Source organism: Allobosea sp., assembly GCF_036675845.1.
Taxonomy (GTDB): Bacteria; Pseudomonadota; Alphaproteobacteria; order Rhizobiales; family Beijerinckiaceae; genus Allobosea.
Genome location: NZ_JAKFED010000082.1, coordinates 1 through 43,624 on the forward strand (window position 1 = coordinate 1; position 43,624 = coordinate 43,624).

A 43,624-nucleotide genomic window follows, 5' to 3' on the forward strand; every position below is an offset into this window, starting at 1 on the left:
GAGCCCGCGCGACCAGGCGAAGATCGAGGCGATCGAGTTGGTCGAGGTCTCCTTGCCCTTCTGGTGCTCGCGATAGTGGCGGGTCACCGTGCCGTGCGCGGCCTCGGCCTCGACGGTCTTGCCATCCGGCGTCATCAGCACCGAGGTCATCAGGCCGAGCGAGCCGAAGCCCTGCGCCACCGTGTCGGACTGCACGTCGCCATCATAGTTCTTGCAGGCCCAGACATAGCCGCCCGACCACTTCATCGCCGAGGCGACCATGTCGTCGATCAGGCGGTGCTCATAGGTGATGCCGAGCTTGTCGAACTGCGCCTTGAACTCGGCCTGGTAGATCTCCTCGAAGATATCCTTGAAGCGCCCGTCATAGGTCTTGAGGATGGTGTTCTTGGTCGAGAGATAGACCGGGTACTTGCGCAGCAGGCCGTAGTTCAGCGAGGCGCGGGCGAAGTCGCGGATCGAATCGTCGAGATTGTACATCGCCATGGCGACGCCGGCCTCGGGGGCCTTGAAGACCTCCTTCTCGATGACCTTGCCGTCCTCGCCGACGAACTTGATCGAGAGCGTGCCCTTGCCGGGGAACTTGAAGTCGGTCGCGCGGTACTGGTCGCCATAGGCGTGGCGGCCGATGACGATCGGCTGGGTCCAGCCCGGCACCAGGCGCGGCACGTTCTTGCAGATGATCGGCTCGCGGAAGATCACGCCGCCGAGGATGTTGCGGATCGTGCCGTTCGGCGACTTCCACATCTGCTTCAGGTTGAATTCCTTCACGCGCGCCTCGTCGGGCGTGATCGTGGCGCACTTCACCGCGACACCGTGCTTCTTGGTGGCGTTGGCGGCATCGATCGTGACCTGGTCGTCGGTCTTGTCGCGGTTCTCGACGGAGAGGTCGTAATAGTCGAGCTCGAGATCGAGATAGGGGAAGATCAGCGTGTCCTTGATCTTCTGCCAGATGATGCGGGTCATCTCGTCGCCGTCCATGTCGACGACGGGATTGGCGACCTTGATCTTGCTCATGTGAATACGACCCCTGCTTCTGGCCAGTCTGGAACGGTCCCGAACTGCGGCTTGAGGCGCCGCAGCAGGCTCGCGCGCTTCCTAGCGGGTTAAGGCCGCAGGGGGAAGCCGGCCTTTTGGGCAGGAGGCCGGGCCGCAGCCAAGCTTCTTCCGCAAACCGGCCTGGCGGCAAAGCGCTTCCTGCCATGCGGCCGGCGATCTAGTTTGCGGGCATGACAAACGCCTCGACCCGACTCGCCCTCGTCACCGGCGGCACCCGTGGCATCGGCGCCGGCGCCGCCCTCGCCCTCGCCCAGGCCGGCTACCAGGTGCTCGCCACCGGCCTCACCGACGAGGAGGTCGCCGCCACGCCGGCCCATATCGCCATCCGCCATGCCCGGCTCGACGTTACGAAGGACGATCAGGTCGCCGCCATCGTCGCCGGCTGCGAACGCATCGACGCGCTGGTCAACTGCGCCGGCATGATCCAGCGCGGCGGCAAGGAATTCGAGATCGAGGCCTTCCGCCTGACGCTCGAGGTCAACCTCACCGGCAGCATGCGGATGTGCGTGGCGGCCAAAGAGAAGCTCGCGGCGAACCAGGGCGCCATCGTCAACACCGCCTCGATGCTGACCTTCCACGGCTCGCCCTTCGCCCCGGGCTACGCGGCCTCGAAGGGCGGCGTCGGGCAACTCACCAAGTCGCTCGCCGCCGCCTGGGCCGCCGACGGCATCAGGGTGAACGCGGTCGCGCCCGGCTGGATCGCCACCGAGCTGACAAGGCCGCTGGTCGAGGACGCAGAGCGCTCGGCGCCGATCCTGGCGCGCACGCCGATGAACCGCTGGGGCGAGCCGGCCGATATCGGCGGCGCCATCGTCTTCCTGCTCTCGGACGCGGCGCGTTTCGTCACGGGCACGATCCTGCCGGTCGATGGCGGCTATCTCGCGATCTGAGACCCGGCCGCCGCGTCGCGGGGAAACGTCATGCGATCAACGACATGGCCTGCATTCCGGATTCGGCCTAGGAAGTGCCTGAATCGAAAGCTCAACACGGGAGAGACGCCATGAACAAGGTCAGCCCGACCCCGGTCGCCGCCTCGGAGGCCGAACGCTGGACGCCCTACCGCCATCCGCAGCCGAAGGAATCACCGCCGGAGCTGGTGATCCCCAACGTCATTCCAGAGGATGAGCGTGTCTGGGTGCCGGTCGACGACAATGTCTGGTTCCGCCCGCTCTGCTTCTCGGCGACGCGCGGCTACTGGATGAACCTGCTCAAGGTCCGGCGTGCCGGCGTGCTCTCGCGCCACCGCCATCCCCAGCCGGTGCATGGCTATGTGCTGAAGGGCAAGTGGCGCTATCTCGAGCATGACTGGGTCGCGACCGAAGGCGCCTATGTCTACGAGGCACCCGGCGAGACCCATACCCTCGTGGTCGATCCCGATGTCGAGGAGATGATCACCATGTTCCAGGTCAATGGCGCGATGATCTATGTCGACCCGGACGGCAAATGCCTCGGCTATGACGACGTCTTCACCCGCATCGACAAATGCCGGGCGCACTATGCCGGCAACGGCCTCGGTGCGGACTATGTGGACCAGTTCATCCGCTGAAGCGGCGAAGGGCCGTCATGCTCGGACTTGATCCGAGCATCTCCTTCCGGAGATTCTCGGGTCGCCGCTGCTCGGCGCCCGAGAATGACGCCGCATCTTCCTCGAAGACGAAAAATTCAGCGCCCGAGCTTGGCGAGTTCGACCGCGGCGCGCAGCTCGATATGCGCCAGCACCTCGTCGAGGCGCGGATCGTCGGTCGTCTCGCGGCGCGCCGACAGCATCGTCTTGAGGCGCTCCAGCTCGGCGATCTGGACCCGGCCGGAGAGCAGCGCCGCCTTCAGCCGGTCGAGACCGTCGAGCAGGTCGTGGCCGCGGCGCGCCTGACGGCGGCGGCGCTCCTGCCCGTCCTCCTCCGCCTGCACCAGCAGCAGGCCGTCGAGCGCGCCCGCATGACTCACCGTCGAAGATTGCGTGCTCGCCGCGCTCTCGCGTCCCGGCAGGCTGAAACTCGTGCCGCTCGCGGCCTTGCCGCGGCTCGCCGCGCCGGTCGGGGTGATGCCTGCGCGCTGGTCGATGCGGATCATGGCACTCTCGGGATCGGTTCGAATTGGCGGTCCATTGCCGCCCGACCCTGCCTCCTTCTTGCCGGCGGCATGGTTAACGAGCGGTAAACGACCCGGCAGGAATTGCCGCGCCCGGCAGGTTTGGGCAGGTCGGCATCCGGAACCCGATCAGGCCGGATATCCTTAAACTTCTGATTAAGAACGGTTTTTGCTTTTTTCCGATCTGGCACGGGGTTCGCAAGGCGTTTGCCGCCTGAAGATTTCCCTGACCCGGTGGCTGCATGTTCGCCCTTCTCCCGATCCGCCATCTGCTGACGCCGGCCGCAGCCCTGCTGCTGCTCGCCGGCGCCGCATGGGCGGCGGACCTGGCGCCGCGGCCGGGACCGGGGCCGGCGCGCACCCTGGGTGGCGGCGGGGCCGCGGCGAACGTCGCTAGCGCCTCCTTCGGCGGCACCCATGGCACCTCTCCCGGCACCGGCGGGGCGCTTTCGCGCATCAAGGACCTCGCCACGATCGAAGGCGTCCGGTCCAACCAGATCCTCGGCTACGGCATCGTCGTCGGCCTCAACGGCACCGGCGACACGCTGAACAACGCCCCCTTCACCAAGCAATCGCTGCAGGCGATGCTGGAGCGGCTCGGCGTCAACACCCGCGGCGCCAATATGCGCACCGCCAACGTCGCCGCGGTGATGGTGACGGCGAACCTGCCGCCCTTCGCCACCCAGGGGACGCGGGTCGACATCACCGTCTCGGCACTCGGCGACTCCAAGTCGCTGCAGGGCGGCACCCTGCTGGCGACGCCGCTGCTCGGTGCCGATGGCGAGGTCTATGCCGTCTCGCAGGGGCCGGTCGCGATCTCCGGATTCTCGGCCGAGGCGGAGGCCGCCAAGATCACCCGCGGCGTGCCGACGGTCGGCCGTATCGCCAATGGCGGCATCGTCGAGCGCGAGATCGACTTCGCCCTGAACAAGCTCAAGACTCTGCGGCTGTCGCTGCGCAACCCCGACCTCACCACCGCCCGGCGCGTCGCGGCCGCGATCAACGATTTCATCGGCGGCGATTCCGCCGAGCCGACCGATCCCTCGACGATCGTGCTGCAGATCCCGCCGCGCTTCCAGGGCAACATGATCCGCCTGCTCACCGATATCGAGCAGCTCCGCGTCGAGCCCGACCAGGGCGCCCGGGTCGTGATCGACGAGCGCTCGGGCATCATCGTCATGGGCCGGGACGTGCGCGTCTCCACCGTCGCCATCGCCCAGGGCAATCTGACCGTGACGATCTCCGAGGAGCCGCAGGTCAGCCAGCCCAACGAGTTCGCCAACGGCCGCACCGTCGTCGTGCCGCGCAGCAGCGTCAAGGTCGACACCGAGGGCGGCAACAAGCTCGCCCTGGTCAAGGAGAGCGTCACCCTGCGCGAACTGGTCGACGGCCTCAATGCGCTGGGCATCGGCCCACGCGACCTGATCTCCATCCTGCAAGCCATCAAGACAGCCGGCGCGCTGCAAGCCGAAATCGAGGTGATGTAATGAGTGCCCTCGCCATTCCCGCCGCCAAGCTCGCGCTCGGCGCCGCCGCCAGCCTCGCCAACGGCATCGCCGGCGCCTTCGACGCCGCCAAGGCGGCCAAGGCCAAGAAGGCGGCCGACGAGTTCGAGACGGTCTTCCTCGAGAACTTCACCAAGAGCATCATGGACTCCAGCGAGACCGAGGGTCCGCTCGGCGAGAACGGCACCGGCGGCGGCATCTATCGCTCGATGCTGACCCAGGAATATGCGCGCAACCTGCAGAAGGCCGGCGGGCTCGGACTGTCCGACGACATTCTGCGCAACCTGATCGAGGTCCAGGCCAAGGCCTCGGGCAGCAGCGCCGAGGCGGGCAGCAAGGCCGGAGGCGGCAATGCTGGCTAGGCCGCGCGTCATCGACGAGCGCCCGCGTGTCGGAACCGCCATCGAGGCCGAAGGATTGATCGAGGCGGTGATCGAGGCGCTGGGCTCGCTGTCGCATGTCGTCGGCGAGGAGACTGCGCTGATCAAGGCCGGCAGGCTCAAGGACGCGATGGAGCGCGAGCCGCGCAAATCCGAGCTCGCGGGCATCTATATGAAGGGCGTCGAGCAGATCAAGCTGAACGCCGTGGCGCTGGCCCGCTTCGTCCCGGAGAAGGTCAAGCGCCTGAAGGCGGCACATCTCGCCTTCCAGGATCTGATCGAGACCAATCAGGCGGTCCTGGCGACGGCGCGGGCGGTGTCGGAATCGATCGTCCGGGATCTCGCCGCCGATGCCAACCGGCCGGCCAGGGCGGCGGGCTACGGCCCGGCGGCGACGGTCGGAGCCGGCGTCTTCGCGCGGCCGAATGCGGGGCCGATGGTGATCTCGAAGAGCCTGTAGGGCCTGATCCGCCTCTGCGCGAATGACCCCACTCGGAAAATCCTTAACCAGAAGCGGCCCTTAGCAGCCAATCCTTCACAGTTTACCAACTTCCCTAACGGCAGATTCAACTTTTCCCGCCATGCTGCTCATCTTGAAATGAGTCCGTCTCATGCAAGAGGAGTCCAGAATGGATTTCGGCGGAGCACCCAGGACGTTCGCCACCGGCGCCGTGCAGGCGACGGTGCGGACCGACATCTCGATCCGGCCCGGCAGTACGCCGGTCGAGCTTCCGGCTGAGAAGACCGTCCAGTCCGCGGCGGCGGGCGCGGCCGTCCGGCTCGACATCCGCGCCCGTGCCGACGAGCGGCGCCAGGAGCAGGCCCGGCATCGGCAGAACCTGGACGCCGCCATCGACCGCAAGCGCCTCGATGCCGCCTATCGTCAGCAGCAATTGCGCGAGGTCATCGACCGCAGGCTGGTGATCGACCCGAAGACCCGCACCATCGTGCTCGAGAAGACGAACCGCGACACCGGCGAGACCGTCGAGCAGTTGCCCGACGAGACCATGCTCAAGCTGCGCGCCCTGTCGCGCGACCTGATCGAGCGCGAGCGTGCCGCCGCCGACGCCGCCGCCTCGCACGCGGTCGAACGCACGGCCTGAGCGACGACGGGCCTGAACGACAACGCCCGGCACTGCCACTTGGTGCGACCACCTCTCGCCCGCCGCCCTCGCCGCAAGGCCGGGGCGGCGGGCGACAGCGTTTCGGACCCTGCCCTTGCCGCCGCGGGGCGCCGGCACGGTCTCCTTTCAGGAACGGTTAACCACGTCGCGGTTCCGCCCCATTCGCCGGCAATTCGCCCAGCCGAGTTTACCGCTTGTTACGAGATGGCGGCCGATGGTCCTCGGGTCCTGGCCAGAACGGCCCGGGCGCCAGAAGGCATCATACCAGAAGGGTATTCTACGATGGCCACCATCTCTCTCTCTGCCGGCGTGCGCAGCGCGCTGACCTCGCTCTCCCAGACCAACGCCGCTTCGCAGCAGGGTCAGTTCCGTCTTGCCACCGGCAAGAAGGTCAACTCGGCCGTCGACAACCCCGTCAACTTCTTCACCTCCGCGGGCCTGAACGACCGTGCCGGCCAGCTCACCGGCCTGCTCGACGGCATCTCCAACGGCGTCCAGACGATCCAGGCGGCTTCGCAGGGCATCGACTCCGCCGTCAAGCTGGTCGAATCGCTGCAGTCGACCGTCAAGCAGGCCCAGGCCGACGCCGCCGCCAACCGCCCCAACAAGGTCGGTACCGCCGACGTGCTGGCCAACGCGACGGAAGTCACCGACACCGGCGGCAAGAGCCGCAAGGACATCGCCCTCGACAAGCGCCTCGGCGAGGCCGGCGCTGCCGCCCGCGCCGGCGCTTCCGACGCCGGTCACCTGATCGACACCACCACCACCACCGACCTCGCCCTGACGGTTTCTGCCGGCTCGACGAGCTATACTGTCGATCTTGCGGCCACCGCCACGGTCCGTGACCTCGTCAACGAGATCAACAAGTCCGGCATCGCCACCGCCTCGGTCGACGATTCCGGCCGCCTGAACGTCACCGGCGCCGGTTCGGACACGCTGCGCGTCGGCCTCGGCGCCGGCGCCGGTGCCGCCGCTGCCCGCACCAACGCCTCCAGCGCCACCAACCAGAACGCCCTCATCGGCCTCGCTGCCGCCGACGGCGACACTGCCGGCGCCGGCATCGTCTCGGCCGGCGGCAACTCGACCGTCCGCTCCAACCTGATCAAGCAGTTCAACGACCTGCGCACGCAGATCAACGAGCTTGCCAAGGATGCGAGCTTCAACGGCAAGAACCTGCTCAACGGCGACAAGCTCTCGATCACCTTCAACGAGAAGACCGGTTCGCAGCAGTCGAAGCTGGACGTCCAGGGCTCGGTCCTGAACTCGGCCAATCTCGGCGTGCTCGAAGCGACGAGCGCGACCGCGGTGACCGGTACGTTCAACATCCAGAGCGACACCGACCTTGCCGCGGTGGGCGATGCCCTGACCGGCGCGCTCGGCTCGCTGCGCTCGACGGCCTCCTCGCTGGGCTCCAGCCTGTCGATCGTCCAGGCGCGCCAGGACTTCACCAAGAACCTGGTGAACACCCTGACGCAGGGCGCCGACAACCTGGTGCTGGCCGACAACAACGAGGAAGGCGCCAAGCTGCTCGCTCTGCAGACCCGCCAGCAGCTGTCGCAGACGGCGCTGACGCTGGCCTCGCAGGCCGACCAGGCCGTGCTGCGCCTGTTCTGATCCTTCGGTCCCGCAGGAGCGGGCCAGCCCACAGAAGTGGGACGAAGACATGAGGCGGCGGAGCGCGAGCTCCGCCGCCTTTTTCTGCGCTTTGGCCATGGCGGGGCGCACCCCTCGCCCGTTAACCGGTTGTTAGCCTTAACGAAGGATTATTCGCCCAGACCAAACCGCATGAGCGCCGAATCGCGCATCCAGGGGACCGAAGATGGCGAATACGATTCTCACGAGCGGCGTCAGAGCGAACCTTCTGACCCTGCAGCAGACCACCGCCGAGCAGGGGGTGATCCAGAACCGTCTCGCCACCGGCAAGCGCGTCAACTCCGCCATCGACAATCCGGTCAACTTCTTCACCTCGCTCGGCCTGAATGACCGCGCCAACGAGCTCAAGGGCCTGCTCGACGGCATCTCCAACGGTATCCAGACCATCACCGCCGCCTCACAGGGCATCGATTCGATCACCAAGCTGGTGCAGTCGCTGCAGTCGACGATCAAGCAGGCGCAGGCCGACGCCGCCGCCAACCGCCCCAACAAGGTCGGTACCGCCGACGTGCTGGCCAACGCGACGGAAGTCGCCGACACCGGCGGCAAGAGCCGCAAGGACATCGCCCTCGACAAGCGCCTCGGCGAGGGTGCCGCTGCCGCCCGCGCCACGGCGACCGATACCGGCCACCTGATCGACACCACCACCAACACCAACATGGCCCTGACCGTCTCGGCCGGCTCGACGACCTATACCGTCGACCTCGCCGCCACCGCGACGGTCCGCGACCTCGTCAACGAGATCAACAAGTCGGGCATCGCCACCGCGACGGTCGACGATTCCGGCCGCCTGAACGTCACCGGCGCCGGCTCGAACACCCTGCGCGTCGGCGTCGGCGCCGGCACCAGCGCCGCCAATGCCCGCATCAACGCCTCCAGCGCCACCAACCAGAACGCCCTGCTCGGCCTCGCTGCCGCCGACGGCGACACTGCCGGCGCCGGCATCGTCTCGGCCGGCGGCAACTCGACCGTCCGCTCCAACCTGATCAAGCAGTTCAACGACCTGCGCGACCAGATCGACAAGCTCGCCAAGGACGCCGGCTACAACGGCAAGAACCTGCTCGATGGCGACAAGCTCTCGATCATCTTCAACGAGAAGACCGGGGCCAACCAGTCGAAGCTCGACATCCAGGGCGAGACGCTTTCGGCCGCCAATCTCGGCGTGCTCACCGCCGTCAGCGGCACGGCGCTGACCGGCCAGTTCAACATCCAGGACGACACCGCCCTCAACACCGCCGCCGACACGCTGACCAGCGCGCTGACCTCGCTGCGCTCGATCTCCTCGACGCTCGGCTCGAACCTCTCGGTGGTGCAGACCCGCCAGGACTTCACCAAGAACCTGGTCAACACGCTGACCACCGGCGCCGACAATCTGGTGCTCGCCGACTCCAACGAGGAAGGCGCCAAGCTGCTCGCGCTCAACACCCGCCAGCAGCTCTCGCAGACGGCGCTGTCGCTGGCCTCGCAGGCCGACCAGGGCGTGCTGCGTCTCTTCGGCTGAGCCCGAAGGCACCGCCCTCCCCGCCCAGCCAGAAGGCAGCAAGACAATGGCTCTCAAGGTCGAGCTCAAGCCGAACGAGCGCATCATCATCGGCTCGGTCGTCATCCGCAACGACGAGCAGCGCACGCGCTTCTTCATCGAGGGCGACGCACCGATCCTGCGCGAGAAGGACATCCTCACCCCGGCAACCGCCGACAGCCCGGGCAAGAAAATCTACCTGGCCGTCCAGCTGATGTATCTGGCCGGCGACGCGACGCACCAGCACGAGGTCTATTTCCAGCTGGTGCGCGACTTCCTGCAGGCGGCGCCGAGCGCGCTGCCGCATGTTTCCGAGATCAATAACTGCATTTTAAGCTCCGAGCTCTACAAGGCTCTCAAGTCAGCAAAAAAGCTGATCGCTTACGAGGCGGAGCTCATCGAGAATGCAAAGCGGGTTTAATGCCTACGCCGCAGCGGCAAAGTCGGCGCAGAACACGGCCTCTCCTCGCGAACTCGAGGCTTCCCTGCTGCTGAAGGCCGGCGTCCGGCTGCAGGCCATCGTCGACGACTGGGCCGGCCGCTCGCGCGAGCTCGACGATGCGCTGACCTATAATCGCAAGCTCTGGACGCTGCTGGTCTCGGCCGTGATCGCCGAGGACAACCCGCTGCCGGTCGAGATCAAGCGCAACATCCTTTCGCTGGCGAACTTCATCTTCAACCACACCTTCCGGGTCGCCGCCAATCCGGGCCCGGCCGCCCTCACCGTGCTGGTCGACATCAACCGCGACATCGCCGCCGGGCTGCGCGGGCGCTGACCGCGCCGTCGGCTTTCGGCCCGAGTCGTACGCTGGGGACGTCCGCTTGCAGGCACTTGTCCACTGCAAGCGTCGCCGGCGACCTGCCGGCCGTCAGTCGCGCGATATGGACAGCCCCGCGAGAAGCGGAGCGTACGCGGCGAGCCTGCGGGATACGAACTCAGTGAAGAGCCGCACGCGCTTCGTCTTGCGTGTCTCCCCCTGCGTGAGAAGCCAGAGCGTTCCATACATGCGCAGGTCGGTGCCCGGCACCCTCACCAGGAGGGGGTCGGCATCTCCGACGAAGCACGGCAGTGTCGTGATCCCGAGCCCTTGCCGTGCTGCAACGATCTGCGCCTCGGCGTCCGGGGTCCTGAACGGAACCCCCGTGGTACGAACCTCACCCTCGCGGGCCCAATCCGGGATTCCATGAGTGTTTATGACGATCCGCCGGATGGGATCAGGTGCGCCCGCACGCCATGCGGCCAGACGATCGCAGGACATGTAGACGCCGCCGAACAGCTCCGGTCCCATCTGGCCGTGAAGATTGAGCGGCAGGGTCTTGCGGTCAGAGACGATGCGGATCGCGACGTCGGCCTCTCGGTTGGTCAGATTTGCCACCTCGCCGGACGACAGGATTTCCATCTCGATGTCCGGATGCATACGCACGAAATCGGCGAAGTCCGGCATGAGCAGGTGTGTCGCAAGGAACGGTGGCAGCGTCACCCGCAGAAGCCCGCGTGCGCTCTGGTCGCGCCCGAAGACGCGCGTCTCCAGTAAGTGTGACGACGCTTCCATCTGGTCCGCGAACTCGAGGACCTCCTCGCCGGCAGCCGTCAGGCGGTAGCCCGAAGGCAGCTTTTCGAACATGTGCACCCCGAGGCGTTCCTCGAGCTGGGCGATGCGTCGCAGCACAGTCGAGTGGTTCACACCGAGGCGCTCGGCGGCAGCCCGCACCGAGCCTCTGCGCGCGACGGCAAGAAAGTAGCGAACGTCATCCCAGTCGATCATGGTGCAATTCCGCACCGCGGGGTGCGCCTTCCAAAGCCCGTATCCAACGCAGCGAACATCCTCTCGAATGTGGATAACACGGGCGAGCGATCACTGCCTATGCCGACAAGCATGGCCCAATTCCGAACGGCGGGCCCCGATCGCGGCTGGCGTTAGTCGTCCAGCCGGATCGATTTTGCACCACTGATCTGCGCGCTTCCGCACTCAATACCTGATGCCGGCAGACCTATCTCGAGGCTCTCGGGGACCTCCCCGAACGATCAAAGGCGGAGCCTGAAAGGAGAAGTCATGGGAAAGCTTGAGGGTAAGGTTGCAGTCATCACGGGTGGATCGAGCGGCATGGCGCTGGCGAGCGCCAAGCGGTTCGTCGAAGAAGGCGCCTACGTTTTCATCACGGGCCGGAGGCAGGAGGCGCTCGATGAGGCCGTCAAGCTGATCGGCCGGAACGTGACCGGCGTGCGCAGCGACGCATCCAATCTCGATGATCTCGACCGTCTGTTCGACACGGTGAAGCGAGAAAAGGGCAAGATCGACGTCCTGTATGCGAGCGCCGGCACGGGCGAAGCCGTCCCACTGGGCGAGATTACCGAGCAGCATTTCGACGCGACCTTCGGCCTGAATACGCGCGGCACGCTGTTTACGGTCCAGAAGGCGCTGCCGCTGTTCAAAGATGGCGGATCGATCTTCATGACCGGGTCAGTTGCTTCGATCAAAGGCTTTCCTGGTTACAGCGTGTATGCGGCGAGCAAGGCGGCGCTGCACGCGTTCGCACGCGGGTGGCTCAACGAACTCAAGGGCAGGAATATCCGGGTGAACGTGCTGCACCCGGGGCCGATCGCCACACCGATGCAGGACCAAGTTCTCACCGAGGAGGCGAAGCAGATGTTCGAATCCCTGATCCCGCGGGGAAAGATGGGTCGTCCTGAGGAAATTGCAGCGGTCGCGCTGTTTCTTGCTTCAGACGATTCGAGCTTCGTGAATGGGTTGGAGTTGTCTGTCGACGGCGGCTTCTCGGCCATCTGAATTCGCGCCGGGTCGCCGAAGGTGGCTGATCGGCGGGAACTGCATGTCCATGGTGGAACGACTTCCGTGCTGAGGATCGGCCCGGCCGCGCGGAAGTCGTTCACGAGGGGACGTCTACGCAAAGGTCGCCACACAACAGTACGGATAACCCAGCGCCGTTGAAGCCCGGGAATTATACCAACACGGATCGGAGAAGTATTATGAGCTATGCGATTGTAGGATTCGGTAAGATAGGCCAGGCCCTCGCCCAAGCCTTCGCCCGTAAAAACATCGACGTGACCGTCGCGAGCCGCCGGCCGCCCGAGGCGTTGGCGCCGCAGGCTCGGGCGATCGGACCCACGGTCGTCGCCAAGTCGCTGCGGGAAGCACTCGAGGCCGACACGATCATCTTGGCAATTCCGTTCTGGGAGCACCGCGAGGTCGCGAAGGCTCTGTCGAGCTGGGAAGGCAAGACAGTCATCGACGCGACGAACGCGTTTGGAGTTCTCCGTGAAGAGCTGGACGATCTCCCATCCTCCGCCTTCGTCGCGAAGGCGTTCACCGGCGCCAAGCTCGTAAAGGGTTTCAATCACCTGATTGCGGCCACCCTGGCTGCCGATCCGGTCGTCGAGGGCGGCCACCGGGTCGTCTTTCTGGCGAGCGACGACGAGGACGCGACCGCTCCCGTGGCGGCCTTGGCCAAACAACTCGGGTTCGCACCCGTCAAGCTAGGAAAGCTCGACGAGGGTGGCGCGCTGGTGCACGCACGCGGCCGCACTTGGGGCCAGCTCATCTTCCAGGATTTGTTCAAGAAGGAGCAGTAACGGATTTACTGTTCCGCTGTCAGAGGTACTGCTTGACCCGGCCCGTCCATGAGAGTCCACGCAGGCTAAGTCATAATCCGAGGCCGGAAGTGACGAGGGCTTCGACGTCGCCTTTCCCACCCGTTGCTGACATTCACTGCGCCGCGTGCCCTGGCTCCTACCGCCCACTAGAGAGGGCGCTCGGTGCGATCCCGGGCGGCCTTATGCAGTTCCGGTGGACGGCCGCCAGCGCAGCGCGGGGTGACTGCGCCTGACCCGCGCTACAGATAATTCGTCAGGCTGAGCTTGGAGAGGATCGAGGTGGTCTGGTAGCTCGCCTGCAGCTGGTTCTGCAGGGCGAGAAGCTGCACCGCGACCTCCTCGGTGGTGACGTTCTCGACGCCGTCGAGCGTCGTTGTCAGGTAGTTCTTGGTGCTGGTGTGGCGCTCCTTGGCCTGCGCCAGCGCCGTCTGCGCCGTGCCGAACTCGACGATGATCTCCGACGGGTTCTGCACGCCGGGCGGGAAGCCCAGCGCATTGCGCGCCCGCTCGGTCAGCGCCTCGTAGCGCGCCTCGGAATTGGCGTCGCTCGCCGGGAAGGTCTCGACCGCCAGCACCGCGAACTGCGCCAGGCCGGTGCGGAAGGCCTCCTCATTGGCGCGCGCGCCTGTCGCGACGAGCTGGCTCTGATCGGCCTGGACGCTGGAAGTAGCGCGCGCCGGCCCGGCCGCGTCGTCGCCCTGATACCAGATCACCGTATTCGCCGCGGTGCCCGGCGCCGGCGGCGCGGTCGCGGTGTCGAAGGGCGGGCCCGGCACCCGCAGCGGCGGATTGCTCGGGCTGCCGTTGAAGAAGTCCTTGCCCGCGACCTGGGCCGATGCGGCGGAAAGCGTCGTGTTCGCCTCGCGCGACAGCGCAGCGCTGATCGTCGCGCGCAGGTTGGCCGCGGTGGTGTTGTTGTCCGGGCCGATGACGAAGCTGCCATGCGCCGTGCCGTCGGTCGCCTCGGCTCGCGCCTTCAGCGTGATCTCCTCCTGCGTGCCGTCCGGCAGGTCGAGCTTGATGGTCAAAGTCTCGCCCGGCAGCGGCGTGCCGACGACATTGACCGCGATGTCGGCCGGCGGGCCGGCGGTGTAGTTCACCGTCAGGGCGGCCGAATTGGTCGCGCCGCCGCTGAGCTTGAAGCCATAGGGCGGGTCGCCCGCCTCCTCCGCGATCGTCGCCGAGGCGCCGGCGCCGGCCGCGGTCAGCCGGCCGAGGCCGGTGGTGCCGAGATCGGCCTGCCGGCGCTCGGCGATCATCTGCTTCAGCCCGGCCTGGCCGGCCCCGTCGCCATCCATCATCAGCGAGTAGCTGACCACGGGCTCGACATCGGCGGTGCGGCCGGAGAACAGGTAGCGGCCGTTGACATTGGTGTTGAGCAGATCGAGCGTCTGCTTGAACTTCTCCTCGGCCAGCACCTGCGGGGCGGAGCGGCCGGTCGAGCTCGGCAGATAGCTGCCGGCGCGCGTGTCGCTCACCGTTTCGCGGGTCAGCTTGGCGAAGTTCTCGACGGCCTGCGAGGCCAGCTTCAGGTTGACGTCGGCGCGCTGGATCCCGGTCAGCCAGGAATCCAGCGTCGAGAGCCGGTTGTTCAGGTCGAGGCTGGTGCTGCGCTCCATGCCGAGGCCGGCATAGGTCTCGCTCTTCTTCTTGGTCGCGAGCTGGCGCTGCAGGTCGTCGAGCTGCGAGCGGCTGGCGACGAACTGGTTCGGCTTGGCGGAACGATAGGCGCCCGTGCCGGTGGCGGTGATGGTCATGGCGTGACCTCCTTAGATTCTCAGCAGCACGTCGAGCAGCTCCTTGACGGTGGAGATGACGCGCGCATTGGCGGCATAGGCCGTCTGGAGCTCGATCAGGGTCGACATCTCCTGGTCGACATTGACCTGTGAATCCTCGAGGAAGCGGCTCTGCACCGCGGCGAGCGCCACCTGCTGGCCCTCGTCGAGGCGCTGGGCGGCGGCGCTGGCCTGGCCCTGGCCCGCGACGACGCGCTGCACGAAGGTCGAGATCGTCGCCGAGGAGGTCGCGCCCGAGCCGTCGAAGCCGGTGGCGCTGGTGAAGCTGCGCTGGCTCGAGGTCAGCCGGTCGAGCAGGAATTGCGGGCGGGTGGCGTCGCCCTGCGGCGTCGCCGGGCTGGTGTTGTAGACCACCAGCCGCGAGCGATCGGTCAGCAGGTCCGGATTGACGGTGATGCGCGAGGCATAGCCAATCGACTGCGCCCCGCCTTCGAAGGAGCCGGTATAGGCCGCGTTGTTGCGCCCGGCATCGACGAAGAAGGGCAGTTCGGCGCTGCCGCCGGTCAGCGAATTCTGGGTCGGGCGGGCAGTCAGCCCGACGACGTCGCGGGTCGCGCCGGCGCCGTCGTCGACGATGCGCAGCACCGAGCCGGTGTTCGAGACGGTGAAGCCGGGGCCGACCGCCGCCTGCATCTGCGCCGCGACCGAAGCCGGGCCGCCGGAGAAGTCGATGCCGATGACGCGGTTGTTGGCGTCGCCCTGGGCCGAGGCCGGCAGCGGCAGCGAAGCAGCTGAATCGACGCGCACGAAGGTGAAGCGCTGGGCCTGCCCGCCGGGCGTGACCTTGTAGTCGAGCGTCACCGAATTGCCGGCCTGGAGACCGGCAAGGTCGACGTCGAAGCCGGTCGCGGCCGCGGCTGTGACCGCCGTGCCGGCGATCTCGCGATCGGAAAGCGCGCTGGAGAGCTGTGCGGCGATCTCGTCGAGCTGCGCCTGCGCCTGCACCAGCGTCTTGTCGCGCAGCTCGATCAGCGCGCCGATCTCGCCGGAGCGGAAGGTGTTGTTGGCGATGGCGTCGAAGCCGTTGCCGGAAAGGTCCTTGGCCAGGATCGTGCCGACGCCGCGCTGGGCCGGGTTCGCGCTCCACTGCGCTCCCGGGCCGATCGAGCTGCGCTGGTCGAACTCGAACTTGACGGTGGGGCGACCGTCGAAGAGCTGCGTCCCGGAAGCGGCGACGATGCTGATCGAGCCGTTCGGCTGCTCGCTCGTGCGGATCTCGACATATTGCGAGAGCTCCGAGACGATCCGGTCGCGCTGGTCCTTGAGGTCCGCCGTTCCCGAGCTCGCCTCGCCGTTGACGATGCGGGCATTGACGTTGGTCAGCGATTCGAGCAGCTCGTTGACGCGCGTCACCGCATTGCCGATGCCCGCCTCGGCCTGGTTGCGCAGCGTCTGCACCCCCTCCGACAGCGAATGCAGCCGGTTCGCCAGCTGGCTCGCCGCATCGAGGACAGCGGTGCGGTTGGTATAGGAGGACGGGTCGTTCTGCAGCGCCTGCAGCGAGCTGGTGAAGGAGCTGAACATCGAGTCGAGCGCGGTCGCGCTGCCCGGCGCGCCATAGAGCCGGTCGAGCCCGGCGAAAGCCTCGGCGCGCGTCGCGGTATAGGCCGCGCCGGAAGTCTCCTGCCAGAGCTGGTGCTGGACGATGCGGTCGAGCAGGCGCTGGACGTTCGGGTTGCTGGCGCCGACGGTCCGCCCGGTGATCGAATCGACATTCGAGACCGAGCGCCGGATATAGCCGGCCGTGCCGGCATTGGCGACGTTCTGCGAAATGACGCCGATGCCGACCTGCGTGCCGCGCAGGCCGGAAATGGCGGTGCCGAGAGCGGTTCCGAGCCCCATCGTCAACTCCTGTCGTCTTGCCCCGGCCCTTCTGGACCGTCAGGCCCGTGCTGCCCGGAAGTCCTCAGCGGATGATGCTGAAGACGTCGCGCAGCATCTCCTGCGCCGTGGTGATCACCTTGGTGTTGGCCGAATAGGCCTGCTGGGTGACGATCATCTTCGAGAACTCGTCGGCGATGTCGGTATTGGACTGCTCGACATTGCCGCCGATCATCGCCGAGGTGCCGAGCCCGACGATCGCCGAGCCGGATTCGATGGTTTCCTCGAAGGCGCCGCCGTCGAGCCGCTTCAGCGCGTTGCCGGCGTTGAAGCGCGCCACCGAAATCTGCGCCAGCGCCACGACCTGGCCGTTGCTGAACGTGCCGATCACCTGGCCCTCGCCGGAGACCGAGACCCGGTCGAGCGTGCCGGCGGTGTAGCCGTTCTGGCGGATGCTGCGGGCGTCGATCAGGCCGCCGACATCGCCGTTCTGGGTCAGGCCGTTGCCGCCGGTGGTCAGGTTGATGCCGGAAATGGCGGTGCCGCCGATGGTCATCGCCGGGATCGGGATGTTGCCGCCGGCCGGCGCCGTCATCTGGCCGTTCGAATCGAAGGTGATGGCGACGTTGGCGTTGCGATAGGCGACGGTCGCGCCGGTCGCGCCGGTGTTCTCGGCGACGAACAGGTTCCAGGTATCGGTGCCGCCGCCACTGGTGTTGTCGACCTTGGCCCAGCGCAGCTCGACGCTCGTCGCCTTGCCGAGCGAATCATAGACGGTGACGGAGCCGCCGGGGATCGACTGCCTCAGGAAGTTGCTCAGGTCGCTGCCGACGACCGTGCCCGTGCCGCCGGCGGCGGTGGTGCGCGGATCGGCGCCCGGATAGTCGGCCGGCGCCTGCAGCAGCTCGGAGTCGGGGACCGTGCTGTCCGCCTCGGTCGTCTTGGGGTAGGCCGGGATATTGGCGCGGTATTCGATCTCGGTCGTCGCCTTGGCCGGAAACTGTTCCTTGGTGATGCGCAGCACCTCGGGCTGGGTGCCGATCACCTGCCCGGTGACCTGGTCGATCTTCTGGCCCTTGAGGTAGTAGCCGGCGCCGTTGACGAGATAGCCGTCGGCGTCGAAATCGAAGTCGCCGCGGCGCGTATAGAGGTTGCTGTTGGAGAACTGCGTGTTGGCGCCAACGCCGCTCTGGCGCTGGTCGACGACGAAGAAGCCATCGCCGTTGATCGCGACATTGGTGTCGATGCGCGTCGCCGACAGGTCGCCCTGCGTCGTGTTGGTGGCGCGGCTGTAGGAGGCGACCGAGCCGGAGATCTGGCGGTTCAGCGCCGAATCCGGCACGAGGTCGGAGAAGCTGGTATCGACCCGCTTGAAGCCGGCGGTGCGGGAGTTCGCGATGTTGCCGGAAATATTCTCGAGGGCGTAGGACTGGGCCTGCAGGCCCGAAACCGCCGTCGTCAGAGCACTGAAAACACCCATCGCAACCTCACCTGGCAATCCGACCTGGACGGCGCCCCCCACGGGCGGCATGTCGAAGCGAGGGCTGCACTGCACGCGCCATGCCACGGTCATGCCTGAGCTAATTCAAGAGCTTAGATGGTTTCCGAAGCGTTTCCGGCGGGTTTGACCGGGCAGATTCGGGCGCCGGCCGGCAAAATCTGCCGGGGCTGTAACGGTCGGCTGCGCAGGAAAGGCAGCGCGGACCCATGCTGCTTTCGCTCGGAAACTCTCCGTCATCCCGGACAAGCGGCGCAGCCGCGCCGCTCCGGGATCCATCGTATGGCTCGGCGCCCTAGGATGGATCCCGGGTCTGCGCTGCGCTTGCCCGGGATGACGGCGTGGTTCCGCATGTAAACGGCAGGGTGCTATCCGTCCTTGCCGCCGCCCCAGCCCGAAAGGTCGCCCGCCACATCCGACAGGCCGGGCGGCTGCGCCTCGACGAAGGGCAGCGGCCGGCAGACCGCGATGGCGGCGAGCCCGATGCGCGCCGTCAGCAAGCCATTGAGCACGCCCTCGCCGAGCTTGGCCGAGAGCCTGGCCGCCAGCCCCTGGCCGAGCACCTGCTGGATCACGGCGTCGCCCGCCGCGATGCCGCCGGTGACGACGAGATGGCCGAGCACCTGCCGCGCCAGCCTGAGCAGGCCGAGCGCGCCCGGCCGGCCGGCATAGACGCTGGCGACAGCACGCAGCAGCCGCGCACAGGCGACCAGCACGAAGACGACGTCGATCAGCGCCCGCGGGCTCACCGCCGTGACCAGCGAGACCCGCCGCGCCGCCTGCGCCACCTGCGCCTGGGCGAGCGCGTCGAGCGGCGCCATCAGGCTGCGCTCGGCGACGGTGAGCAGGTCGCGGGCCGCCAGCAGTTGCGGGGTATGAGCCGCAAGCTCGGCCCGGCCCTTCGCCGTTTCCGGCCGCCCGGCATAGAGCCGCTCGAGATCCGCGGCGACCGCGCGCGCCTTGGCGAGGTCGCTTTCCGCCAGCGCGGCGACGGCGCGCTCGCGCAACGCCTCGATCCGGCGTTCGCGCAGGATGTCGCGCAGCACCCGGGCGAGCATCACGAGCAGCGCCAGCGCCGCCACGGCGGCACAGGCGAGCGCCGCAAGCCCGATGGCGGGGTTCTGGTTCAGGAGCGCCATGATCGTCCGCTCGGCCCAGACCCCGACCGACAGCGCCAGCAGGCCGGAAAGCCCGGCGACGAACAGGCTGCCCCAGCTGAACCGCCTCCGGCGCGGCGCCGGCGCGGCAAGCGTGGCCTCCGGCTCGATCGGCTCCAGCTCCGGCATGATCGCGACATCGCCACCGGCGAAGACCCGCTCGGACGCGTCGGATGCCGACCCCGGCGGGTCGAGGCGGATGGCTCGTGGCGCCTTGCTCACCCTTGCCCTCCCCTCATGCCAGCCTGTCGCCGATCAGGAATTCGAGCGCGCGGTCGAGGCGGATCTGCGGCGGCGGCGCAAGCCGGCCGCCGGCATCGGGCTTGACCAGCGGCGGCCGGAAGCGCGGCGCGCGCACCTGCCAGCGCGGCGTCTCCGGGTCGAAGATCGCCTCGGGCCGCTGCGGCAGCTCGCCCGGAAAGATCGCGGCCTCGGTCTTTCCGTCGAAAACCTCGCCGTCGACGACTTCCCCGGCCTCGGGCACGCCGGCGATCGCCGGCAGCTCGTCGCGCCCCTCGCGGATGCGGACCTCGCGGGTAGCGCGGATCGCGGCGAAGGCCATCGCCTCGACCTTGGCGCCGGCGCCTTGCGCCTTGCCGGCAGCGCGCGCCACCAGATGCGACATCACATTGGCGAGCCGGTCATGGCTGGTGTGGTGGATATGGTCGGCCTTGGTCGCGGCGAAGAGCACGCGCTCGATGCGCGGCGCGAACAGGCTGGAAAGCCAGGAATTGCGGCCGACCGCGAAGGCGGAAAGCGCCTGGCCGAGCGCCGTCTCGAGATCGGCGAGCGCGGCCGGCCCGGCATCGAGTGCGGCGAGCGCATCGACGAGCACGATCTGCCGGTCGAGCCTGGCGAAATGCTCGCGGAAGAACGGCGTCACCACGAGCCGCTTATAGGCCTCGAAGCGCTCCGCCATCAGCCCGGCGAGCGTACCCGGCGCCGGCATGACGCCGGGCGCAAGCTCGAGCGGCGCGAAGGTCAGCGCCGGCGAGCCGTCGAGATCGCCCGGCATCAGGAAGCGCCCGGGCGGCGTCACCGCGACCGCCTCGGGATCGGCCCTGAGCGCGGCGAGATAGGCCTTGAAGCGCTCGCTCGCCGCCTCCGCCGCCATCTCGTCGACCGGCCCGGCCGGATCGCGCGTCTTCAGGTCTTCGAGCCAGGGCGCTGCGACGGCGAGTCGGTGGGATTTTCGCGCGTCGGTGATCGCCTGCGCCGACCAGCCGGCATAATCCTGCCCGATCAGAGCGAGGTCGAGCAGCCATTCGCCGGGATAGTCGACGATGTCGAGCGTCAGCGTCGCCGGTCCCCTGAACCAGCCCTGCGCCCGCTCATAGTCGATCTCCAGCCGCAGCTCGGAGATCCGCCGCGTCGAATCCGGCCAGCGCCGGTCCGGCCCCGACAGAGCGGCGCGATGCGCCTCATAGGGAAAGCGCGGCACATCCGCGTCGGGTTGCGGCGCCAGCCGGACGCGGGCGATGCGACCCTCGGCGGCAGCCTTCAGCACCGGCAGCCGCGCACCTTCGACCAGGTTCTGGATCAGCGCCGTGGTGAAGACGGTCTTGCCCGAGCGCGACAGACCGGTGACGCCGATGCGCAAGCGCGGCCGCGCCAGTCCGAGCAGGCTGTCGCCGAAGGCCAGCGCCGCATCGCGCGCGCCGTCGAGATAGGAGGGCGACGCCATCAGGTCGGCCGCATTATTCGTCGGGCCCCTCGCCCAGCGAGGCGGGCGTGACGAAACGGTCGAGCCGGCCGGAACGGGGGACAAGGTCGCGCCAGTCCTCGATGTCGAAATCGAGCACGGCCAGCCCGCAGGTCGGGTATTTCTGCGTCATGCGGGCCGCGGCATAGCGGTCGCCATGGCTCGCGAGCCTGGTGGCGAGCTCCTCGAAGCCGGGATTGTGGCCGATCATCAGCAAGGTCCGGACGGTGGGCTCGACCTCCTGCACCACCTTGAGCAGGCGCTCCGACGGCGACTCGTAGATGCGCGGCTCGAAATGCGTGCCGGGCTTCTCGGGCAACATCGGCCGCACCAGCTCCCAGGTCTCGGCCGTGCGCTTCGCCGGCGAGATCAGCACGAGATCGGGGAACAGCAGCTCCTCGGCGAGATAGCGCCCCATCACCGGGGCTGCCTCGCGTCCGCGCACGGCGAGCGGCCGGTCGCGGTCGACGGTATTGGCGGGCCAGCTCGACTTGGCATGGCGCAGAAGCATCAGGCGGCGCATGGCCGCCATCTAACCATGCCTGCCGGGATTTGCGAGAGCTATGCGCCGGCAGCGGTGCGCGGCTGGCGCACGGCCGCGACGAGCAGCCCGACGAGCTGCTGCGAATAGAGCTTCAGCAGGCGCTCGCGCCCACCGGGTTGCGCCTCGAACGGCGCGAGCTGCCCGTCGATCAGCATTGTCGAGAAGCCGTGTGTCAGCGACCAGACGAAGAGGATGGTTCCCAGGTCGGCATCCTCGGCAAAGCTCGAAGGCAGTCGCGTCGGCGGATCCTCCGTCTCCTGCCGGCCGAGCGCCAGCTTGGTCTCCCGCACCAGGATGCCGAAGGCGCGAATGCCGGCCAGCCGCAGGGCCTCATCCTCCCGCTTCAGGCCGAGCCGCCCGAAGACGACGCGAAACCGTCCCGGCCGCTCCAGCGCAACGGTCAGATAGGCTTCGGCGATCGCGGCGAGCCGGTCGCCGCCGGTGCGGGCCGCCTCCGTGACGGCAGCTTCCATCGCATTCGAGAGGTCTTCGAAGCCCAGCGCCGCCACGGCCGTCAGCAGCCCGACCAGATTGCCGAAATGATGTGCCGGCGCCGCCGGCGAAACCCCGGCCCGGCGCGCGCATTCGCGTAAGGTGAAGCCGTCGACGCCCTTCTCGGCCAGCACCGCCTCGGCCGCGTCGATCATCGCCTGGCGCAGATCGCCGTGGTGATAGCCGCCGCGCCCGGCCCCGCTCTTTGCAGTATCCTTGGCCGGCCCCTTGGCCAGGTCCTTCGCCAAGCCCTTTGCCAGATCCTTTACCCTGCCCTTTGCCACGTCCGTTCCCCCGCCCCGCGCCACCTTCCGTCCCTCCATACCCCTGCTGCGCGGCCCGCGCTTCGCCAGACCTCTTGCGCTTCGCCAGGCCCTTCGCGCCACGGCAAGCCCTTCATGTCACGGCGAGCCCTCCGTGCCACGCACCTCATCTTGACACCGTCCAAATCAAACTTGACGCCGTTAAGATAACGCAATAGGTCAAGGCGGCAACTTAACAGCGTAAAGATCGGAGGTTGCAATGCCGGGCTTTCTCGACGACGTCTTCACGTTCGACGACGCCTTCACGCTCGCCGGCCGCCTCGCCATCATTGGCTGGCTGGCTCTGATCCTGCTGCCGCGCTGGCGCGGCGTCTCGGCTGCGCTCGCCGGCTGGATCATTCCCGCCCTGCTCTCGCTCGTCTATCTCGTGCTGATCGCCGTGTTCTGGCACGACGCGGAAGGCGGCTTCGCCTCGCTCGACGCCGTCGCCAGCCTGTTCGCCTCGAAACCGCTGCTGCTCGCGGGCTGGGTGCACTACCTCGCCTTCGACCTGTTCCTCGGCAACTGGATCCTGCGCCGCTCGCAGGAAGCCGCCCTGCCCCATTGGCTGATGGTGCCGATCCTGTTCTTGACCTTCCTGTTCGGCCCGGCCGGCTATCTCGCCTTCCTACTGCTGCGCGCCAGCGTCCTGCTCGGCCGCGACGACCGGATCGCCCGCTTCCAGGCGAAATTGCCGGCCTGGCTGCGCGACCTCGAATTCGAGCCGCGGCTGACGGCGGCCGGTTTCGCCATGCTCGCTTTGGCGCTGCCGACCCTGCTCGCCGCTGCCCTCGACCCGCGCCTGTTCCAGGGCGTCAATGTCTGGGTGAAGCCGCTGAAATTCGAGCTCTCGACTGCCTTCTACCTGCTGACTCTGGCGCTCTTCGTGCCGCTGACCAGCGAGCGCTTCCGCGCCAGTTTCGCCGGCCGCTACCTGATCTGGCCGGTGATCGCGCCGATCGTGCTCGAGGTGCTCTACATCGCCTGGCGGGCCTCGCGGGCGCAAGCGTCCCACTACAATCGCGACAACTGGCTCGGCCAGGCGCTATACAACGCCATGGGCGTCGGCGCGGTGATGTTCACGCTGGCCGCCGGCGTCCTGGCCTATGGCATCGCCCGGCGCGATGCCGCCCCTCTCCCGCCGGTGCTGCGCCTGTCGCTGGTCATCGGCCTGGCGCTTACCTGCGTGCTCGGCCTGCTGAGCGGATTCGTGCTCGCCAACAACCTGAGCGGCCATTTCGTCGGCACGCCGCCCGCGCTGCATCCGACGATCCCGCTCTTCGGCTGGTCGCTGGCGATCGGCGACCTGCGCCTCGCCCATTTCCTCAGCCTGCACGCGCTGCAGATCGTCCCGGCCTTCGGGCTCGTCCTCTGGCTCGCGATGCGCGAAACGCGGGCAGGACTGATTGCGCTCGGAACCTTCTCGGCCGCCTATCTCGGCTTCACCGCGGTCGCCCTGCTGGCGGCGCTGAACGCCAGGCCGCTATTGGGGCTCGGTTGAGCAATGGTCCATCGCCCGCCGGCTCGTCATTCCGGACAAGCCGCGCAGCGGCGCAGATCCGGAATCCATCGTAGAGCACCGGAGCCCTAGGATGGATTCTAAGCGTTCCGCGGAGTTTATCCTTGGGCCGACCGAAGGTCGGACCCGAGGGCTCCAGCCGGAATGACAACTAACGAATGCGAACGCTCAGCGGCTCTCCCGCCGCACCATGAAGGCGAGCTTCTCGAACAGCGAGACGTCCTGCTCGTTCTTCAGCAGGGCGCCGTGCAGGGGCGGGATCAGCTTGCGCGGATCGCGCTCGCGCAGCACCTCGGGCCCGATATCCTCGGCGACCAGCAGCTTCAGCCAGTCGAGCAGTTCGGAGGTCGAGGGCTTCTTCTTGATGCCCGGCACCTCGCGCACCTCGAAGAACAGCCGCAGCGCCTCCTCCATCAGCCGCTTCTTGATGCCCGGGAAATGCACCTCGACGATCGCCTGCATGGTCTCGGTGTCCGGGAAGCGGATATAGTGGAAGAAGCAGCGGCGCAGGAAGGCGTCCGGCAGCTCCTTCTCATTGTTGGAGGTGATGATCATCACCGGGCGTTGCGCGGCGCGGATGGTCTCGCCGGTCTCGTAGACATGGAACTCCATGCGGTCGAGCTCGAGCAGCAGGTCGTTGGGGAACTCGATATCGGCCTTGTCGATCTCGTCGATCAGCAGCACCGGCCGCTGCGGCGCGACGAACGCCTCCCAGAGCTTGCCGCGCTTGATGTAGTTGGCGATCTCGGAGACGCGGGCATCGCCGAGCTGGCTGTCGCGCAGGCGGCTGACCGCATCGTATTCGTAGAGCCCCTGCTGTGCCTTGGTCGTCGATTTGACGTGCCAGGTGATCAAAGGCGCACCGAGCGCCGAAGCGATCTCCTCGGCCAGGACCGTCTTGCCGGTACCCGGCTCGCCCTTCACCAGCAACGGCCGCTCCAGGCGGATGGCGGCATTGACGGCGACGGTGAGGTCTTCGGTGGCGACATAGGAGGCGGTGCCGGTAAAGCGCATGCGGAACCCTTCGCGTGACGGAGCGCGCCGATAGCCTGCGGCGCCCGGCCCGCATCGCCGCGAGCTGCATGGTGATCTAGTCGCCGGATACCGACCGGGCAAGTTTCCGCAAAGTAGCCACGTGATTTTGTTGTGTTGCCGCGGCGCCGCACGCAAAATTCCAGGCACCGACAGAATCGCAAATTCACCTGGGGGTTACGTGGCCGGAACGATCGATCCTTCCACCTATCACGACGCCATAGTCGTGCTGGCCACCGCCGGCGTCGTCGTCCCCTTTGCCAAGCGCTTCAAGGTCAACTCGATCGTCGCCTTCATGGCCTGCGGCGCGCTGCTCGGGCCTTTCGGCCTCGGCGGCCTCGTCGCCCAGATCCCCCTGCTGCGCACAGTCACCGTCTCGCACGCCGAGGCGCTGTCCGGGCCGGCCGAGCTCGGCGTCGCCTTCCTGCTCTTCGTCATCGGGCTCGAGCTCTCCTATGACCGACTGATGACGATGCGCCGCCTCGTCTTCGGCCTCGGGCTCGGCCAGGTCGCGCTCTCGGCCTGCGTCATCGGCGCCGTCGCCTACGGTTTCGGCCAACCTGCTGCCGCGGCGCTGATCATCGGCACGGCCCTGGCGCTCTCGTCGACGGCGATGGTGGTCGAGCTGCTCTCGGCCAACCGGCGCATCACCTCCTCGGCCGGGCGCGCCAGCTTCGCGATCCTGCTGTTCCAGGACCTCGCGGTCATCCCGCTGCTCTTCCTCGTCAGCGTACTCGGGGCGCAGAGCAACGGCTCGCTGCTGGCCAGCCTCCTCCAGGCCGTGCTCCAGGCGCTCGTGGCGATCGCGGCGATCGTGGTGATCGGGCGCGTCGCGATGCGGCCCTTGTTCCGGCTGGTGGCTTCGACCGATTCCTCGGAGAGCTTCATGGCTGCGACCCTTCTGGTCGCGCTCGGCACCGGCCTGATCGCCGCCGTCGCCGGCCTCTCCATGGGGCTGGGCGCCTTCATCGCCGGACTCCTGCTCGCCGAGACGGAGTATCGCCGCGCCATCGAGGTGACGATCGAGCCGTTCAAATCGCTGCTGATCGGCGTCTTCTTCCTCACCGTCGGCATGGGCGTGAACCCTGCTGCCCTCGCCGCCCAACCCATGACGATCCTGGCGATCGCGGCCGGGCTCTTCCTGAGCAAGGTCGCGATCACCTTCCTGCTGGCGCGCTACTTCCGGCTTTCGGTGGCGACGGCGCTGGAGACGGGGATCATGATCGGCCCGGGCGGCGAGTTCGCCTTCGTGCTGCTGACCGCCTCGGTCGCCGCCAAGCTGGTCGAGCAGAATGCCGCGGCGCTCGTGCTCACCGCCGTCTCCCTGACCATGGTCTCGCTCCCTCTCGCCGCCAGGCTGGCGCGGTCGCTGGCGGCCCGCCTCGCCCCGCCGGTCAAGCTGCCTGCGGAGGCGACCATCCTGCCGCCGGACGATCATTCGGCGCGCGCCATCGTCGTCGGCTGCGGCCGCGTCGGCCGGCTGGTCGGCGAGATGCTGGAGCAGCACAAGATGCCGTATATCGCGGTCGATGCCGACCCGGTCCTGATCGCCAGCCAGCGCCGCGCCGGCAAGCCCGCCTTCTTCGGCGACGCGACCGCGCCGGACTTCCTCAAGCTCTGCGGCCTCGGGGAGGCGACGGCGCTGATCGTCACCATCGACACGCCGCGCGCCGTCGACGACATCGTCCTCGCCGCCCGTGCCCTGCGTTCCGACCTCGTCATCGTCGCCCGCGCCCGCGAAGCGAAACATGCCCGGCATCTCTACGAGATCGGCGTCGACTACGCGGTGCCGGAGACGATCGAGGCCAGCCTGCAATTGTCGGAGGCCGCGCTCGTTGGGCTCGGCGTGCCGATGGGGCTCGTCATCGCCTCGATACATCAGCGCCGCGACGACTTCCGCAGCGAGCTCAAGCCGGCGAACGCTCCCGGGCGCTCGCTTCCGCGCCACGCGCGCTCGCGAAGGCTGTGACGTTCTGTGTCGGGACCGGCCGCGAGACCGGGCCCTGGCCGACGCGGCGGATATGCCCGTAGAACTGTTCGGCGCTGCTCTGCCAGCTATGGCGCGCGGCGAGTTCCGGCCCGGCCTCCCGCGGCAGCCTGAGCGCCGAAAGCGCCGCCTGGCGCAGATCCTCGTGCAGCACGGCCGCATTGCTGCCGGCGAAGACGTCGCTCGGCCCCTGGACCGGGAAGGCGGCGACCGGCAGTCCGCTGGCCGCGGCCTCGAGCAGGACGATGCCGAAGGTGTCGGTCAGGCTCGGGAAGACGAAGACGTCCGAGGAGGCGTAGATCGCCGCAAGCTCCTCGCCCTCGCGCAGCCCCAGGAAATGCGCCTCGGGGAAGGCGCGCTGCAGGTCGCCTCGCGCCGGCCCGTCGCCGACCACGACCTTGCTGCCGGGCAGGCGCAGCGACAGGAAGGCCTCGAGGTTCTTCTCGACGGCGACGCGCCCGACGCTGAGGAAGATCGGCCGCGGCAGGTCGAGCACGCTCGCCGGGCGCGGATGGAACAGGCGAAGATCGACGCCGCGGCCCCAGCGCAGGATGCGCTCGAAGCCATGGGCCCGCAATTCGGCCTCGACCGTCCCGGTCGAGACCATGACGCCCGCCGCCGGCGCGTGGAAACGGCGCAGGAAGCCATAGCTCCAGCTTTCTGGGATCGGCCAGCGTGCCGCGACATATTGCGGGAAGCGGGTGTGATAGCTCGTGGTGAAGGCCTGCTTGCGGGCGAGGCAGACCGCCCGCGTCAGCCAGCCTATCGGCCCTTCGGTGGCGATATGGACATGGTCCGGCTGGAACTCGGCGATCCGCCTGGCGACATGGCGGCGGCTGGCGAGCGCGATGCGGATGTCGGGATAGGAGGGCAGGCCGACCTGCCGGAAGCCCTCCGGCGTCAACATATGCGCCGTGACGCCGAAATCGGGGGCGGCCTCGAACATCCGCTCCAGCGAGCGTACGACCCCGTTGATCTGCGGCCGCCAGGCGTCCGTCGCGATCAGGACGCGCATCAGGCGGCCTCGCCGACCAGCTCCGGCGCGGGACGCTTGGCCCCAGCCGCCGGCAAGGCCGGACGCTCGCGCTCGAGCCGGTGCTGCGGCCAGCGGACGATCTCGAAACGGCCGTCATGGTGCTCGACCACGGCGGTGCAGCTCTCGACCCAGTCGCCGGTGTTGATATAGGCCAGCCCGTCGATCTCGCGCTGCGCGGCATGATGGATATGGCCGCAGATCACGCCGTCGGCGCCGTGCCGGCGCGCCTCGGCGGCGAGGCATTGCTCGAACTCGCCGATATAGTTGACCGCGTTCTTGACCTTGAGCTTGGCCCAGGCCGAAAGCGACCAGTGCGGCAGGTGCAAGGTCCGGCGGACCTTGTTGATCACATGGTTCGAGGCGAGCGCGACCGTATAGGCCCAGTCGCCGAGCAAGGCGAGCCATTTGGCGTTGCGCACGACGAGGTCGAACAGGTCGCCATGGATCACCAGCAGGCGCTTGCCGTCGGCCGTCTCGTGGATGACGTCGTCGACCAGCGTGATGCCGCCGAACTGCAGGCCGGCATAGTCGCGCAGGAAATCGTCATGGTTGCCGGTGACATAGACCAGCTTCGAGCCCTTGCGGACCTTGCGCAGCAGCTTCTGCACCACGTCGTTATGCGCCTGCGGGAAATACCAGCCGTTCTTCAGGCGCCAGCCGTCGATGATGTCGCCGACCAGATAGATTTGCGGCGCGTCATAGGCACGCAGGAACGCCAGCACCAGATCGGCCTGCGCCCCCCTTGTGCCGAGATGCAGGTCGGAGATGAAGATGCTGCGCACCTGCTTGGCGTCGTCGTCGCTCATGCCCGCCGGCCCATCCTGTTGCGATGCTGGAGCCGGATTCGCCGATCAGATTGGGACAAGCCGATCGGAGCGGGCTCCAGCGGCGTGTGGCTGATTTGCATTGCGCTTTGATGACGCGGCGGCGAAACCGTGCTTTGCCTCGGACACACGCAGGAACTTCGGGAGAAAGTCATGGATCTGGGAATCGCCGGCCGCACCGCCATCGTCTGTGCCTCGAGCAAGGGGCTCGGCCGCGGCTGCGCCCAGGCGCTGGCCGAGGCCGGCTGCATCGTCGTCGTCAACGGGCGCAACGCCACGACGCTGGAGGAGACCGCGAGCCAGATCAGGGCCAGCACCGGCGCGACCGTGATCTCGGTGGTCGCCGACGTCTCGACCAAAGCCGGCCAGCAAGCGCTGCTCGCCGCGGCGCCGAACCCCGACATCCTGGTCAACAACAATGGCGGCCCGCCGCCAAAGCCCTTCCGCGAGGTGACGCGCGAGGCGCTGCTGGAAGGCGTCACCCAGAACCTGGCGACGCCGCTGGAGCTGACGCAAGCCGTCGTCGACGGCATGATCGCCCGCGGCTTCGGCCGCATCGTCAACATCACCTCGGCGAGCGTGCTCACGCCTCTGACCGGGCTCGACGTCTCCTCGGCCGCTCGCGCCGGCCTCACCGCCTTCCTTTCCGGCGTGGCGCGCGAGATCGCCCATGCCAATGTCACCATCAACAACATCCTGCCGGGCGTCTTCGCCACCGACCGCCTCACCACCTCGACCAAGCGCGTCGCGACGATGAAAGGCATCTCGGAGGAGGAAGTGATGAAGCTGCGCCGTTCCGAGATTCCGGCCGGCCGCTTCGGCGACGCCGCGGAATTCGGCAAGCTCTGCGCCTTCATCGCCAGCGCCCATGCCGGCTACATCACCGGCCAGAACTTCCTGATCGACGGGGGCTCCTTCCGGGCGAATTTCTGAGGCCTCCGGCGCGAGCGGCGGAGGTGGAGGGCAGGCAGATGCAGGGCCGAGGCGCGACGATAAGCTATCGCAAGGCGGTTCCCGAGGACACGCCCGCCTGCATCATCCTGCGCGGCAGGACGAGGGAAAACGCCTTCTCGGTCGAGCGCCTGGCCGCGGCCGGTGTCACGCTAGAGAGCTGGCAGGGCGGCATCAGCAGCGGCACCCTGCCCGGCCATGTCGGCACCGTCGGCGAGGAGATCGTCGGCTATTGCTTCGGCGATCGCGCCACCGGCGAAATCGTCGTCCTGGCGCTGCTGCCGGAATATGAGGGCAAGGGCATCGGAAAGGCGCTCCTCGGCCTCGTCGTCGAAGAGTTGCGCGAGCTTGGATTCACCAGGCTCTTCCTCGGCTGCTCGCCCGATCCCAGGGTTCGCTCCTATGGATTCTACCGGCATCTCGGCTGGCGATCGACGGGCACGGTCGACGCAGCCAATGATGAAGTTCTCGAGTACGTGCCGACGTAAGGCGGGCGCGACCGAACAGGCATCGGGACCTCCGCCGCCCCGCGATCCCGGCGCGAGCCTCCCGCGTCCCGCCGGTCGGCCCTGCAAGATCAACGCTTTGAACGCCTCCAACCTCGTGGTCTAAGGAGTCCTGTACAAGACCTCCCCGTTCCTCGCGCCCGACCCTCGCTTTGTCCCCTCTCCTCGGCATCAGCTTCAAGCTGCTCTCGGCCTTCGCCTTCACGCTGATGTCGGCAGGAATCAAGGCGCTCGCGGCACGCTATCCGACGGGCGAGATCGTGTTCTTCCGCTCGTTCTTCGCGCTGATCCCGCTGGTGATCTGGCTTTCCTGGCGCCACGAATTCCCCGGCGCGTTGAAGACGGGCAATCTGCGCGGCCATCTCAAGCGCGGCCTCATCGGCTCGATCGGCATGTTCCTCGGCTTCAGCGCGCTGCAGTTCCTGCCGCTGTCGGACGCGGTCGCGATCGGCTACGCCGCCCCGCTGATCCTGGTGGCGCTGGCGGCGCTGATCCTGAAGGAGCGGGTGCGCATCTATCGCTGGACCGCCGTCTGCGTCGGCTTCTTCGGCGTCCTGCTGATGCTCTCGCCGCATATGAAGGCGGATGCGCTGGTGCAGGGCCTGTCCGGCGGCCCCGCCATCGGCGCCCTGCTGGCGCTCGGCGGCGCCTTCTGTTCCGCCTTCGCCTCGGTCGAGGTGCGCATGCTGACCCGCACCGAGAAGACCGGCGCCATCGTCTTCTACTTCATGTCGCTGACCTCGCTGCTCGGCCTGCTCACCATCACGCTGGGCTGGACGGTGCCCAACTGGCAGGAACTGCTGCTGCTCGTCACCATCGGCGTCCTCGGCGGGCTCGGGCAGATCCTGGTGGTGCAGGCCTATCGCTATGGCGACGCCTCGCTGGTCGCGCCCTTCGAATACTCGACGATGATCTGGGCGACGGCGCTCGGCTGGTTCGTCTTCGGGGAATGGCCGGTGACGGCCGTGATCACCGGTTCGCTGATCGTCATCGCCTCGGGAATCTATGTGATCCTGCGCGAGCAGCAGCTCGGCCTGCTGAAGCGCGAGACCCGCGAGGTCGGCCCCTCGCGCTCGACCTGAACCGCAGCGTTCGCTTGCCGCCTGGAGCAATCCAAGGCAATGTCCGCCATTACAAACGATCGTTCGCTTTCCCAAACGGCGGAGCAAGCGGGACAGGCCAGGCAGGATAGGCAGGGACGCGATGGGCATCGAAACCAGGGAACGTGGCGGCCGCGAGATGGAATCCGGCGCGCAGGTCATCTCCGGCCAGCTCGGCAAGACGATCCAGCGCCTGCGCAAGGCCTATAACCTCTCGCTTTCGGAGCTCGCCGAGCAGTCCGGCGTCGCCAAGTCGATCATCAGCCAGATCGAGCGCAACGAGACCAATCCGACGCTGGCGACGATCTGGCGGCTGTCGCAGGCGCTCGATGTCTCGATCGAGCGCGTGCTCTCCTCCAATGAGGAAGAGGCCTTCATCGAGAAGACCGTCCGGCCGGACACCCCGATCCTGGTCTCCGAGGACGGCAAGCTCCGGCTCGCCATCATCGGCTGGATCAAGACCGTCGAATGGCTGCAATGGTACGAGGTCAGCGCCGAGCCCGGCGGCGAGCTCGATTCGGAAGGCCATCAGCGCGGCTCGATCGAGTCGCTCTCGGTCAGCGCCGGCGAATTCGAGGTCGAGGTCGGCGGCGTCACCCAGCGCGCCAAGGCCGGCGAGACCCTGCGCTATCGCTGTGACCGCCCCCATATCGTGCGCTGCATCGGCGACAAGCCCGCAGCCGCGTTGATGGTCTGCATCCTCAAGGCGGCGGTGATGGACTGACAGAGGGCCGTTTTCCGCGGCACGAGGCAGCCATTCCGGGCGAAGCAACAGGCTCGATCGGAGCCGGTTTCAACCGGCTCCGGCTCCAGCCTCGCCTGCCGGCTTTTGCGGACGCGGCGGGCCCTGCACCGCCGGCAGCGACTTCAGGAACTCCGCCATCGCCAGCCGGTCGGCGTCGGAGAGCTGCGCGGTATTGCGCACCACCGCCGCCATCAGGCCGCCGACGCTGTCGAAATCCGGCGTGAAGCCGCTCTTCAGCAGCTCGGCGATCTCGGCCTTCGACCATTTGCCGAGGCCATCCTCGGCTTGCGTGATGTTCGGCACCCAGCCCTTGCCTTCCGGATCCGGCCCGCCGGCGAAGCGCGTCGCCTGGACGATGGCGCCGAGCCCGTTGCGGCTGGAATGGCATTCGGCGCAATGGCCCGGGCCCTGCACCAGATAGGCGCCGCGATTCCATTCCTCGCTCTTGGACGGGTCGGCCTTGAACGGCGCGCCGTCGAAGAAGAGCAGCTTCCAGCCGCCGACGATGCGGCGGATATTCAAGGGGAAGGCGAGTTCATGCGCCGGCGTCCGGCCCTCGACCGCCGGCAAGGTACGGATATAGGCCAGCAGATCGGCCACCGCCTTCACCGGCATCAGCCGGTAGGAGGTGTAGGGGAAGGCCGGATAATAGTGCTGGCCCGAGGGCGAGACGCCCGCCGTCATCGCCTGGATGAAATCGGCCGTGCCCCAGTTGCCGATGCCGTCGCGCGTATGCGGCGAGATGTTCGGGACATGGAACCTGCCGAAGGGCGAGCCGAGCACAAGCCCGCCACCGAGCCTCAGCTTGTCGTCCTGGCCAGGCGTCGCATGGCAGGAGGCGCAGCCGCCGGCAGCGAAGAGCAGCTTGCCGTTCTCGACATCTGGCGCCGGCAGCGTGCCGATCTCGGGCCCCGGCGAGACCACCCGCGGATCGGTCAGAACGAAGAAGCCGGCGACACCGAGCGCGATGAAGACCAGAAGCGTGATCAGCAAGCGGCGCATCGGTTCCTCATCTGTTGCCCGTCATGTCCAACGCATTCTTGGCCAATAAAGTTCGGTCGAAAAGCCTGATGGACGGAAATGAAGCCGCCAGATCAAATCACATACACCCCGTCATTCCGGCCGCAGCGAAGCGGAGCGCCGGAATCCATTGTAGCGCTCAGCGCTCTACGATGGATTCCGGACCTGCACCGCTACGCGGCTTGTCCGGAATGACCGGTGAAGGGATCTGGTGGCCGTGCCGGCTCACTTCTTGATGCGATAGGTCTCGTGGCAGGCGCCGCAATTCTTGGTGACGTCGCCGAAGGCGGTGCGGAAGGAAGCGAGGTCGGTCGCCGTGGCAGAAGCCTTGGTGACATCGGCGTCGAACTTGGCGAAGGCCGCCTTGAAGCCGGCATGGTCCTCCCAGATCTTCGCCGCTGCGGTGGTTTCGCCGCCGCTCCTGGAGCTCTCCGGAAACAGCGTCGGAACCTTCTTCGCGGCCTCGCCATAGGTCTTGAAGACGGCCTGCACCTTGGCCGCGTCGAATGGCGCCTCGCCCTTGGCGATGGCCGCAGCCTGGCGGGTCGCCGCGCCGACGCCTTTCATCGCCTCCTTGCGCTCCGCGATCGGGTTCGATTGCGCGACGACGGCGGAGACGCCGATGGCGAGGCCAAGGGCGACGAGAACGGTGCGGATCATACGGTGATTTCCTCTGGCAGGCAGGCGCCGGATGGGCGCCGTTTGGAACCCTTCCAGATCAGCCGATGATCGTGACGGCGCCAAATCGCATTCGCGTGAGGGAGTTTGCGTCGATGCAAATCGGACTTTGCATCAAGCCTCGTACCCTGCCGCCTTCAGCGCCGTGAACACCTTGACCGGCGTCGCCGGCATGTCGATCGCGCCGATGCCGGCGGCGCGGTGCAGCGCATCGACCATGGCGTTCATCACCGCCGGACAGGCCCCGATCGCGCCCGCTTCGCCGGCGCCCTTCACGCCGATGGCGTTGGTGACGCAGGGCACATTGCGGGTCTCGAAATGGAAGTTCGGGATGTCGGCCGCCCGCGGCAGCGCATAGTCCATGAAGGTCGCGGTCAGCATCTGCCCCGAATCGTCGAAGCGGATCTCCTCCATCAACGCCTGGCCGATGCCCTGCGCCGCGCCGCCATGGACCTGGCCCTGCAGCATGATCGGGTTCAGCGTCACGCCGAAATCGTCGACCACGACATAGTTCAGGATCTCGGTCGCGCCGGTAGCAGGGTCGACCTCCAGCTCGACGACATGGGTGCCGTTCGGATAGGTCGCCTCCGGTGGCGTCCAGCTCTGATGGACGCTGAGCATCTCGGCCTTGGCGCCGGGCAGGTTGGCGATGGCCTTCAGGTCGAGCGACTTGTCGGTGCCGACGATGCGCACCGCCCCGTCGACGATCTCAAGATCGCCCGCGCTGGTCTCCAGCGCCTCGGAGGCAAGGTTCTTGAGATTGTCGGCGAGCATGCCGGTGGCCTGGTTCAGCGCCGCGCCGCCGACCGGAATCGAGCGCGAGCCGCCGGTCCCGGAACCGGTCGCGACCCTGTCGGTGTCACCCTGGATGACGCGGATGCGCTCCATCGGAATGTCGAGATGCTGCGCGACGAGCTGCGAATAGGCAGTCTCGTGGCCCTGCCCGTTCGACTGGGTGCCGATCAGCACGGTGACGGTGCCGTCCTTCTCCAGGATCACGGTCGAGCTCTCCGGCCCGCCGCCGCCGCAGGCCTCGATATAGCAGGCGAGCCCGATGCCGCGGATCCGGCCGGCTTTGGTCGAGGCCTTCAGCCGGGCCTTGAAGCCCTTCCAGTCCGCCACCTCCATGGCGCGGCGCATATGGCCCTCGAACTCGCCGGAATCGTAGACCGGCCCGGTCTGGGTCTTGTGCGGCATCTCCTGCGGCTTGACGAAGTTCAGCGCCCGGACCGCATCCGGCGTCTTGCCGGTCTCGCGCGCCACGGCATCGACCAGCCGCTCGATCAGATAGGCGGCCTCGGGCCGCCCGGCGCCGCGATAGGCGTCGACGGGTGTGGTGTTGGTGAAGACGCCGCGGAAGCGCACATGCACCGCCGGGATATTGTAGCAGCCCGGCGTCATCGTGGTGCCGACCCAGGGGATGAAGGGCCCATACTGCGAGAGATAGGCGCCCATATCGGCGGCAAGATCGACCTTGAGGCCGATGAACTTGCCCCGCTTGTCGAGCGCCATCGTCGCGGTGGTCAGATTGGCGCGGCCATGGGTGTCGGCGAGGAAATGCTCGGTGCGGTCGGCGACCCAGCGCACCGGCCGCCTCAGCTTCTCGGCCGCCACCATGGTCAGCGGGTATTCGCGGTACATGAAGATCTTGGTGCCGAAGCCGCCGCCGACATCCGGCGTGATCACCCGGATGCGCGCCGGATCGATCTTGAAGATGTAGTCGGCGAGGGTCTCGCGCATGCCATGGCTGCCCTGGCTGCCCAGCGTCAGCGTCCAGCGCTTGGTCGCCTTGTCGAACTCGGCGATGCAGGCCCGCGTCTCCATGTAGTTGGAGGCGAGCCGGTTGTTGACGATGGTGACCGAGACGGTGCGGTCGGCCTTGGCGAAGGCCTTCTCAGCCTTCTCGCGATTGCCCTGCTCGGCCTCGAAGGCGACGTTGCCGGCGCGGCCCGGCCAGACCTGCGGCGCCTTGGCGTCGAGCGCCGCGGCGATGCCGGTGATGGAGGGCAGCGTCTCGAACTCGATCTCGATCGCCTCGGCGGCGTCGCGCGCCTGGGCGAGCGTCTCGGCGACGATGAAGGCGATCGCCTCGCCGACATGGCGCACCGTGTCGACCGGCAGCACCGGGACATCGGTCGGCTTCACGTTCTCGCCCGAGACCTCCTGGATCAGCCCCTTGCAGGGGATGTCGCCGAGATGGGCGACGTCCTCGCCGGTCAGGATCAGCTTGACGCCCTTGAGCTTCCGCGCCGCCTCCTTGTCGATGATCCTGAACCTGGCATGGGCGTGCGAGGAACGCAGAACATAGCCGTGCAGCGCGCCCTCCACTGCCGTGTCGTCGGTATAGCGACCGGTGCCGGTGGTCAGGCGCTGGTCCTCGACCCGGCGAACCGGCTGGCCTACTCCGAATTTCATGGGGCGCATGGCGGTATCCTCGGAATTATTCGAAAGCGAGTCTGGAACAGGGCCGGCCGACAGTCAGCCCCCGGCCGGGGCGTGCTGCGTTGCACGCAGCGCAAGCCGACAACGATACAAAAAATGACGGCGTCAGCGCTCGACCGGCTCGCCATGCAGGACCCAGTCCTTGAAGCCGCCAATATAATGGCTGTCGACGTCGAGGCCAGCCGATTGGGCGAATTCCATGGCGCGCAGCGAACGCACCCCGGCGGCGCAGGAGAGCACCAGGCGCTTGCCCGGCTCGTTCGGCAGGTCGGCAGGGTCGAATTGCGAAAGCGGTCGCGAGACCGAGCCCGGAATATGCCCGGCGGCGAATTCATGCGGCTCGCGCACATCGACGAGCAGGATCGAGCCCTCGGCCAGCCCGGCCTTGATCTCGTCGATCTCGAGGTCGTTCACGATCATGCCCATCGCTCCGGCAATGCTAGTTCAGGAGCTTCACCAGATAGAGGCTCAAGGCCGGAAATGCCACGACGATGCCGAGACGAATGAGGTCGGAGGCGACGAAGGGCAGGACGCCGCGATAGATCCGCATGATCGGCACGTCGCGCGCCAGCGAGGCGACGACGAAGACGTTGAGGCCGATGGGCGGACAGGTCATGCCGATGCCGACGACGATCAGCACGAGGATGCCGAACCAGATCGCGATGTCGTCCGCCGGCATGCCGAAATCGAGCGCGGTCACGATCGGGAAGAACACCGGCAGCGTCAAAAGGATCATGGCGAGCTCGTCCATGACGCCGCCGAGCACGATGTAGAACAAGAGCAGCCCGACCAGCACCGTATAGGGCTGCCAGCCCGAGGCCGCGATCATCTCGGCCGCGGCGGTCGGCACCTGCGTCAGGGCGAGAAAGGCGTTGAACACCTCGGCGCCGAGCAGAATGGCGAAGATCATCGCCGAGGTCTCGGCCGTCTGGATGATCGCCTGCTTGATCCCGGAAAGGCCGAGCGTGCCGCGCAGGACGCCGATCGCCAGCATGACGAAGGCCCCGACCGAGGCGCCCTCGGTCGGCGTGAAGATGCCGCCATAGATGCCGCCGACGACGATGATCGCGACGAGCAGGGCCGGGATCACGCCAAGCAGCGGCCGAAGCCGCTCGGCCCAGGCAATGCGCTCATGCGCCGGCGCCAGGCTGGCATCGCGGCGCACCGTGATCGCGATGGTGATGCAGTACATCAGCGTCGCGAGCAGTCCCGGGATCAGCGCCGCCTGGAACAGCTTGGCGATGTTCTGCTGGGTCGAGATCGCATAGACGACGAGGATGACCGAAGGCGGGATCAAGAGGCCGAGCGTGCCGCCGACCGCGATGACGCCGCTCGAATAGCCGGGGTCGTAGCCATAACGCCGCAGTTCCGGCAGGGCCGAGCGGGCGAAGGTCGCCGCCGTCGCCACCGAGGAGCCGCAGATCGCGCCGAAGCCGGTGCAGGCGCCGATCACCGCCATGGCAAGCCCGCCGCGGCGATGGCCGACAAAGGCCAAGGCCGCCTTGAACAGGTCGCCGGCGAGCCCCGAGCGCTCGGCGAAAGCCCCCATCAGCACGAAGAGCGGGATCACCGAAAGCGTGTAATTGGCGAAGATCTGGTAGGGCGTCGTCCGGATATAGTTGAGGAACGGCTCGAGCCCGTTGAGCTGGACATAGCCGGCACTGCCGACGACGAGCATGGCGAGCCCGATCGGCAGGCGCAGCGCCATCAGCGCCAGCATGACGCCGAAGCCGGCGAGGGCCAGCGAAAAGCCGCTCATCGAACCCTCAGCAGGCGGCTGGCGCTGACGAAGGCGGCGAGCGCGACGAAGGCGGCGAGCACCGCGCAGGTGGCGATCGGCAGATAGCTCGGCACCTGCAGCACCATGGTGTTCTCGCCGCTGGCGAAGGCCGAGCGCGCGCCGACGGCGAGCCGCCAGGCGATCAGCGCCATGGCCAGGCCGTAGACCACGTCCCAGAGCGCATCGAGACGGTCGCGCCAGGCCTGCGGCAGTTTCAGCGTGAAGGTGTCGACGAAGATGTTGCCGCGCCGGAGCTGGCACAGCGGCAGGAAGCAGAAGGCGGCGACGGCCGTCGCCATCTGCACCAGCTCGAAATCGCCCGGCACGCCGGCGGCCCCGACGAGATCGCTGCGCAGCGTGACGCTGACCACGACCATGGTCGCCAGCGCCACCAGCAGCGCCCCGCCGATGAGCGCCACCGCTTCCGCCACCGCGTCGATCCGCGCTGGCGGCCTATCGCCCCGCCCGTCGGTCATCCGTCGGGTCAGGCCGCGTTCTGGTGCTTGGCCAGGGCGGCGCGGGCGCTCGCCAGGAGCTTGTCGCCGTCGAGGCCCTTCTCCTTGGCCGTCTTCAGCCAGCCCTCGATCACCGGCTCGGTGGTCTTGCGCCAGCGCGCCGCCTCCGCCTCGTCCAGCAAGGTGATGGTGTTGCCGCGCTTCTTGACCATCTCGGCGACGACGACGGCCTGCTCGTCCCACATCTTGCCGGCCATCGCGGCCGCGGCGGCGCCGGAGTTCTTGTCGATGATCGCCTTCAGATCGGGCGCGAGCCCATCATATTTCGCGCGGTTCATGGCGAGCACGAAGGTCGCGACATAGAGGGTCGGCGAGCCCGGGATCTCGGTATGGTACTTGACGAGCTCCTGCACCTTGATCGAGGGCACCACCTCCCAGGGCACGACGCAGCCGTCGATGACGCGCTGGGCCAGCGATTCCGGCACCTGCGGGATCGGCATGCCGATGGCGTTGGCGCCGAGCGCGCGCAGCGCCTCGCCGGCGAGCCGGGTCGGGAAGCGCAATTTCAGACCCTTCAGGTCCTCCATCGTCTTCACCTGCTTGTTGGCGTGGATCAGCCCGTGATCATGCGCCCAGAAGCAGATCGGCTTGATCTCCTTGAACTCGTCCTTGAGGTTCTGCTCGGCATAGTCGGTCAGCGCCAGCGAGTTCACCAGGGCGCGCTTGTTCGGCACGAAGGGCAGCTCGAACGCCTCGATCCCGGTGAAGCGGCCGGGCGTGTTGCCGGGCAGCGTCCAGACGATGTCGACGACGCCGTCGCGCGCCTGGTCGAAGAGCTGCGGCGGCGTGCCGCCGAGTTGCATCGAGGGGAAGATGTCGATCTTGATGCGCCCGTTCGAATCGGCGCCGACCTTGTCGGCCCAGGGCTTCAGGAACTTGGCGTGCCCGTTCGCCACCGGCGGCAGGAAGTGGTGCATGCGCAGCGTCACTTCCTGGGCGTTGGCCCGGGTCGCGCGCAGCACGGCCGGCGCGGCGACGGCCGAGCCGGCCAGCGTCAAGAACTTGCGGCGGTCAAAATTCATCGGTCCCCTCCCGGAATCGCGGTCGTCTCGTTATGCCCCTCGCGGCGCTTGCGCGACTCTTACCGTCGCGCGCCGTCTCATCTCGTCACATGAGAACTAAACCCGGCGCGGCGCAAGCCCGGCTTCCTGCGAAACCGGGCTTGCGCGACGAATTGGCGATGCGCCCCGCAGCTAGAGGCGGATCCGCCTCCAAACTGGTGATAAGGAACGCGCGATCCAGGCAGGGCTGGGTCCGGCCGCGTCAGGCCGCCGGCGGGATGCGCAGCACCCAGCCGGGCAGGATCAGGTCGGGATCCTTGACCGGCGGCGTGTTGGCCTTGACGATCTCGGTGTATTTCGCGCCCTGGCCCTTGCCGTAATGCACCTCGGCGATCTTCCAGAGCGTGTCGCCCTTCTTGACCGTATAGAACACCGCGGCCGGCGCCTCCTTGTTGACGATCAGCTCCGATTCCACCGAGGCGACGCCTGCGGTGTTGCCGAGCGCCAGGATGATCTTCTCGGCTTCCTCGGTGGAGACGGCCTTGCCGCTGACCTTGACCTTGTCGCCCTCGACCTTGACCTCGACACCGGCCGGCAGGCCATGGCTCTCGAGCTCCTTCTGCAGGGTCTCGGCCGTCGCCGCCTTGGCAGGGCTCGACCCGAAGATCTTCGAACCGGCTTCCTTGATGAAACTGAACAGACCCATGAGGCTCTCTCCTGTGGCTAGGCGGACATCAAGCCCGCTGATCGCGCCAAGTTCAAGCCGCATTGCGCCGAACCGCGGCTTTTGCCCGGCAGGCGCTTCCGCGCGGCGCCGAAGACTGGCAGAAGCCCCTGGCGCCATGCCGGCGCCGGAGCGCGCTCGCCGTCGCGAGCCGTTCCGTCCGAAGGGGACACCGCCATGACCATGCTGACTCTCGACCAGGCCCGCACCATCGTCGACGCCGCCCTGAAGCACGCACGCGAGCAGGGCTTCAAGCCGCTCGCCATCGCCGTGCTCGATGCGCGCGGCGCGCAGAAGCTCTTCCTGGCGCAGGATGGCAGCAGCCTGAAGCGCGGCGAGATCGCGCTCGGCAAGGCCAATGGCGCGATCGCGCTCGGCGTCGGCCCGCGCACCTTGAACAAGATGGCGCTGGAGCGCCCGCATTTCATCGCCGGCGCCACGCTCGCCATCGGCGGCTCGCTGGTCGCGGTCCCGGGCGGCGCCCTGATCCGCAACGCCGACGGCACCCTGCTCGGCGTCATCGGCGTCTCCGGCGACACCTCCGACAATGACGAGGCAGCCGCGCTCGCCGGCATCGCCGCGGCCGGGCTCGTCGCCGAAACCGGAGCCTGAGCGAGGCGCTCGCCCATGCGGCCATGCCACGGCCGCATTGCGGCGCTTCGCATTGCAACGCGCCGGGATTTGCGGCAACGGGTGCCGCCAGAGGCGGGCGATTTCAGATGGGAGCGCAGAGCGACCCCATCTGAAGCCTGATCCGTCTCTCATGCTTACATAGAATACGTTCGGGAGCGCACCTCCCGCCTGCCTCGACAGGGAATGCATCATGACCGCCGCGACCGCCAACGAGAACATGCCCGCCAGCGAGACCGTCGAGACCGACGTGCTGATCGTCGGCGCCGGCCCCTGCGGCCTGTTCGCCGTGTTCGAGCTCGGACTGCTCGACATCAGGGCGCATCTGGTCGACATCCTGCCCAAGGTCGGCGGGCAATGTGCGGAACTCTATCCCGAGAAGCCGATCTACGACATTCCCGGCTTCCCGCTCGTCACCGGCCAGCAGCTGGTCGACAATCTGATGGACCAGATCAAGCCGTTCGGCGCGACCTTCCATCTCAACCAGATGATCGAGGCGATCGAGGTGCTGGGCACGCCCGAGGCGCCGCGCTTCCGGGTCAGGACCGATGCCGGCACGGTGTTTGTGGCCAAGACGGTGATGATCGCCGCCGGCGGCGGCTCGTTCCTGCCGAAGAAGCCCCCGATCCCCGGCATCGAGGCCTATGAAGGCCACAGCGACGGTGCCGGCGTGCACTATGCGGTCCGCCGGATGGAGGCGTTCCGCGACCGCTATATCCTGATCGTCGGCGGCGGCGATTCAGCCCTCGACTGGACGCTCAACCTGCAGCCGATCGCCAGGCGCGTCACCCTGATGCACCGTCGCGACGACTTCCGCGCCGCGCCGCACTCCGTCGAGCAGATGCGCGCCCTCGTCGCCTCCGGCGCCATGGATCTGAGGATCGGCCAGGTCACCGGGCTGCGGGGCGAGGGCTCGACCCTTCAGGGCGCGATCTGCCGCGACACCGCCGGCGAGAGCTTCGAGATCGCCTGCGATACGCTGCTGCCCTTCTTCGGGCTGACCATGAAGCTCGGGCCGATCGCCGACTGGGGCCTGAACCTGCACGAGAACCTGATCCCGGCCGATACCGAGAAGTTCGAGACCAATGTGCCCGGCATCTTCGCCATCGGCGACATCAACACCTATCCGGGCAAGCTGAAGCTCATCCTCTCCGGCTTCCACGAGGCGGCGCTCGCCGCCCAGAAGGTACACCGCTACGTCTATCCGGAGAAGCGGCTGACCTTCCAGTACACCACCTCGTCGACCTCGCTGCAGAAGAAGCTCGGCGTCGCCTGAGCCGGGCGGTCATCGGTGGAGAGGAAACCGCCCGGTCTTTCCGGCGCTTCGCGAAAGCGAAGAAACCGGAATGACGCGGGAATTCACTGCGGAAAGGGTGCGGGCTCCGACACCGGCCTCAGCGTCGAGGCGGTGAGATCGGGCGCGGGGCGCAGCGGCTTCTGCGGCCGGATGTCCGGCAGGCTCGCCGGCGCGGCGGGCGGGGCGGCAGGCGCCTGCTCGGCGACGGCCTCGTCCTCTTCCTCTTCCGGCTCGCCGACACGGTCGCGCAGTTCGGCGATCGCCCCTTCCAGCGGCCTGAAGACGAAGCGCACCTTGTGCTTGCCGGCCGGCACCTTGACCGCCCGGAACAGCACATTGGCCTTCAGGATCTCGACCTCGACGCCGTCGAGCTCGGCGCGCCACCACGGATGCCAGATGTCGTTGAGCACGACGAAGCCCGGCTGCGCGCTCTCGACCTCGATATCGACCTGCGTATTGCCATAGCGCTTCAGCTTGACCTCGCCGCGGGCGCGGCTCGGCCCCTCGGTGACCCCCTCGCCGGGCTCGCTGTCGAGCAGCACCACCTGCTGCGGATCGGCATCCGGCCATTGGCCCGCCGTCTTCATCGCCTCGAAATCGGCAAGCTGCCAGCCGCCGACGAACTGCACCCGCGGCAGCGCCCGCGGATTCTCGTAGATGAAGCCGTCCGCAGTATAGGCGACGAGCTTGAGGTCGCCGGCGCGCAGGGTCCGGTCGACCTGCCCGATCGGCACGCGTGAGGCGATGTAGCGCAGGCCGAGGAAGTCCGCGAGCCGGCAGCGATAGGACGGGAAAAGCGGGGTGAAGACGCGCTGGTCCGGCCCCGCGATCGAATCGCGCGTGCCGACGGCGTCGGAAAAATCGGCCAGCCGTAGGGGGTTGTAGCCCAGCGTATGGTCGAAGCCGTGGATCATGCCGGCATTGGGCCATTCGAAGCCCATGCCGAGCAGCTCGACCCGGTCGCGCCGCGGCGAGTCGGCCGGCTGCGCCGTCAGCCGCTTCAGGACCCGTACCGTCTCGTTCTGGGTCTCGGGCCGCAGCACGTCGTAGAGCTCGGGCGCCAGCGCCGTCGATTCATTGGGGCCGTTGTTGAAGGCCAGGTCGGCGCCGACCGCGCCGGTGACGATCAGGCTCGCCGCCAGCGGGCCGATCGCGGCACGCCATTTCGTCAGCACGACGACGATCGCGGCTGCGACCGCGAACCAGAAGCCGGCCATCGCGCTCGGCCACCAGGCATCGCCGAGATGGCCCTCCTGCCGCGCCACCAGCAGGCCGCCGCCGACCAGCACGGCGAGGGTTGCGACCACGATGCCGAGATCGCGCCAGGGCGCCCCGGGCTTCTCCTCGGTCAGCAGCCGGTGCAGCAGATAGCCCGAGAGCAGCGCGCCGAGCGCGCCGATCAGGAAGGTCGCGTCGGCCGGCCGCCGGAACGCCTTGACGCCGGGCAGATACTCATAGGCCAGGTGGAAGAACGGCGTGTAGCGCCCGAGCGAGAACAGCACCATCAGCACGAACAGGATGGTGAAGGGCCGGATCGCCTTGTCCCAGAGCCAGCCGCGGCTCAGGCCCGGCGCGATCAGCAGCAGG

41 protein-coding genes and 1 pseudogene are annotated in these 43,624 nt (G+C 67.7%); 20 read left to right on the top strand and 22 right to left on the bottom strand.

The annotated features are described in order from the left end of the window. Window positions 1-1,014, bottom strand: a 1,014-nt coding sequence (locus V6M56_RS09045; RefSeq protein WP_332683026.1) for an NADP-dependent isocitrate dehydrogenase, incomplete at its 3' end; no start/stop codon positions are given. Window positions 1,015-1,226: 212 nt separating this feature from the next. Between V6M56_RS09045 and V6M56_RS09050 the strand changes: the two genes are divergently transcribed. Further along, the gene (locus V6M56_RS09050) at window positions 1,227-1,946 is read left to right on the top strand and encodes an SDR family NAD(P)-dependent oxidoreductase (protein WP_332683028.1); all 720 of its coding nucleotides are present in this window, start codon (window positions 1,227-1,229) and stop codon (window positions 1,944-1,946) included. 110 nt (window positions 1,947-2,056) lie between these two features. Next, a complete protein-coding gene (locus V6M56_RS09055) occupies window positions 2,057-2,602 on the top strand; it encodes a 2,4'-dihydroxyacetophenone dioxygenase family protein (RefSeq protein ID WP_332683029.1) in 546 nt (181 codons plus the stop codon). 116 nt (window positions 2,603-2,718) lie between these two features. Here V6M56_RS09055 and V6M56_RS09060 read toward each other — a convergent pair whose 3' ends face one another. Then, window positions 2,719-3,126 carry a flagellar assembly protein FliX gene (locus V6M56_RS09060; RefSeq protein ID WP_332683031.1) on the bottom strand — a complete coding sequence of 136 codons (408 nt, stop codon included), beginning with the start codon at window positions 3,124-3,126 and terminating at the stop codon, window positions 2,719-2,721. Window positions 3,127-3,386: 260 nt separating this feature from the next. Here V6M56_RS09060 and V6M56_RS09065 point away from each other — a divergent pair, with 260 nt between their 5' ends. From V6M56_RS09065 to flaF, 8 genes are all read left to right on the top strand, one after another. Next, on the top strand, window positions 3,387-4,631 hold the full coding sequence (locus V6M56_RS09065) for a flagellar basal body P-ring protein FlgI (RefSeq protein WP_332683032.1): 1,245 nt from the start codon (window positions 3,387-3,389) through the stop codon (window positions 4,629-4,631). Then, window positions 4,631-5,011: a rod-binding protein gene (locus tag V6M56_RS09070; RefSeq protein ID WP_332683033.1), complete on the top strand. Its 381-nt coding sequence runs from the start codon at window positions 4,631-4,633 to the stop codon at window positions 5,009-5,011. The genes V6M56_RS09065 and V6M56_RS09070 overlap by 1 nt, the downstream gene beginning before the upstream one ends. Further along, complete coding sequence (locus V6M56_RS09075) at window positions 5,001-5,489, top strand: hypothetical protein (protein WP_332683035.1); 489 nt, start codon at window positions 5,001-5,003, stop codon at window positions 5,487-5,489. Before V6M56_RS09070 ends, V6M56_RS09075 begins: the two co-directional genes overlap by 11 nt. A 169-nt stretch (window positions 5,490-5,658) precedes the next feature. Beyond that, complete coding sequence (locus tag V6M56_RS09080) at window positions 5,659-6,132, top strand: hypothetical protein (RefSeq protein WP_332683036.1); 474 nt, start codon at window positions 5,659-5,661, stop codon at window positions 6,130-6,132. Window positions 6,133-6,435: 303 nt separating this feature from the next. Beyond that, on the top strand, window positions 6,436-7,767 hold the full coding sequence (locus V6M56_RS09085) for a flagellin N-terminal helical domain-containing protein (RefSeq protein ID WP_332683038.1): 1,332 nt from the start codon (window positions 6,436-6,438) through the stop codon (window positions 7,765-7,767). 205 nt (window positions 7,768-7,972) lie between these two features. Continuing rightward, window positions 7,973-9,307, top strand: a complete 1,335-nt coding sequence (locus V6M56_RS09090; protein WP_332683040.1) for a flagellin N-terminal helical domain-containing protein — start codon at window positions 7,973-7,975, stop codon at window positions 9,305-9,307. 46 nt (window positions 9,308-9,353) lie between these two features. Continuing rightward, window positions 9,354-9,746 (top strand): flagellar biosynthesis repressor FlbT, encoded by a 393-nt coding sequence (flbT, locus tag V6M56_RS09095; RefSeq protein WP_332683042.1) that lies wholly within the window; start codon window positions 9,354-9,356, stop codon window positions 9,744-9,746. Further along, entirely contained in the window at window positions 9,730-10,101 is a 372-nt protein-coding gene (gene flaF / locus V6M56_RS09100) for a flagellar biosynthesis regulator FlaF (RefSeq protein ID WP_332683044.1), read from the top strand. Before flbT ends, flaF begins: the two co-directional genes overlap by 17 nt. 93 nt (window positions 10,102-10,194) lie before the next feature. On the opposite strand, the gene V6M56_RS09105 is transcribed toward flaF, so the two are convergent. Beyond that, the gene (locus V6M56_RS09105) at window positions 10,195-11,091 is read right to left on the bottom strand and encodes a LysR family transcriptional regulator (protein WP_332683046.1); all 897 of its coding nucleotides are present in this window, start codon (window positions 11,089-11,091) and stop codon (window positions 10,195-10,197) included. A 288-nt stretch (window positions 11,092-11,379) separates the two neighbouring features. Here V6M56_RS09105 and V6M56_RS09110 point away from each other — a divergent pair, with 288 nt between their 5' ends. After that, window positions 11,380-12,114 carry an SDR family NAD(P)-dependent oxidoreductase gene (locus tag V6M56_RS09110; RefSeq protein WP_332683047.1) on the top strand — a complete coding sequence of 245 codons (735 nt, stop codon included), beginning with the start codon at window positions 11,380-11,382 and terminating at the stop codon, window positions 12,112-12,114. A gap of 200 nt (window positions 12,115-12,314) precedes the next feature. Then, window positions 12,315-12,917, top strand: a complete 603-nt coding sequence (locus V6M56_RS09115) for an NADPH-dependent F420 reductase (protein ID WP_442881117.1) — start codon at window positions 12,315-12,317, stop codon at window positions 12,915-12,917. A 260-nt stretch (window positions 12,918-13,177) separates the two neighbouring features. Here the strand turns inward: V6M56_RS09115 and V6M56_RS09120 are convergent, their stop codons facing one another. The 7 genes from V6M56_RS09120 to V6M56_RS09150 form a co-directional block, all read right to left on the bottom strand. Beyond that, a complete protein-coding gene (locus V6M56_RS09120; RefSeq protein WP_332683048.1) occupies window positions 13,178-14,695 on the bottom strand; it encodes a flagellar biosynthesis protein FlgL in 1,518 nt (505 codons plus the stop codon). 12 nt (window positions 14,696-14,707) lie between these two features. Beyond that, window positions 14,708-16,576 carry a flagellar hook-associated protein FlgK gene (gene flgK, locus V6M56_RS09125; RefSeq protein ID WP_332683049.1) on the bottom strand — a complete coding sequence of 623 codons (1,869 nt, stop codon included), beginning with the start codon at window positions 16,574-16,576 and terminating at the stop codon, window positions 14,708-14,710. A 64-nt stretch (window positions 16,577-16,640) separates the two neighbouring features. Next, window positions 16,641-18,035 carry a flagellar hook protein FlgE gene (locus V6M56_RS09130; RefSeq protein ID WP_332683051.1) on the bottom strand — a complete coding sequence of 465 codons (1,395 nt, stop codon included), beginning with the start codon at window positions 18,033-18,035 and terminating at the stop codon, window positions 16,641-16,643. 386 nt (window positions 18,036-18,421) lie between these two features. After that, window positions 18,422-19,432 (bottom strand): YcjF family protein, encoded by a 1,011-nt coding sequence (locus V6M56_RS09135; protein WP_332683052.1) that lies wholly within the window; start codon window positions 19,430-19,432, stop codon window positions 18,422-18,424. 13 nt (window positions 19,433-19,445) lie between these two features. Beyond that, window positions 19,446-20,894, bottom strand: a complete 1,449-nt coding sequence (locus V6M56_RS09140) for a YcjX family GTP-binding protein (protein WP_332683054.1) — start codon at window positions 20,892-20,894, stop codon at window positions 19,446-19,448. 13 nt (window positions 20,895-20,907) lie between these two features. Beyond that, entirely contained in the window at window positions 20,908-21,444 is a 537-nt protein-coding gene (locus tag V6M56_RS09145; RefSeq protein WP_332683056.1) for a SixA phosphatase family protein, read from the bottom strand. Between the two features lie 29 nt (window positions 21,445-21,473). Further along, entirely contained in the window at window positions 21,474-22,196 is a 723-nt protein-coding gene (locus V6M56_RS09150) for a TetR/AcrR family transcriptional regulator (RefSeq protein ID WP_332683058.1), read from the bottom strand. A gap of 274 nt (window positions 22,197-22,470) precedes the next feature. Between V6M56_RS09150 and V6M56_RS09155 the strand changes: the two genes are divergently transcribed. Continuing rightward, complete coding sequence (locus V6M56_RS09155; RefSeq protein WP_332683059.1) at window positions 22,471-23,751, top strand: ABA4-like family protein; 1,281 nt, start codon at window positions 22,471-22,473, stop codon at window positions 23,749-23,751. A 186-nt stretch (window positions 23,752-23,937) separates the two neighbouring features. Here the strand turns inward: V6M56_RS09155 and V6M56_RS09160 are convergent, their stop codons facing one another. Beyond that, window positions 23,938-24,783 carry an AAA family ATPase gene (locus V6M56_RS09160; protein WP_332683061.1) on the bottom strand — a complete coding sequence of 282 codons (846 nt, stop codon included), beginning with the start codon at window positions 24,781-24,783 and terminating at the stop codon, window positions 23,938-23,940. Window positions 24,784-24,982: 199 nt separating this feature from the next. Here V6M56_RS09160 and V6M56_RS09165 point away from each other — a divergent pair, with 199 nt between their 5' ends. Beyond that, window positions 24,983-26,770, top strand: coding sequence for a cation:proton antiporter domain-containing protein (locus V6M56_RS09165; RefSeq protein WP_332683062.1), 1,788 nt, complete (start codon window positions 24,983-24,985; stop codon window positions 26,768-26,770). Here V6M56_RS09165 and V6M56_RS09170 read toward each other — a convergent pair. Together V6M56_RS09170 and V6M56_RS09175 are read right to left on the bottom strand one after the other, a co-directional pair. Continuing rightward, window positions 26,709-27,803, bottom strand: a complete 1,095-nt coding sequence (locus V6M56_RS09170; RefSeq protein ID WP_332683064.1) for a glycosyltransferase family 4 protein — start codon at window positions 27,801-27,803, stop codon at window positions 26,709-26,711. The genes V6M56_RS09165 and V6M56_RS09170 overlap by 62 nt on opposite strands. Beyond that, window positions 27,803-28,630: a UDP-2,3-diacylglucosamine diphosphatase gene (locus V6M56_RS09175; protein WP_332683066.1), complete on the bottom strand. Its 828-nt coding sequence runs from the start codon at window positions 28,628-28,630 to the stop codon at window positions 27,803-27,805. The genes V6M56_RS09170 and V6M56_RS09175 overlap by 1 nt, the downstream gene beginning before the upstream one ends. A 171-nt stretch (window positions 28,631-28,801) precedes the next feature. Between V6M56_RS09175 and V6M56_RS09180 the strand changes: the two genes are divergently transcribed. The 4 genes from V6M56_RS09180 to V6M56_RS09195 all read left to right on the top strand — a co-directional run bounded on the left by V6M56_RS09180 (window position 28,802) and on the right by V6M56_RS09195 (window position 31,929). Next, window positions 28,802-29,581, top strand: a complete 780-nt coding sequence (locus tag V6M56_RS09180; RefSeq protein ID WP_332683067.1) for an SDR family oxidoreductase — start codon at window positions 28,802-28,804, stop codon at window positions 29,579-29,581. Between the two features lie 38 nt (window positions 29,582-29,619). Further along, the gene (locus V6M56_RS09185; RefSeq protein ID WP_332683069.1) at window positions 29,620-30,087 is read left to right on the top strand and encodes a GNAT family N-acetyltransferase; all 468 of its coding nucleotides are present in this window, start codon (window positions 29,620-29,622) and stop codon (window positions 30,085-30,087) included. A gap of 170 nt (window positions 30,088-30,257) precedes the next feature. Further along, complete coding sequence (locus tag V6M56_RS09190; RefSeq protein WP_332683070.1) at window positions 30,258-31,187, top strand: DMT family transporter; 930 nt, start codon at window positions 30,258-30,260, stop codon at window positions 31,185-31,187. A gap of 121 nt (window positions 31,188-31,308) precedes the next feature. Further along, a complete protein-coding gene (locus tag V6M56_RS09195) occupies window positions 31,309-31,929 on the top strand; it encodes a helix-turn-helix domain-containing protein (protein ID WP_332683072.1) in 621 nt (206 codons plus the stop codon). Window positions 31,930-31,998: 69 nt separating this feature from the next. On the opposite strand, the gene V6M56_RS09200 is transcribed toward V6M56_RS09195, so the two are convergent. The 8 genes from V6M56_RS09200 to lysM all read right to left on the bottom strand — a co-directional run bounded on the left by V6M56_RS09200 (window position 31,999) and on the right by lysM (window position 40,092). Further along, window positions 31,999-32,952, bottom strand: a complete 954-nt coding sequence (locus V6M56_RS09200) for a cytochrome c (protein ID WP_332683074.1) — start codon at window positions 32,950-32,952, stop codon at window positions 31,999-32,001. 243 nt (window positions 32,953-33,195) lie between these two features. Then, window positions 33,196-33,630 (bottom strand): c-type cytochrome, encoded by a 435-nt coding sequence (locus tag V6M56_RS09205; protein ID WP_332683076.1) that lies wholly within the window; start codon window positions 33,628-33,630, stop codon window positions 33,196-33,198. 132 nt (window positions 33,631-33,762) lie between these two features. After that, the gene (locus tag V6M56_RS09210) at window positions 33,763-36,072 is read right to left on the bottom strand and encodes a xanthine dehydrogenase family protein molybdopterin-binding subunit (protein ID WP_332683077.1); all 2,310 of its coding nucleotides are present in this window, start codon (window positions 36,070-36,072) and stop codon (window positions 33,763-33,765) included. A gap of 123 nt (window positions 36,073-36,195) precedes the next feature. After that, entirely contained in the window at window positions 36,196-36,510 is a 315-nt protein-coding gene (locus V6M56_RS09215; RefSeq protein ID WP_332683079.1) for a rhodanese-like domain-containing protein, read from the bottom strand. Window positions 36,511-36,529: 19 nt separating this feature from the next. Beyond that, on the bottom strand, window positions 36,530-37,849 hold the full coding sequence (locus V6M56_RS09220; protein ID WP_332683080.1) for a TRAP transporter large permease: 1,320 nt from the start codon (window positions 37,847-37,849) through the stop codon (window positions 36,530-36,532). Further along, window positions 37,846-38,301, bottom strand: coding sequence for a TRAP transporter small permease (locus V6M56_RS09225; RefSeq protein WP_332683082.1), 456 nt, complete (start codon window positions 38,299-38,301; stop codon window positions 37,846-37,848). Before V6M56_RS09225 ends, V6M56_RS09220 begins: the two co-directional genes overlap by 4 nt. A 53-nt stretch (window positions 38,302-38,354) precedes the next feature. Beyond that, entirely contained in the window at window positions 38,355-39,407 is a 1,053-nt protein-coding gene (locus V6M56_RS09230) for a TRAP transporter substrate-binding protein (protein WP_332683083.1), read from the bottom strand. A gap of 241 nt (window positions 39,408-39,648) precedes the next feature. After that, window positions 39,649-40,092, bottom strand: a complete 444-nt coding sequence (lysM, locus tag V6M56_RS09235) for a peptidoglycan-binding protein LysM (protein ID WP_332683084.1) — start codon at window positions 40,090-40,092, stop codon at window positions 39,649-39,651. Between the two features lie 195 nt (window positions 40,093-40,287). Between lysM and V6M56_RS09240 the strand changes: the two genes are divergently transcribed. Further along, window positions 40,288-40,722, top strand: a complete 435-nt coding sequence (locus V6M56_RS09240) for a GlcG/HbpS family heme-binding protein (protein WP_332683085.1) — start codon at window positions 40,288-40,290, stop codon at window positions 40,720-40,722. A gap of 211 nt (window positions 40,723-40,933) precedes the next feature. Then, the gene (locus tag V6M56_RS09245; RefSeq protein ID WP_332683086.1) at window positions 40,934-42,016 is read left to right on the top strand and encodes an NAD(P)/FAD-dependent oxidoreductase; all 1,083 of its coding nucleotides are present in this window, start codon (window positions 40,934-40,936) and stop codon (window positions 42,014-42,016) included. 83 nt (window positions 42,017-42,099) lie between these two features. Here V6M56_RS09245 and V6M56_RS09250 read toward each other — a convergent pair. Beyond that, window positions 42,100-43,624 (bottom strand): annotated as a pseudogene (locus tag V6M56_RS09250) (hypothetical protein); the annotation flags it as partial.

Bases quoted from the DNA above. Each gene is read 5' to 3' on its own strand.
- V6M56_RS09115 (WP_442881117.1), top strand. From the start codon at position 12,315: ATGAGCTATGCGATTGTAGGATTCGGTAAGATAGGCCAGGCCCTCGCC.
- V6M56_RS09230 (WP_332683083.1), bottom strand. From the start codon at position 39,407: ATGAATTTTGACCGCCGCAAGTTCTTGACGCTGGCCGGCTCGGCCGTC.
- V6M56_RS09090 (WP_332683040.1), top strand. From the start codon at position 7,973: ATGGCGAATACGATTCTCACGAGCGGCGTCAGAGCGAACCTTCTGACC.
- V6M56_RS09175 (WP_332683066.1), bottom strand. From the start codon at position 28,630: ATGAGCGACGACGACGCCAAGCAGGTGCGCAGCATCTTCATCTCCGAC.
- V6M56_RS09210 (WP_332683077.1), bottom strand. From the start codon at position 36,072: ATGCGCCCCATGAAATTCGGAGTAGGCCAGCCGGTTCGCCGGGTCGAG.
- V6M56_RS09200 (WP_332683074.1), bottom strand. From the start codon at position 32,952: ATGCGCCGCTTGCTGATCACGCTTCTGGTCTTCATCGCGCTCGGTGTC.
- V6M56_RS09080 (WP_332683036.1), top strand. From the start codon at position 5,659: ATGGATTTCGGCGGAGCACCCAGGACGTTCGCCACCGGCGCCGTGCAG.
- V6M56_RS09240 (WP_332683085.1), top strand. From the start codon at position 40,288: ATGACCATGCTGACTCTCGACCAGGCCCGCACCATCGTCGACGCCGCC.
- V6M56_RS09170 (WP_332683064.1), bottom strand. From the start codon at position 27,803: ATGCGCGTCCTGATCGCGACGGACGCCTGGCGGCCGCAGATCAACGGG.
- V6M56_RS09215 (WP_332683079.1), bottom strand. From the start codon at position 36,510: ATGATCGTGAACGACCTCGAGATCGACGAGATCAAGGCCGGGCTGGCC.
- V6M56_RS09070 (WP_332683033.1), top strand. From the start codon at position 4,631: ATGAGTGCCCTCGCCATTCCCGCCGCCAAGCTCGCGCTCGGCGCCGCC.
- V6M56_RS09055 (WP_332683029.1), top strand. From the start codon at position 2,057: ATGAACAAGGTCAGCCCGACCCCGGTCGCCGCCTCGGAGGCCGAACGC.
- V6M56_RS09060 (WP_332683031.1), bottom strand. From the start codon at position 3,126: ATGATCCGCATCGACCAGCGCGCAGGCATCACCCCGACCGGCGCGGCG.
- V6M56_RS09065 (WP_332683032.1), top strand. From the start codon at position 3,387: ATGTTCGCCCTTCTCCCGATCCGCCATCTGCTGACGCCGGCCGCAGCC.
- V6M56_RS09220 (WP_332683080.1), bottom strand. From the start codon at position 37,849: ATGAGCGGCTTTTCGCTGGCCCTCGCCGGCTTCGGCGTCATGCTGGCG.
- V6M56_RS09050 (WP_332683028.1), top strand. From the start codon at position 1,227: ATGACAAACGCCTCGACCCGACTCGCCCTCGTCACCGGCGGCACCCGT.
- V6M56_RS09145 (WP_332683056.1), bottom strand. From the start codon at position 21,444: ATGGCGGCCATGCGCCGCCTGATGCTTCTGCGCCATGCCAAGTCGAGC.
- V6M56_RS09110 (WP_332683047.1), top strand. From the start codon at position 11,380: ATGGGAAAGCTTGAGGGTAAGGTTGCAGTCATCACGGGTGGATCGAGC.
- V6M56_RS09245 (WP_332683086.1), top strand. From the start codon at position 40,934: ATGACCGCCGCGACCGCCAACGAGAACATGCCCGCCAGCGAGACCGTC.
- flgK (WP_332683049.1), bottom strand. From the start codon at position 16,576: ATGGGGCTCGGAACCGCTCTCGGCACCGCCATTTCCGGCCTGCGCGGC.
- V6M56_RS09120 (WP_332683048.1), bottom strand. From the start codon at position 14,695: ATGACCATCACCGCCACCGGCACGGGCGCCTATCGTTCCGCCAAGCCG.
- V6M56_RS09085 (WP_332683038.1), top strand. From the start codon at position 6,436: ATGGCCACCATCTCTCTCTCTGCCGGCGTGCGCAGCGCGCTGACCTCG.
- V6M56_RS09195 (WP_332683072.1), top strand. From the start codon at position 31,309: ATGGGCATCGAAACCAGGGAACGTGGCGGCCGCGAGATGGAATCCGGC.
- V6M56_RS09155 (WP_332683059.1), top strand. From the start codon at position 22,471: ATGCCGGGCTTTCTCGACGACGTCTTCACGTTCGACGACGCCTTCACG.
- V6M56_RS09130 (WP_332683051.1), bottom strand. From the start codon at position 18,035: ATGGGTGTTTTCAGTGCTCTGACGACGGCGGTTTCGGGCCTGCAGGCC.
- lysM (WP_332683084.1), bottom strand. From the start codon at position 40,092: ATGGGTCTGTTCAGTTTCATCAAGGAAGCCGGTTCGAAGATCTTCGGG.
- V6M56_RS09205 (WP_332683076.1), bottom strand. From the start codon at position 33,630: ATGATCCGCACCGTTCTCGTCGCCCTTGGCCTCGCCATCGGCGTCTCC.
- V6M56_RS09140 (WP_332683054.1), bottom strand. From the start codon at position 20,894: ATGGCGTCGCCCTCCTATCTCGACGGCGCGCGCGATGCGGCGCTGGCC.
- V6M56_RS09105 (WP_332683046.1), bottom strand. From the start codon at position 11,091: ATGATCGACTGGGATGACGTTCGCTACTTTCTTGCCGTCGCGCGCAGA.
- V6M56_RS09075 (WP_332683035.1), top strand. From the start codon at position 5,001: ATGCTGGCTAGGCCGCGCGTCATCGACGAGCGCCCGCGTGTCGGAACC.
- flaF (WP_332683044.1), top strand. From the start codon at position 9,730: ATGCAAAGCGGGTTTAATGCCTACGCCGCAGCGGCAAAGTCGGCGCAG.
- flbT (WP_332683042.1), top strand. From the start codon at position 9,354: ATGGCTCTCAAGGTCGAGCTCAAGCCGAACGAGCGCATCATCATCGGC.
- V6M56_RS09160 (WP_332683061.1), bottom strand. From the start codon at position 24,783: ATGCGCTTTACCGGCACCGCCTCCTATGTCGCCACCGAAGACCTCACC.
- V6M56_RS09185 (WP_332683069.1), top strand. From the start codon at position 29,620: ATGCAGGGCCGAGGCGCGACGATAAGCTATCGCAAGGCGGTTCCCGAG.
- V6M56_RS09180 (WP_332683067.1), top strand. From the start codon at position 28,802: ATGGATCTGGGAATCGCCGGCCGCACCGCCATCGTCTGTGCCTCGAGC.